Consider the following 57,671-nt stretch of genomic DNA (forward strand, 5'->3'; position numbering starts at 1 on the left):
TTGGCGTTGTTGGGGCTCTCATTCAAAATGGTTTTATAGAGTTTGCTCGCTTGGTTAATTGCGCTAACCTCACGCTGTTTGACCAAATGATCTGCAAGGGTTAAATCTTCAAAATAAGCTTGTTCATTTGCCTGGTTCTTTACCTGCGCTTTTAATTCTTCTTTGATTGAGCCGTTGTTCATAAACCAAAAAACGATAACCGCAAACACAAGAACACCTACAGCGAAAGCCGTTAACTTATGCTTTTTCGTTATTATTTCTGCTGGCGATTGCTGTAACGCCTGTGTTTTTGAGCTGTTTTGCGGCAATGAATTTTGTTCTTCACGCTCAAACTTCAGCTCAATATGAGGGGAGAGCCTATAACCTTTTCCTGAAATCTGTTCAATGACTTCAGTAATGGTTTTATCTTGATGAAGTGTTTTTCTTAGTTGCGCAACGGCCTGATAAATAGAGCTATCAGTAACCACGCGATCGGGCCAAATTTCTTTGGCGATAAAATTTAAACTCAGCGGTGTGTTTTGATGGCGAGTTAGCAAGACCAATAAAGCCATAACTTTAGGCGGCAGCGAGCACTCTAACGATTGTTCGGCTAAAGTTAGCTTGTTCAAATGTGGCTCTACATACCAATTGGCGAGTATAAAAGGGGCCTCTGTCTTTTCCATCTTTATGATAACTTTGCTTATTTTTATTTTGAGACAAAATTCAGGGTAAAATTATATGCTTTTTAAGTAATTAACCCAGTGTTTTTTTAAGGTGGCGCCAGTTTCAAAAAAGGAGTCACCATGAAAACACTTATGCTAATTAGCTTACTATTACCTTTCGTTTTAAATGCGAAAGAATTTGATGTCATCATCAAAAACGTTACCGTTATTTCGCCGCTTAACCCATACCAAGCCAGCGTTGCAGATAAACGTTGGGTCGGCATTCAAGATGACAAAATTAAAACCATATCGACAAAAGCTTTGAACGACGTTGACGCTAATGTGATTGATGGCACCGGTAAGTTTGTAATTCCCGGTTTGATGGACGCCCACGTGCATCTAAATCGCATGCCAGGGTTACCCTTCGAGCTTAGCCAGTTTAATGACAAGGAGATGGCAGAGCTTGAAAGTTTACAGTTGCAATACCTGCAAAGGCAGGGCAAGAACTATTTATATTATGGTGTGACTCAAGTGCTTGAACCGGGAGCAAGTAAAGAGAGTATGTCGCTTTTTCAAAGTAACGGTGCGGCACCAACAAGCTATTTTTGCGGTGCTGTGCCTATTTATCAAGGATATAATGCGCAAGGTATAAATTATGAACACCTACATGAAAAGCGCCCATATTATGCGCATCAACATGGCGATCCAAGTCACCTGCATGAAAAACACATATTAGAAAGTCATTCATCTAAACAATTAATAAAACGCATGGCCGATGATGGCGCTATATGCACCAAAGTGTATCTAGAGGATGGTTTTGGTGAGCGTTCAGATATTCCGTTAATCGCTTCTAACACGCTAGATGAGCTCAAATCTGCCAGTGAGCAACACGGTTTAAAAGTGATGGCCCATGCCAATGCCACCGATATGCAGCGTTTAGGGTTAAATCATCAAGTGGATGTGATGGCGCATGGTAATTGGAATTGGCTCGAAGAAAGCAGAGAAGGCACAAAAGGTGTAAATGATGAATTACCACCTAGAGTAAAAGCTGTTGCCGATGACATCATACGCTCAGGCATTGCTTATCAACCAACGCTCAATGTCATGCGCGCGCTGACAGATGTGATGCGTGAAGGTCATATTACTCAACCGGAGTACAAAACAGTGCTGAGTGAAGCACAAATTGCTTGGTACCAAACTGAAGCCGGGCAATGGTTTGCACGTGAAATGAAAAAAGGCTGGGGTAATATGAGCGATGCGCAAAAAATAGCGCGTTTTGAATTTAACCAACAGCTTGGTAAACGCGTTTTAAATTACATCTACCAAAACGGTGGTGTGGTTTCACTCGCAACCGACACTCCACCTGCTCCGACCTATGCATCACAACCGGGATTAGCAACCTATTGGGAATTAAAAGATATGTATGATGCAGGGATGAGCTTGGCAAGTATTCTTGCTGCGGCAACTTTGAATAATGCCAAGGCATTTTCGTTAGATAAACAATACGGCACGGTCGAGACGGGCAAAGTGGCTAATCTGTTGTTGCTCAATGCCAACCCTTTGCAAAGTGTTGAAGCGTATAATCATATAGATACGGTTATTCTTAATGGAGTGCCAATTGAACGAAGTTAACTGGCACTTAAAAGGTAAATGAACATATACAAAAAAATAGTAAAAGTAAGCTGCAGCTTATTTTTTATAGATGTTCTTTGTACGCAGCATCGGCATTGGATCCCAAGGTTTTCGAGTTAACTGAATGAGTGAAAAGCGCATCAGGGTAAAATGAAAGCCTGCATTAGGTAGATGTGTTTTGACGTCACTAATAAATTTAGGGTCAACTCCATTTTTTATTAGGCCTAAAGAAAAATCGACAAGGTCCGCTTTACGAAAAGCTTCAGTGAGCTTTGCAAAGGGGCCTTGATATTCACTAAGGAGGTGGTGCATATCAATGATTATTTGTATTTCCTCATTGAGTTCTTTAAGGTTATTTCGTTCAAGGTAGCGCTGACATTCTTGATATGACGGTACTAAGTAGTCAACTCTGTCATGGGTCCACAAAGCAATATCATGAAAAGCAGCTGCTATTTGTAACTTCATACTCTCCTGCTCTGAAATATCAGGGAGTAAATAATGACAAAAGTTAAGCATTCGAGTGACATGATTCCGGTAACCTTGGAAGTCTTTACCAATAATTTCTTTGTATTGTGACAATATGTCGTCCGTATATGGGTAACTAGTTCTAACTTGCATTGTAATAACCTGCTTATTGATGATGAGGCTATTGTATTAACCCACAGACTTTCTAATAATGGCTAAAATGACAGTTAACTATACTTTTTGGCCAATTTTGTGAAACGAGTTGCTATTTATGCATTTGAAGGAATGAGCCTGTTTCATCTTTCAGTACCACAAGCTATTTTTTCTGATGCGATTGGACAGGAGAATCCTTATTTTTCAGTTCAAGTCTGTTCAGAGCGCTTCGGAAAGTTAACGCTCTCTGGTGGACTGAATATTTGGGTTGAGAATGGTATCGACTTGTTAGCTCAGGCCGATATCTTAATCTTCCCAAGTTGGCTTCCAGAGCAAACACCCAGTAAAGAGTTAATTGATATAGTGCGCAATGCACACAAACAGGGTAGATGGATTGTGGGATTATGCTTAGGCTCCTATTTACTTGCCCATGCTGGTTTACTGAACGGTAAAAGGGCAACTTCACATTGGCGAAATAGCGCAGATTTTTTAACGCGCTTTCCAAAAGTCGACTTTGATACGAACCCGTTATTCTTGGTTGAAAATAATTTGGTAACATCGGCAGGCAGTGCGGCGGCGATAGATTGTTGTTTACATATCTTTAAGCGCTTTTATGGGGTGAAAGCAGCAAACCAAGTCGCTAGAGTGATGGTGTCCTCACCCAGCAGAACAGGTGGTCAAAATCAATATATTGCCCATCCTGTTGCAAATCGCGCAAGCGACGAACGCCTCGCTAAGTTAATCGACTTTGTACTTGGCGATTTAGCCCAGTCAATAAGCGTTGAAGAAGCAGCGAGCTATTGCTCCATGAGTATACGGAGCTTTACTCGACATTTTAAAGCGATTTACGGCAGTAGCTTTACGCAGTGGTCAATTCTGGCAAAACTCAATGCGAGCTTTGAGCTACTGGAGTCTTCAGATAAAAGTATTCTGTTGATCAGTGAAGAAACGGGTTTTAGCTCTGAGCAAGTTTTTCGTAAACACTTTAAAAAACGTTTCGGCACCACACCACAAGCTTGGCGAAAAGTATTTAGAAGTCAGCAAGGTTAATACTGATTACATTGTTTTAATTTATTATTAGATATTAAAGAGGCAGGTTAAAATTATCAGCCTTTAAACCTTCTTGGAGTCATATCTTATGAAACCCGTTTTATTTGTACTTTCTATGCCTTTTGAAGATGGGCCAGGCAAAATGTGGATTTGTTCTCATTGCGCCATGATTGAAGGCGCTCTGGCTGTGAACAGACATTGGTATGAGCATGTTGAAGTTCGACGAATAGGTTTTGAAAAGCCACGTCAAGAAGTGGTTGCACTCTTGGGTGAAGAAAACCAATGGTTACCCGTACTTATTTCAGAAGATAAAAGTATCATCACTAAACCTGAAGTGATAATCAATTATTTGGCACAGGCATTTGGTGGAGCAGCTGTGCATCCTTAGTGCAGCTTTAAACATAAAGTTACCTAGTGAACTTTATGTTTAACTGTTATGAAGTGTCTCGTTTTTGATCAAGGCAGCAGTTTACTTATTGTAAGTTTGTATTCATTATAGGTGCTTGTTGAAGTTTAAAGGAGTAAACCAATGATCCGCCTTGCAAATCTAGAAGATCTTCCACACGTGCTCAACTTATACCGAGAACTACGTCCGCAGGACCCAGAGCTTGAAAAAACCTTTTCTGAGCAGGTATGGGCTGAGATGATGTGTTGTCCAGAAACACATATAGCAGTAGCAGATATCGAAGGGGAGTTAGCCGCAACTTGCGCACTGGGTTTAAATAAGAGTATTGCAAATGGCGGTCGACCTTTTGCCATTATTGAACATGTGATCACCGCAGAAAAATTCCGCCGTCGTGGATTAAGTCAACAGGTACTTGAGTTTAGCATTCAAAAAGCATGGGAGCTAAATTGCTATAAAGTCATGCTGCTCTCAGGCGAGAATCTCACTGGCGCGCACCGAGTATATGAGTCGGTAGGCTTTAAAGCAGGTATCGAGAAGGGCTTTGTAATTAAAGCGCCAAAAAAGTAATAGAATAAATGAACAAAACAATATTAGTTACCGAAAGACTCACCTTAGCCCCTTTAAATGAAAGCGATAAGTCTCTTTTCATTCATTTATGTATGGACCCTGAGGTGATGGAACACTGTTATGATCCTAGTACTTTAGAAGAAGCTGAGGCTGGCTTTGAGGCTTTTGCTCAGCCGTGGGATAGCGACAGTCATGATTGGTTATGTTTTGGTATCACCGAAACTAATACAGGTGAAAAAGTCGGAAATATCTCGGTCAAAATACTTGATCACGAGCAGCATATTGGCGAAGTCGGGTTTTTATTAAATCCTTGCAAGCAAGGCAAAGGGTATGCGTTTGAAGCACTTAAACGGGTAAAGACGTTCTCTTCTGATGTGCTTAACTTAAAAAAGCTGAAAGCGATTTGCTCGACTCAAAATACGAGCTCGATAAAGTTATTAGAAAAGTCAGGTTTCATCCAGGCAGCATTACTTAAAGATAATGTTGTGATTAAAGGTAGGTCAATTGATGACTACCAATATGAATACATTAGTTAAATAACCTGGGCTCAGGTTAAATTATAAATAGAAAAGGTAAACAATGAAAAAATTAGCCATAGCAACAGCTGCTCTTGTACTTTCTGGCTGTATGTCCACGCCTGAATCAGTCAACTTCAATGGCGAGACTGTGGGTACATATAGTGTTGCAGCGAGTTGTAGCGATATGCTGTTAGATACAGATTGTTCAGGCATGACCGGTGCTACAAAAGATATTGAGTTAGCAGGTATTAAATTGAGAGCTGCTGCAGGTCAGTCAGGTAAAGTCGTATTTATTATGTCTGAATCGAGTTTCAGCACAGATCAAAGTGCGCTTCAAAATGGTGCTAAATCTTTAGAGAAACTATTCAAAGATAATGGCATTCAAATTGAGTCGAAAAAAGTGATGTTCGGTGGTGGTGACGTATACGGCGTTCATTTTCAATTAAGTGACAACGGCTATCGCTTGTTAAAATCACTTTAATTTCAAATGGGCTTATTTTTTTGTAAGCCCATAAAACATTTCATTACGACATTTGGCCGCTGACTATTTGCTGAAAGTTAAAGTGAGTGCCCATTTTCTTAGAACAATTAAAATCATAAAATCATACCTTATCACTTTAGGTTATAACAATTTCGTAACAAATTTTGTGCAGCTGTATTTAAGTTAGTACAAACTTTGCTCAAACAATACACGTCTAGACATATGAACATTCACAGTCCAGTGTAATGGAGGTTTTACAGTAGGAAATGAAGTATTTAGAGTTTTTGCACCTATAATAAAAACAAATTGACAGCGTTGGACATTTGTTCTTTTCTTGTTGCTTGTAAATGATTTGTTAATCATTTGCACTCTAAAAACAAGATAAGGAATCAAAATGAAAACCAAGTTGAACAAAACTACACAGGCACTTATTTTTTGCGGTGCATTAGTCCCAGCAGTTCATGCATCGACACTGATAGATGAAAGCAGTATCGAGACCAATCAAGCTGAGCGTTACATCATTACACTTAAAAGTGAACAAGGCACAATTGCGCAGCCTTTTGAGCTAAGCCCGCAACAAACCAAACAGCTTCAAATGAATCGACTCCAATCAGTTGCACTGACGGTATCGGCTCAAGCTGAACAAGTTTTACCGTCAATTAATGCGGTGTCTATGTCTTTAACGTCTGAGCAAAAAGCTTTGCTAGCTGCACGTTCAGATGTATTGTCTATTGAAGTAGATCCAAAGCGTTACCTAATGGCTGAAAGCACGCCTTATGGCATCAACATGGTACAGGCCAATCAATTGGCAGACACCATGTCGGGCAACCGTAAGGTATGTATCATGGATACAGGTTATACCCTAAATCACCCAGATTTACCTTCAACGGGGATCACTGGTGATGACGGCTACGGCAGTAACAATACAGGTAACTGGTACAACGATGGCAATGGTCACGGTACGCATGTAGCAGGTACTATTGCTGCAATTGGTGGCAATGGTCAAGGTGTGGTGGGAGTAAACCCATCAGGTCAGCTTGGTTTACATATCGTAAAAGTATTCAACGATTCAGGCCGCTGGGCTTATGGCTCGGACCTAGTAAAAGCGATTGAGCAATGTCAACTAGCGGGTGCCAATGTCACGAGTATGAGTCTTGGAGGATCAGGCCAGTCAAATGCAGAGCGTCAAGCATTTGCAAACAGCTATGCGCAAGGCATGCTGCATATAGCCGCAGCTGGTAATGGTGGCAATAGTTCGATGAGCTATCCAGCATCATATGACTCAGTTGTTTCAGTAGCTGCGGTTGATAGCCGTGAAAACAAAGCATCATTCTCACAATACAACAGCCAAGTCGAAATCGCCGCACCAGGCGTAAGTGTTAACTCGACGTGGAATAATAATGCATATAAAAGCATCAGCGGCACATCAATGGCAACGCCACATGTATCGGGTGTTGCAGCACTGGTATGGAGTCATTTCCCTGAGTGTAACAACCAGCAAATTCGTGATGCCTTAAATGCTACAGCTAAAGATAAAGGTGCTGCAGGGCGTGATACTTCCTATGGTCATGGTATTGTGCAAGCAAAAGCAGCATACGACTATTTAGCTTCAAGTACATGTGAAGGCCCGGGTGATGCTAAACCTGTTGCGAGTTTCAAAGTAACGCTAAACGGTAAAACCATACAACTGACTGACAGCTCATATGATGATAAGGGGATTGCTGCTTACTCGTGGGAATTTGGCGATGGGGCAACTAGTTCAAGCAAAAACCCAAGTCACACGTATGCAAGTGCTGGAGAGTATACTGTTAAATTGACAGTAAGGGATACCGTTGGTCAGGTTGCTAGTAAATCTGAAGTCATCAAGGTAACTGATGGCAATACGGGTGGATGTAATGGTACGCCAACATGGTCAGCAGGTAAGGTTTACTTATCTAAAGATCGCGTTTCATTAAATGGCAATTTGTACGAAGCGAAGTGGTGGAACATAGATCAAAACCCAGAGCAATTCTCAGGTCGTTGGGATGTATGGGCGAACAAAGGCGCTTGTAAGTAACGTTTTTAAATAAATTCCCAATACTTTTGTTATTAAAGGCAATTTAGGTAACTAAATTGCCTTTTTTCATACCCTATCATTATTTCTTGCATTCATTTTTCGTACTCATTGTTATGACAAGCTATGTTTAATAAAAAAGCAGAACACTTAAACTTATGAAATGGTTAAAACATATTGATGACAGCTTTGATGCATTGCTGACAGATTGCTACCAGCAGCGCGAAATGGAGATGGAAAACCACATCAACAAAATTCGTTTTTTTGGTTTGATGGCGCTGTTTTTACTTGAACTACTGGTCGGTACGCTCAGTCAGGGACTGGATTTAATTTTAATCAGTGTCGATCTTGGTTCGATGGTTATAACAGCAGTTTGGTGTTGGCTGGTGCGGCACTGGGCAACCACAGGCAGCTATAAACCTTGGCTCAAGTATGTGTCTATTTTATTCGATTATGTGATTATTTTAGGGATCACGTTAGAAATGGAATATTTGGCCGAGATAGGGCACTTCTTACGCGATCTGCACCAAACACAATTTGAATTGATGTTGATCAGTGCGCTCATCCTATTTAATGTCATGAGTGCATTCAGGCAAGGTCGTGTGATTATTTACTTTTCGACGCTTTGCTGTTTAGCTGCGACAACGCTTATTTTAGAGCACAGCCAGACTGACCGAACCATAGAGATCCACGAACAGATCATCGTGCTATTCTCGGGATTACTAGCGTGGTCAATTTCTCATTACATTACCAATACTTATACGCGCTTACGCCATCGTGAGCGGCTATTACGTTATCTGCCTGAAAAGCTGGTCAGCGCGGTAGAAACCGGTGCTGTTGACATAGAGCCGGGTGGTGAGCGCCGAGAAGTGACTATTTTGATGGCCGATATTCGCAATTTCACCACCTTATGTGAACGCAATGAACCAGAGGTAGTTACTCGTATTCTAAATCGCTATTTCTCAGCTATGAGCAATCCTATTTTTAAACATGATGGCATGATAGATAAATTTATCGGTGATGCCATTATGGCTGTGTTTGGTGCGCCACAAGCGGGAATGAATAGCGCTCAAGGTGCAATCAATGCTGCAAAGGGCATGCTTGTAGAATTAATAGAGTTAAATAAACAATTTGCTGAGCAGGGCCTACCACAGCTTGAAATTGGCATTGGTATTCACAGTGGTGAAGCCATTGCAGGTAATGTGGGGAGTTTGAGTTGTATGGATTACACCGTAATTGGTGATACAGTTAATGTCGCAGCGAGAATAGAGAGCAAGACCAAAGAGCTCGGACAAACATTACTTGTCAGCGAAGACACTGCAGAAAAATCAGAGATGTCGGATTTAGCTTGGGTTGCGGATGTAAAACTCAAAGGTCGAGACAAAACAGTCAATGTTTATTCTTTTCAATGAACATCATTTAAATACTTTTCTACATGACTTTAAGGGGAGCTAAGCTCCCCTTGTGTTCAAATTCGCGTGCTGATTGCCAGATTACAATTTGTGCAGTTTGGCTTCGCCTGAATTAACATACAAGGTTCTATCAACGAATGACTGGCTATTTTTAAAACCAACAATTGGTACATGGTGCCATTGTGAAGTGAGTTTGTCGTGCTTGATGTTAAGGGTGACAAAACCTCGGTTTTTAAGGTCAACATAACGAATATGTGGGTTTTCAGGCTTTAGAATATTGCCAACATCTCCCACAATTTGCTGTAAACCCGGTACAGGTATTGACGGCGAAGTGACAGAAGGTGTGACTATCTCAACGGCTAGTGCGCCATCATGGGTAAAGCGATTATACTCGCGCCAGTCATAAGGGTTTTTAGCAATATCGGCAGCCCAAGATGAGTGAACATCGCCTGTTAAAAACACCACATTTTTAATGTCTCTTTGTTCAACAAAGCTCAGTAGCCTGTCTCGAGCGGCAGGGTACCCATCCCATGCATCAGCGTTAATGGGTTTACCAAACATCTGAATTTGCATTATTTGCACTTGTTGACCAATTAAATTCCACTTTACGCCATTATTTTTAGCCTCGAGCAGGTTGTCTTCTAGCCATTGCTCTTGTTCAAAGCCCAACAAAGTCCGCATTGGGTCTAAGCGTGAATCGTCTTTAACATCGACTTGCTCATCGCGACCAACATAACGGGTATCGAGCATATTTAAATGCAGCAACTGACCAAATTCGAATTTACGATATGCTTTTTCACGGTTACCACTTTGAGGCTCTCGAATAGGCATCCACTCATAATATGCTTGAATGGCTGCATTCGCACGGGTTTGCCAGTCGCCTTCATTGTCATTATGGTTTTGCGCACCGCCACGCCAAGTGTCATTGGTAAACTCATGATCATCCCAAATACAGATCATAGGGTGGGTTTGGTGCAGGGTTTGTAAATCTTCATCTGTTTTATACGTCGCATGACGTAAACGATAATCATTGAGTGACACCATCTCATGTTTTGGCTCTACCAGCCTCTTCCATAGTAACGGGTTACGATAAACATCTTCGTTACCGTACTCATATAAATAGTCGCCTAAATGTAAAACCGCATCGAGATCATCCATTTCTGCGATTCGAGCATAGACGTTAAAATAGCCATAGCTAAAGTGTGAACAAGATGTCATCGCTAGCTTTACTTCAGACACATCATATTGAGGTAAAGTCTTGGTGCGACCCACAGGCGAAACAACAGGCTCATCGAGCTCTTCGATGATAAAGCGATAGTAATAAATGCTATCAGCATTTAAATCTGTGACATCGACTTTAACGGTAAAATCTCGCGCTATGCTAGTTTCAACCTTGCCTTCAGTTTCGATAGTCGCGAATGAAGAAGACGTTGATACTTGCCAGCGAACAGACAATACCAGGCTGTTGATATCGACAACTTGCGTGATTTCTTCAGGAATGGTGACTCGAGTCCAAATGATCACCGCATCATGGAGCGGATCACCACTGGCAACGCCATGGCTGAAAGGGTTGGTTTTAAACGTACAACCCGAGAGTGTTAAACTCATTGGCATCACGCTCAGTAGAGCTGATCCTTTCAAAAAACTTCGACGTGAAATAGACATAAGTAATTACTCTAAAAAAAGGGAGCGCTAGATTTAACACTTAAAGGTTACAAAAATGTTAATTTAAATCTACTTTTTCAGAAATGAGTAATGTCTAAGTCTATGAATATAAATAGAAGCCCACTCAAAATTGATGAGTGAGCTAAATGCTCTAAATGCTAGTTAAGGCTCAGCGAGTAGTTTTTTCACCTCATCGCTGTCTTGGTTTTGATAGTTTGCAAAACTTAAGCCCATAAATTCAGGCAAGGTTGCACTGATAAAAATAGATGACAAGGTACCCGCAGTTAAACCAATTAACAGGGCGCTGGCAAAACCATTTAAAGCATCGCCACCGAGCAACCAAATCGCAAAAACCGTGGCAAGTGTGGTAAACGAGGTGATCAGCGTACGGCGTAACGTACTTTGCAAGGCTTCATTAATTGAATGACCAATTTGTTGCTCAGGTTTGGCACGAATGAGTTCACGAATACGGTCGCCAATGATAATACTGTCGTTTAGCGAGTAACCAATAATCGCTAAAAGTGCTGCTAATACCGTTAAATCGAAGGTTAAACCAAGTACTGTGAATAAAGCGATGGTGATTAATACATCGTGGAACAGCGCGACGGTTGCCGCCACGGCGAGTCGCCACTCAAAACGCACCATTAAATAAATCAACACGGACACCACTGCAAATACAGCCGCCAGTGCACCACTGGTTTTGAGTTCTTCACCTACTTGAGCGCCTAAAAACTTACTTTCTAGGATATTGGCATTTAACTTTGACTCAATCGCAGCTTGAAAAGCGGCGATTGAATCTGAAGCCACGTCGGGTAAAAACAACACCCGCCAATGGGCGTCTTGGCTTTGCGATAAGCTAAATGCGTCTGATGTTAAGGAACTTAATGTGGTTTGTAGTTCACTCATACTGGTTAGCGACGTTAACGTGAAGTCTAAAACGGTACCCCCCGTAAAATCTAAACCAAATACAATGGGGTTAAGGGCTAAAGCGCCAAGGCTAACAACAATAGCAAGTAGACTAAATATAAAGCCCATTTTACGGGCTGACTGCCAAATATTATGCATGATGCGCTCCTTCTTTCTTTGTTGTTACTGATTCAAGTTGGGCTTTGTTTTTATCTTTTTGATGCTCTTTTTTTCTCTCATGTTTAAGAAAGAGTGGCGACAGGTAAGACGACACCAATACGCCCGAGAACAAACTGGTTAAGATCCCAAGGGCCAAAGTGATAGCAAAACCTTTGATTGGGCCATAACCTACACCAAGTAAAACCAGCGCGGTGATCATCGTCGTTAGGTTCGCATCTATAATGCTCGACATAGCATGTTGATAGCCGCTTTTTAAAGCACCAAGTGTGCTGGCTCCTTGTTTGATTTCATCACGAATACGCTCAAAAATAATCACATTGGTATCGACCGCCATACCTATGGTGAGTACTAAACCCGCGATCCCGGGTAGAGTTAACACCGCGCCAGGTAATAACGACATTAACCCAAGTAAACAAATAAGATTTACCACCAATGCAATGATGGCGACTACACCGAGTCGCCCGTAGCAGGCCAACATGAATAGTAGGGTGATGGCTAAGCCCAGTTTGAGCGCATTAAACCCGTTTTCAATGTTTTGCTCGCCTAGGCTTGGGCCAATGGTTTGCTCCTCAACAATGGTGATAGGTGCCTGAAGTGACCCGGCACGCAATACCATAGCCAGCTCTTGTGCACGCTGCATGGTGCCTAAATTAGTGATACTAAATTGGCGGTTAAGGGCTTGTTGAATGGTGGCGACTGAAATCACTTCTTGTTGTTTAACAACATCTCCTTTTTGATTTTGGTGATATTCGCCATAGAGAGTGGCCATTGGCTTACCAATGTTTTGTCGCGAGAAACGACTCATCTTGTCGCCGCCAGCAGGGGAGAGCATCAGTTGTACTAGCGGTTGCCCTGACTCATCGCGACCAGCCTGAGCCGATTCAATCTCTGAGCCAGTAAAAATAGGCAATGGGTTCAATTTGGTTGTGCCACCATCTTTATATTTGTAAGTGTGACCACCAATATCTTTCAACGCATGAAAAGACAACTCAGCAGTTGCACCAATTAATCGTTTTGCAGCAGCTGGATCTTGTACACCCGGTAACTCAATTCGAATATGCTGCTTACCTTGACGTTGTGTAACAGCTTCTGTGATCCCCAATTGTTCGATACGCGAGCGCAAAGTACTAATGGCTTGGCCTATTGCTTGTTCAGCAATCTGCTTTTGGCTGGCTTCGTCAAAACCAAGTTGCCAAATGGCTTGGCTTGCCGTGTTTTGTTCAATGCTTGTAAGGCTTGGGTAGTCTGCTTTTAAGTGCTTTACTAAAGTTGCGAGCTTATCTACTTGGTTATTATTGGCTTTTATGACCACGCTATTATCACGGGCAGCTTCAATCTTGATGCCACGTAATTTGTGTTCAATGCGATAATCTTTTGCGACTAAACGCAGTTTTTCGAGTCGCTCTTCAAGGGCTTTGTCGGTATCGACTTTTAATACAAATAGCACACCGCCGTTTAAATCTAAGCCCAGCTTTAAAGGCGATAAATTAAAACTTTGCAGCCATGCAGGTGTAGTTGCTTCACTTTGCACGCTAATGTTTGCTGCGTTTTGTAATTGTGTTTGCAACTTTTTTTGTAATACGGCTTGCGCATTCACACTCGCTTTTGGATGTTCAAGCAACACACGAACTTCACCGGTTTGATGATTTACTGTCGCTTCACGCACAGGCAGCTGTGCGTCTTCAAGGTATTGGCTAATTTGAGTCGCCGATAACGTATTGTTATGACTGCTGACCTTTAATACCGTGTTATTCGGATAAAGGTTTGGTAGCGCGCTAATTGCCAGAAATACAATGACTAACAGCAACGCCCATGGGGTCAAACGGTTGTTTGACTTAGGGTTTAATTGATTTTTCATAATTCACTCATCTAGGGCAGCAAAACACAGTTTTGCCGAAAAAATTAAAAGGTATTTTTGCGATAAGTGAAATTAAGCGTGGTAGGTTAAACGTGCTTTATAAACTAAGTTGGCAGGTTTACAGGCATCAATAAAGCCGTGGTCTGGCCGCGTATTGCATTGATACCAAGGTTGTTCGAGCTTGTCAGTTTGCAAGCGAATTTCGCTAATGTAAGTGTCTGACATCAGCTCAAAAACTAAAATAAATTCGCTTTGCTGTTTTGGATGTAAAAAACGAATGGCTTGTTGCTGAGAAGGGCGCTCAACAATTGAAAACAACCCAGAATCATCGGCAGTAATATGATGGTTTTGAGATTGCTGCTGCGATGAAAACTCATCACCAACTTCAACTTCAAACAGACTTTGATAATTAGTCTGGCTCTGAACATTATTCTGCGCATGCGCAAACTGTTCGGCAGATGACGGGGCAACGGCAAACAGTAAAAACAACACAGCAAGAATTTTTAAAATTCGGTTCAAAGCAACGAGTTCAAATTAAAAGCGTGCAAGTATGATAAGGGCGGATTGGTTTTAATCAAGGGGAAGATAGCTTATTTGGTTATTTATATTAGGTTTGGTTGAACCTATATGAGAAACGCTATATCGTTATTTCGATAAATATCTATAAATTATAGATACCTCACAGATATGAGTAAGTGTTAAGAACTCAGATTTAAAAGGAAAATTATGGAACATTGGCGAAACCTGAGCTTATTTAAGAAGTTTATTTTTGGCATGCTTGCAATCATTGGTGTTTTGCTATTACCTGAACTTACTTTTTTTATGCAAGTAGGGGGCATTGAGTTAATCTTTGGCTTTATGGTGATGTACATTCAATCAATGCGCACTTGGCTTGAAATAAAGCGCCAATCATTCAAACGTATTATTAATACCATTTATGCTTCTTTACTGAGTACAACTGCATTTAAGCCTCGTACGTTTTATCTGCAAACCGCTTTTTGTGTGATTGCTTTTGTCGTAACCGGTTCTCTCAGTTTATCCATGGTCTTTTTTATGCCGGGCATGCTGCTCAATAATTTATCTGTGTGATCATTCTAGGCTTTCTAGATATTGTTCATTGCAATAAAGAAATGAGTTAATTTACAAGAAGTATAAGAATTAAAACAATGTCATTTAAACAAGGAGTTTATTTATGTCTCATCAAACTTTATCGAAATTAGTGATGAAATGGGCTATCGCCACAATAGTTATCGTGTGTGCAATGCAAATGCTCTCGACTCATATTGAGTTTCTTTATCTTACTGAGGACGATTCAGTTGGTTTAGATACTCTAGGTAACAACAACTTTTCTGCACTCGTGATAGCTATTCTTATGGTGTTTTTTTGTATCAAAGATGTGTCATTAAAACTTTTAAAGGAAATTAACGAAAAAGATAAAGGCACTGCAAATGAGCTTTAATAAGCTAGTCTGTTAATCACGATTTGGTTTAAGTTCTTTTTGGAGAAAACCATGCTTTTGGGGATCAATCATATCACCATCGCAGTAAGTGATTTAGAGCGCTCTATTTTGTTCTATCGAGATATTTTAGGGTTCACGGCACATGTAAAGTGGGACAATGGCGCTTACTTATCTGTTGGTGAGCTATGGTTTTGCTTGTCATGTGATGATCCCTGTAGCAAAGATGACTATAGCCATATTGCTTTTGATATTGCACCTGATCAATTTGAGGATTTTAAAGCGCGTGTTTCTGCAAAGCATGTATCGCAGTGGAAAGACAACAAAAGTGAAGGCTTGTCACTTTATATTTTGGACCCAGACGGTCATAAATTAGAAATACATGTGGGTGATCTGCAAAGCAGACTGTCATCTTTGAAAGCTCACCCATATAAAGGTCTGGTCTGGCTTTGAATATAAACTTACCAGGTCTTATAAAGCGAATAACATTTTGACAGAAGCTGATTTCCTGTTTTTGATCAGATAAAACCATTTTATTTTTGACTCTTTTCAATAAAGTGGTTAACAAATTCAGATAAAACTAAAGGGATAAAATCTAGTATAACTAAGTTTAACAGGTCAGATGTGTTAAATGTAAGGTTAGCAAAGTCAGCTCTTAGACCCCGAATAAACTGGGCTTAGTATCATTTTTACACTGATTGTTTAGCTTAGTTAGTTATATGTTATTGCCTGATATTGTAGATAATCATAATTTTAAATTTGATTTTACATTTTCTTAAAGTTACTTTTGTACTGTAAAAGGGACAAATCAAATAATTCATAAAAATAGAGAAAGTAAGATGAAATCTAAATTTAAAAAAAGCTTAATTTGCGCTGCAATCTTAAGTTCGAGCGTTGCTGTCGCGAACACAGCGCTAGATTCAAATAACAAAAAAGCTGATTATCTAATTACTTATGAAGCATCTAGTCTTCCAGCTGAGTATCAACAACAAATCATCAAAAACATCACTCAAGTTGCTAAAGGTACTGTAGGTTTAATTTCGTTAACAGAAGAGCAAGCAAGTGCGCTTCAGCAAATTTCTGGTGTGCGTGTAGAGCTAGATGTAGAACGATTTGCAATTCTTCCTCAGTCTCCAAGTAATTTTGTGCTGGAACAAGTTGACAGCGATGTCACTGTGGCGAACTTCACGAATAATGAGTTCGAAAATCTAACTCAACAAGAAGTAACTCCTTACGGCATTACATTGACTAAGTCTGATTTGGTTGCTGATCCTGCGAATAATGGCATCAAAGTGTGTGTTATCGATTCAGGTATCCAAGGCAACCACGAAGAGTTTGCAGCAACTAATTTGAGCGGTAACCACAGTGATTACTCTGATTTTTGGTTTAACGATGCCGTTGATCACGGTACACACGTAGCGGGTACTATCATTGCTAACCGTGATGGTAAAGGTGTCGTAGGTGTGGTTTCTAATGGTGCCGTAGACACATATGTGCAAAAGCTATCTCGCACAGCACATGGTGCAAACTCAGGTTTCAGAACTTCACATATTCTAGAAACAATGGAAGTGTGTGCGAACCAAGGTGCGAACATCATTAATATGTCACTAGGTGGTTCTCGTTCATCTGATACTGAGCGTGATGTAGTAGACCGTTTGACTAATCGTGGTGTGTTAATTGTTGCAGCAGCAGGTAACCATGGTTCAACAGCGACTGATGGTGATGATTCATACCTATTCCCAGCGTCATACAAAAATGTTATGTCAGTAGCGTCAGTTGATCAGAATACTGAAATTTCTACTTTCTCTGCGGTTAACGATCAAGTTGAAATTTCAGCGCCGGGTACACGTGTACTTTCTACTGTTGATAGCGAGTCTGTAAATGTAAATCGCTTTATCTGGAATGCGAAAACTGGCGGTTATTTCTCTTCTGGCTTTAAGCAAATTGATGCAGGTAACACGCCTTATCCACGAATCTCACAATTAAGCGAAAGCTGTTTCTACAAGATCCCATTTGATGCATTCTTAAGCGAGTACTTTGACGGTACATTAAGTGCTACTGACAAAGCGGGTTTTGATGCTGCAACAGCGGCATGTCAAGCAAATGAAGGTCAGGTTCTAGTAACATACTTCGACGTGCCAGCAGGTATTCCAGAGTGGGTATCAAGAGACGTTCACAACATTGACTACGCAACTGATTTCCCGACATTAACAGTGTCAAATGTGGTTGGTGAATTAATTAATAGCAGTGGCCTGATGCTAACTGAATATAACAAGTACGGTTATGAGTATAAGTCAGGTACATCAATGGCAACGCCGCATGTAACTGGTGTTGCAGCGAAAGTATGGAGCCACTTCCCAAATTGTACAGGTTCTCAAATCCGCGATGTTCTTAACTTTACTGCAACGGACATCGGTGCTGAAGGTAAAGATCACGAGTTTGGTCATGGTTTAGTTGATGCAAAAGCAGCATATGACTTTATCGCTGCAAATGGCTGTGATGTACCAGAATCAACGTGTCCAAAAGCATGGTACGAAAACCAAGCTTATACGAAAGGTGATCAAGTAACCTTTAACGGTCAAATTTTCGAGGCTAATTATTGGACTAAGAATGATCTGCCATCAGAAAATGAAGGTCAATATAAGCAGTGGAAACTTGCAGGTAGCTGTGCACTGTAATTAATAGTTTGATACGAAAATAAAAATGGCTTGTCTTTGTACAAGCCATTTTTTATTTTATCGCCAAATAAAATTACAAAGAAATTATGAAAGCAGAAACTATTATAAGAAAAGCCTCAGAACAAGATATCACTTGCTTATCTGTTTTGAGTAGCAAAGTTTGGTTAGCGACTTACGCAAAAGAAGGGGTTAAATCTGAGTATGCAGACTTTGTAGTTCATAACTTCAATACTGAATCATTTCTGCAAGACATAAATAGTCCATATAAAACCATTTTAATCGCTGAACAAGAGGGCATTCTGCAAGGTTATTTGCTCGCAAATAGACAGAGCCATTATCAAGATCAATCTAAGTTTGGCTATGAAATTGAACGCCTTTATGTTGATACTCAATTTAAAGGGCAGGGTATCGGAAAAGCACTTCTGCAAAGGTGCCAAAATGAGTTAGGCCCTAAGTTCTGGCTTTATACCTGGGTTGAAAATGACGCTAATGACTTTTATAAACATCTAGGGCTTATTAATATCGGACAATTAACGTTCGATTTTCATGGCGTAAAAATTCAGAATTGGGTTTACTCTAGTGCTAAGTTAGCCTGAATACCTCAGTTGTTTTGACCTAAAATAAGTTTTCTCACCATCAGCTCCCATAATGTCTTTATCATGGCATCTAAAAGCACATATCAAATTACACGCCTATTTAATCTGGTTCATAAAACTTAAAGTATTCTGAATGTTTCAAAAGCAGAGTAAACGAAACTCACTGACTTGAGTGATTTTCTTAAATTTGAATTTACCAACCACATTAAATTCATTAGCTACAAACACCTACCACCTAGATTTCACAATCTCAATGTCTTTAGTCCGCGCGCGATCCTTTTTAAGTAAATAAATGTAAATGAAGTAACTGGTTGTTTAATATAAATTATTTTTATTATTGAAATTTTGACAGCGTTGACACGTTAGATAATTTATTCTTTTGTTATCTTTTTGTAATAAATTAGAGTGTATACTTCTGCGCGCTGGCATGGGGTCAGCTTTTGGAAGCGGTTTGCAAAGGAAGGTGAATATAAAAATAAATCTTAATTAAAACACACGGTTAATTATGAAACTCTCACTTAGATTGACATCTATGGCAATGCTTATGAGCACGTTGTCAGGTGTATCCTTGGCTGCTGCGCCACAAAACTATTACCAGAACATTGATAATGCAAATGCAACAACACTGAAACAAAGCTTGCATATAATTATTAAGGGTCACACAAAAATTCCTTATACATCATCAAATACAGATACTTGGGACGTGCTAGAAAAAGCCGATGAAAACCCAGATAACAACTCTCAAGTTGTTGATGTATATAAAAATGCAGTTTACACCAAAGTGGGTGGTGGTAATACTAACTACAACCGCGAGCACTCTTGGCCGAAATCTTATGGCTTTCCAAAAGATGGCAGTCAAAATTTGGCATATACAGACCTGCACCACTTATTTATTTCAAATAGTAGCTACAATTCGAGTAGAAATAACAAACCTTATGCAAACTGTACTAGTGCGTCTTGCTCAACAAAAGCCACTGATGTAAATAACAACCGCGGGGGCTTATCTTCTGAAGTGAATCTAACTATGGGTTCAGGTCCGTTAGACGGTATTTGGCAAACTTGGCCTGGTCGTCGTGGTGATGTAGCCCGTGCATTAATGTATTTAGCGGTGCGCTATGAAGGTGGTACAAATGCCAATGGTTTTGTAGAGCCTGATCTTATTTTGACCGATGATCGCAGTAAAATTGAAGCCTCTAAAACGGGTGGTAATGAAGCTGTTGCTTACATGGGTCTAAAAACAGTGCTTATTCAATGGCACAAAGACGATCCAGTTGATGATTTTGAGCGCCGTCGTAACGATGTGATTTTCCAATATCAAGGTAACCGTAACCCATTTATCGATCACCCTGAATTTGCTGCGTGTATTTTTGAAAGTGATTGTTCAGGCGTAGATGCTGGCACTGGAACTGGCGGTGGTGATACCGGTGGTGGTGACACAGGTAGTATTGACGCAACACCTTGGATAAACGAACTCCACTATGACAACAATGGCTCGGATGTAAACGAAGGTGTTGAAATCGCAGGCGCTGCAGGGGTAGATCTAAGTGGTTGGCAGCTAGTAGCTTATAACGGTAACGGCGGTGGGGCATACAAAACTATCTCACTTTCAGGCACTTTAGCTGATCAGCAATCTGGTTTTGGCACTAAATTTTTCGCCATGAGTGGCCTACAAAATGGTGGCCCTGACGGTATCGCATTAGTCGATAACACTGGCAAGCTGGTTCAATTCTTAAGTTATGAAGGTACGTTTACTGCAACCGATGGTGCTGCTCAAGGTCAATCTTCAACAGCAATTCCTGTATCTGAAACCTCATCTACTGCGGTAGGCCATGCGCTACAACTTACTGGCTCAGGCTCAAAGTACAGTGACTTCACTTGGCAAGTAACTGCTTCAACGTACAATCAAGTGAATGCAGGTCAAAGCTTTAATGGCGGTACACCGGTTACTGAGCCTGTGGTTGAAGAAACATTCTTTGAAATGAATAGTGTGTCGTCTATTCCTGACAACAGCGTAATGACATCAACGCTTGATGTTGATAACTCAACGACATCTGGCACTGCAACCGTAAAGGTGAATATTAGTCATACATACCGTGGTGATATTAGTCTCGTGTTGACCTTGCCAACAGGTGCTCAATATCAGCTTAAAAACTATAACGGCAGTGACAGTGCTGATAATGTCGTTGAGTCTTACACGGTGAATTTGTCGGGTAGTGTGAAAGGCACTTGGCAATTAAGAGTGCAAGATCACTATAACCAAGACGTAGGCACATTAAACACTTGGTCGATTCAGATTAACTAAGGTTTTTAAGTAATAAGCCCGCTTTGTTAAGCGGGCTTTTTTATTTCATTTGCTTAGCTGCTTTTTAGCAATACTTTTGTATCATCGATAAATAGCTTGCTGACCTTTTTAGTTTGTCCATCACTGAGCGTGACGTCTTTGTTTTTAACGCTATGGATGTGCGTTAAATTAATCACCGTTGATTTATTAATTTGTACGAAGTTTTCTTTTGGTAATTCATCGATTAAAGATTTTAGCGTGGTATTGGCGAGAATCATGTTGTCTTTAACCCATACTTTTACATAGTTACCGTAAGATTCGAGGTATGCAATGTCTGTAAGGGTGACTTTTTCTAAACTTCTACCGACTTTGAGGGTTAAAGACGTTGCTGCGCTTGAGCTGGTCGAAGCAAAAGATAGCTTATCAATGGCTTGCGCAAAACGAGTTTCATTGACGGGTTTTAACAAGTAGTCGACCACATTGAGCTCAAAGCCATCTATGGCATATTCAGGGTGGGCACTAACGATGATCACTGACGGGCACTGTTTAACAACTTTTAGCATCTCAATACCAGTTAGGGCAGGCATATTGATATCTAAAAATAATAAATCAATGTCTTGATTGGCCAATACTTGCAACGCTTCAACGGCACTATAGCACTGAGCGACAATCTCAAAATTAGGGTACTTTTTTAAATGATGAAGCAGCACTTGGTGTGCAATCGGCTCATCATCTATTAATACAACTTTATGTTTCATGTTAACTCTATTTCTAAATTGTATTGCCAATGATCGCCCTTAGGACCATAGTTTAATTGGTGAGTATTGGCATAAATAAGAGAAAGCCGTTTGCTTAAATTTTGTAAGCCAACGCCGGTATGTTTCCTGTTTTGTTCCATACCTTCGGTCATTTGGTCGCTAAAACTGTTTTCGCAGATTAAGGTTAAGCGATTACCTTCTAGCTTACAGTCAATTCGAATTTTGCAACGCTCAAGGTTGTTGGTTATTGCGTGTTTAAAAGCATTTTCAATGGGCACAATGAGCAGCAGTGGTGCGATTTGATGTGCTGAGGTGTTGAGTCTTGGTAGGTTAACACTCAAATTAATATTGCCGCTTAATCTCACTTTTTGTAGCTCAATAAAGTGTCTAATGTAGTTGAGCTCATCTTCAAGAGAGACAAAGTCTTTGTGCCCTTTATATACAGAGTGTTGCAGCAAGCTCGATAAGTGTTCGATCAAGTTTGGCGCATCGTCAGACTGGCAAAGCACTTTGCCATAAATATTGTTAAGTGAATTGAACAAAAAATGTGGGTTTATTTGCTGTTGCAGCAAAGTGAGTTCAGCCTGTTTGTTTTGCTGCTCTAATTCGAACAGTTTGCGCTCTGTTCTGTGGTGTCGACAGAGCAGAATAATTGGGGTGCTAAGTGCTATTAAGATGAAAGTAAACACATAGTTTTGTGGTTGAAAAATACCTTGTGCATTTGAAGGTATGAGTAACAGTGTTTGCCCAGAAATGGGTAATACATTAATGAAGGAAAACACAATAGGTGTGCAGATAAGTAAGTAGACGAATGTACCGCACAAATAATTAAATAAACCGAATTGCCCAAGTAGTTTTGCGATGAGAAAACGCTTGTTCAACCAATAAATTAACCAGATAAGCGCTGCAATAATACTAGATTGTATGCCAGTCCAAATAAACGTTTTAAACTCCGTCACTCCTACGTCTAGGCTGACAACTAGGGTATTAGGGGTGAGCGTTAAAGCTTTATCATGGCTGTTGGCTAAACACATCAAAATAACCCAAGCCCCTAGGGCTATAAGCATAAATAGGTCTTCAATTTTTATTGTTTGTATGTACCTACTATTTATGTTCTTCAACCTAAATAAGACCGAAGGTATAAAGATACTACACAGACTCAAGCCAATAAAAATCACTACCCCATCAAAACTAAGGTGAGCATTGAAAAAAGTTGGTTGCAGTGTTTGTAAGGTAAAAAGGGCGACGGGGTAAACAACGAAACCAAGAGACCAATAAATAAGCCGCTTCAATGTGTACTGATTATAAGTAGCTAAATGAGCAAGTAGCATAGGCAAACTCATCATACCGACTTCAATGAATGTGCTTATATACATTAAAGCGCTTGTCTGTTTTGCTGATAAAAATTGTAAGTGAGTCACTATCATGAGCGCGCAAAGCATAGGCATAAAACGTGAGATAAATAGTGTCGGACTGCTTTGGAACAATTGGCTCATAAGGCTGTTTATAAAAAAGTTTACTGCGAAAAGTAGATAAGGCCACTATATCTTAAACACACAATATAAGGCGACCTAGAGCGCTTTTGAAGTGACGAAAGTGCATTTTTAAATGACGAAAAGCCATTTTTGTGCTTTATCATTTAAACAAAGCAAGACGTCATCAAGTAATAGTCAGTAATCAATTGACTCAATAGCATAAAACCACTGAACAAAGTTGAACAGAGGTGATACATGCTAGTTTTAACTGACATAAATAAACAATATCCTGACGGCACACATGCCCTAAAGCAAATTAATCTAGAATTACACAAAGGCATGGTTGGCTTATTAGGACCAAATGGTGCCGGTAAATCAACGCTGATGCGAACGCTTGCCTGTTTACAAGCGCCAGATCAAGGCGACTATGCGTTTTTAGGCAAATCATGTTTGCAAGACCCTTCTATGCTACGCAAACAATTAGGCTATGTACCTCAGCATTTTGGTGTGTATCCCAATATGTCTTGCGAAGCATTATTAACCCATATTGCAGTTTTAAAAGGGTTATCGCCCCAGCAATACAAAAAGCAAATTCCAGAGTTATTAGCGCTGACAAATTTAACTTCAGTTGCTAAACGCCACGTTTCGACTTTTTCTGGGGGGATGAAACAGCGCTTTGGCATTGCTCAAGCTTTACTCGGTGAACCCAAATTACTGATCATGGATGAACCAACGTCAGGGCTCGACCCCGCAGAGCGTGAGCGTTTACATGATGTTCTAGTTGAAATAAGCGCTGATAAATTAATCATTCTCTCCACTCATATAGTTGAAGACATTGAAAACCTTTGCCATCACGTTGCTATGTTGATAGAAGGCCAAATCATCGACAGCGATGACGTAGAAACCTTAATCGCGCCACTAAATAACAAAATATGGTTGAGTGACACGCTTCCTGAGAGCCATGCTCAGGTTTTAAGTAAAAGCTATAAATATGGCAAGCCATCGTGGCGAATTTATAGTGAGCAACAGCCTACTGCGAATGCACGCCTTCAACTGGCAAAATTAGAAGACCGTTATTTTTTAGAGCTTCATAATAAGGAGACGCGTCATGCTAATAAATAATGAGTTGAGATACGCTTACCGACAGCCAATTGTATGGGTGGCGAGTATCGCTGCGTGTTTATTTAGCACCCTAATAGGCTTAGGTAGTTTGCATGAACAAAGCACGGTTAATGAGCTCTACCAAGTGTATGCGCTTTTGCAAATGTTGATAATGCCTGCGGCTTTTGCCGTGATTGCTGTCACTTTACTATTTAGAGACCATACGTCGAACATGATGTCGCTTATTGATGTAACCCCTGTGTCTTTTCGGGTGCGTTGGCGTAGCAGAGTGATCGTATCGTTCGCTATTTTAAGTTTTCCCATGTTGTTCAGTTTTGTAGTCGTTTGTGGTGTATTTGCAAGTCAAACAACTTGGTTGATGGGTTTGCAAAGCTTCTTTTTGATCAGTGTATTTGGCATTGTTCAAAGTAGTTTCTTACTAATATTAATGGCATTTTATTTGGCTAAACGGTCATGTACGCCGTTTACCTTGTATGCCATCAGTGCAGCCGTAGGCATTGTTTACATAGTCATTGGCGGTACTTTAGGGTTTCCGTTTTTGTCGGGCAGCGCGATAGTGAGTGAAATGTTTTATACATTTATGCTCTGGGCAGACCCTTTTGGCATAACGCCTTTGTTAGATGTCAATGATACTAATCAAGCTTTAAATGTGCCCTTTATAGCTAATAGAATCGTTTATTTGTTGCTGGGCGCTCTTGTGTTTATAGGGTTGTCTAAATTCAGTGTTAATCCAAATGTTGAACACAATAATAAAAAGGCGGTTAAAACTACTCAGGAAGAAACTAGACACCATTTTGTTTATAATCGTCTACCCGATCTGCCTGTTGTTCATTTGCTTTTTTTAAACTTTAAAGTGTTGTTGAACTCAAAGCTTACCCCTGTCATTTTAGTTGTTTGGGCCAGTATTGTTCTCAATGAGGCACTTTCAACGTTGCTTTCAGCTCAAGCTTATAATCTCAATAACAGCATAACTTCACTCAATGCCGTCGCCTGGGACGTATATTTGCTATTTACTTCGGTGTGTTTGGCGCTCTGGAGCGGACTAGTTTGTTGGCATACCCAGCGTAACCAGTTTGCAGATGTATTGTCTTCGGCACCAGTTAGTAACTGGCAAAAAATCATGGCAGATATGGTTACATTGTTATTTTGCTTGTTGGTTTTAACTGTTGTTATGGGGGTTGCGAGCCTAATGGCTGAGCTCATAGCGGGTAGTGATATTTCGCTGTCGCACTATGTACAGCAAATAATATTTAGTCTAATACCACAAGCGCTATTGGCCGTGATATTTGTATGTATTCATCATATTGCTAAATCTGTGATTAAAGCAGGGCTGTGTATATTTGCATTGCTAATTATTAAGTTCACACCCATTACCTCGGCGCTGGGAATAACACACTTACTCTGGAATATTGCGGGTTCGCCATTGCAACCTGCCTCTCAAACAAAGCTGTTTTTAGAGAGTGAACAGGTATTTTTACCATTTATGCTGTTTTGGAGTCTGGTCGCTGCAACGCTTTGTGTATTTGCTGTAAAGCTGTCACATAGAGGAACGGGGTACGTGATGAATAAAAAAATTTGGACCATGCCAGCTGTTGCGATGGTGTTATTAACGTTAGGATTCGTTGGCTTTATGCATGTTCAAATCACCAATGAAAAGCCTTTGACCTATCAAAAGCAAAGAATGCAATGGCAAGCGGACTACGAGCAAGCTTTCAGGTATTTGGCCGACTTACCTCAACCAACAATGGCAGAATTAGACACTAAAATCGCGTTTTATCCAGAGCAAGGCAAAGTATACTTTGATGTGCAATACACGTTAAAAAATACCAGTGAATATCCAATCAGTCAGTTTTTAGTTAGTCGAGATGGCAATCATACAAACTGGAGTTTGACTCTGATAAACAGAGAAGGGGAAATAAAGCCACCTAAACTCAATCAGTATGAAATTAGATTAGCTAAACCATTAGAGGTAGGGCAGTCGCTTAACCTGAAAGTGAGCTTTATGCTTAAGCAAGTGATGTTTTGGCCAAGCTCAGAGCACTTGATAATTAAACCTAAGTGGTCACAAATCGCAGCGCAATCTATTTTGCCTATGGTGGGTTATCAACCTGAGTTTGAAATCCAAGATCCTTTAGAAAGAGAAAATAAAGGGTTAATTGCAGAGCCATCTCAAACGGGAGAGCCTGTTAAAGCTATGCTAAGAACAACACTTTCGACCCAATTGGAGCATGAAAGCCAAGCACCAGGCGTATTGTCAAAACAGTGGCAAGAAGATGGTCGAATGTTTTATCAGTTCTCAACAAATCAACCTACTGAGTTAGATGTTGTTTGGCAGTCTGAGCCCAGAGAAATTTTGCATGAATGATCTATTACCTTCCATAAGTTGATAAAAAATAAAGTTAAATTTATTTTAACTCTCGGTTAGGAAAATAATAGAAGATTGATAAGACGAATAAACCGCTGCGCTTTACAGTGAAAACCATGCAATGACAAAAAGCCTAGTTAAGCAGGTGAGGAGAATACAATGAAGCGTAGAGAATTTATTAAAAGTGCAGCCTTAGGCTCGATGGGCGGTTTACTTATAAGCCAAACGTTCGGTGCACAGGCAGGCGGTAAAATGTTAACCCCTAGAGAAGTCGAAGGGCCGTTTTACCCCATAACTCCGCAAAAAGACAAGGATGCAGATTTAACCCAAGTCGAAGGTAAAGTAGGGCGTGCCAAAGGCACAATTATAGAAATCTTTGGACAAGTGTTCGATCAAGATGGTAATGCCATTGAAGATGTAACCATAGACCTATGGCAGGCTAATAGTTATGGTAAATATCATCACCCTCACGATAACAGTGAAGCGCCGATTGACCCGCATTTCCAAGGGTGGGCGATTTTGCAAAGTGGCAAACAAGGTCGCTTTAAGTTCAAAACTGTAATGCCGGGAGCATATCCGTTAAATGCACCGCAGCAACGTACACCTCATATCCATATAAAAATCAGTAAGTACGGTTATGAGTCTTTACTGACGCAGCTATATTTTCCCGATCAGCCTTTAAACGATAAAGATGGCTTGTTTAAACGTAAATCTAAGCAAGAGCAGAAAATGATGACGGCTAAAAAAACCAGTAAATCGAACGAGTATCGATACGATATTTTTCTGCAAAAGGCATTTTAGTTTGTTGTTGGCGTTTTTTTATAATTAACCCAAGACAGTTGAGCAGAAAAAGCGGATAATTAGCGGTATTTTTAGAAAAGCGCTTACAAAGCATAGTAAGCGCGCGACCGTGGAAACCGCTCTATGGAAATCAAAGTTAACTTTCTAGATAATCTTCGAATTGAAGCGAAATTCGATGATTTCTCAATTATTGCCGATCAACCAATTCGTTATAAAGGTGATGGCTCAGCACCAAGCCCATTCGATTACTTCTTAGCTTCATCAGCAATGTGTGCGGCTTACTTTATTAAAGTGTACTGTAACGCCCGTGATATTCCGACTGATGGCATTCGTGTCGCGCAAAACAACATTGTTGATCCTGAAAATCGCTATAACCAGATTTTTAAAATTCAGGTAGAGATCCCAGAGCATATCTCTGAGAGAGATAGAGAAGGTATGTTGCGCGCGGTTGACCGCTGTACTGTGAAAAAGGTGATCCAAACTGGCCCTGATTTCCAACTTGAAACCGTTGAAAGCCTAGACGCTGATGCGCAAGCGATGTTGATGACAACGCCAGAAGGCGGCACAGAGACATATATTTTAGGTAAAGACCTACCGCTTGAGCAGACCATTGCCAATATGACATCGGTAATGGAAGACTTAGGCATGAAGATCGAAATTTCTTCATGGCGTAATATCGTACCGAATGTTTGGTCTTTGCATATCCGTGATGCGGCTTCTGAAATGTGCTTTACCAATGGTAAAGGTGCAACCAAAGAGAGCGCTTTATGCTCGGCACTCGGTGAATTCATTGAGCGTTTAAGCTGTAACTTCTTCTATAACGATCAGTTCTTTGGTACTGAAATCGCCAATGCTGAGTTCGTGCATTATCCAAATGAAAAATGGTTTAAGCCAAACGAAGAAGATGAATTACCAACAGAGATTTTAGACGAATATACGCGCGAGATTTACGATCCAGAGGGTGAGTTATGTGGTTCGCACCTAATCGATACTAACTCAGGTAATGTTGAACGTGGTATTTGTTCAATTCCTTACACACGTCACTCAGACGGTGAAACGGTTTACTTCCCAACTAACTTAATCGAAAACTTATTTTTAAGTAATGGTATGAGTGCGGGTAACAACCTAGCTGAAGCGAAAGTTCAGTGTTTGTCTGAGATTTTTGAACGTGCGGTTAAACGTCAGATCATCGAGCAAGAAATTGTATTACCAGATGTACCACAAGCCGTATTAGATAAGTTCCCAGGTATTGTTGAAGGTATTCAAGGTCTTGAAGAGCAGGGCTTCCCTGTTGTAGTCAAAGACGCATCACTTGGCGGTCAATTCCCTGTGATGTGTGTGACACTGATGAACCCGAAAACGGGTGGTGTATTTGCGTCATTTGGTGCCCACCCAAGCTTTGAAGTGGCTCTTGAGCGAAGCTTAACTGAGCTTCTGCAAGGTCGTAGCTTCGAGGGCTTAAACGACGTACCTAAGCCAACATTTAACAGCATGGCCGTGCAAGAACCTGAGAACTTTGTTGAACACTTTATTGATTCAACAGGTAAAATTTCTTGGCGTTTCTTCAGTGCGAAGCGCGATTATGAGTTTGTTGAATGGGACTTCTCAGGCACAACTGAAGAAGAGTCAGACAAGTTATTTGGTGTTTTAGAATCAATGGGTAAAGAAGCTTATGTGGCTGAATTTACACACATTGGTAACGCATGTCGTATTCTTGTACCAGACTACTCAGAAGTGTATCCGGTTGAAGACTTAATTTGGGATAACACCAATAAAGCCCTGCAATATCGTGAAGACATCTTAAATCTACATCGTTTGAGTGAAGATGAATTGGCTGATTTAGTTGAGCGTTTAGAAGAGTCTGAACTAGACAACTACATCGACATCATAACCCTAATTGGTATTGAGTTTGACGAAAACACCGTGTGGGGTCAGCTGACAATTCTTGAGCTTAAGCTACTAATTTATTTAGCATTAGGTGATTTAGAAGCAACCAAAGAGCTGGTTGAAGCCTTCTTACAATACAACGACAACACCATTGTTGAACGTGGTTTATTCTACCAAGCGATGGATGCAACCTTAGAAGTAGCACTTGATGAAGAGCTTGAAATTGAAGATTACATTCACAGTTTCACACGCATGTTCGGTCAAGAAGTGATGGATGCTGTTGTCGGTTCAATCAATGGCGATGTGACTTTCTATGGTTTAACTGAAACCAGCATGAACCTTGAAGGTCTAGACAAGCATTTACGCTTAATTGAAAGCTATAAAAAGCTACATGCTGCACGAGCACGTTTAACACAAAGCTAATTTTGGCTTCATAAATGAAAAATATTGAAAGGCGCTTGTTGATATAAGCGCCTTTTTTGTATTCGATTTATTCTAGGGCGTGTTTATCTTTGAGGTATGAATTTTGTTCAAATCAAAGGCTTTCAATACGCGAAATGAGCTACGCCGCATAATGGGTTATGTAAGTGGCGAATGACAAAGTAGTGGAAGCCTTTGGTTGAACTCTTCGAGCAGCGCGAGTTGAACATTTATTCGACGTTATCGGCTGACTTACATAGAATAACTATGCTTCGCAGCCCCTGCCTTGCCTAAATATCCAACTCACTGCTGCAAAAGCACACAACAAAGGTCAATACGCCCTAGAGTATGTCGCTAGACATAACCGCTTACATTTAAAAGCAAAATTGACATCAATTAGTGCAAATAAAGTAATACACTGTGAACTCACTCAAATTAGTTATTCTAAACTTTTAGAGTGCTATCTGACTGCTTATTTCACAAGGTTAAAGCTTATCTCCCATCCAAGCTTGAGCTACTTTCGCCCCAAATTTTTTTGGGGCTTTTTTCTTTTTAATCATTGTTGCATCTTGTGAAATTTTTTATGATTGTAGTGGTCTATTTTAGGTACGAGATTAAAAAGTGCTGAACCGTAATAAAACCCTCATTTTTATGTCTTTCATCACAGCTATTGCTGCTATTTTAAGTTTAGGTGCGAATAGCTATATGTATATGACTAGTTTAAATTTTGCGCCATTTTCAGCATTACTTTGCGTGATGGGCGTGTTTGCCAGCTATAGTTTATTTAAAGCTAAAGTATTTGGCCGCCACTTGGTTTTACTATTTTGGCTTTGCCAAATATTGGTCGTAGGAATAAACGGTCAGAAGTTTGGCTTTTTATTTGCCTTGGCAATGAGCTTTCATTTTAATATCACACCACAAGTTTATGTGGTGGTTAATGTTTTAGGTGTGATTTTGGCAAGCGTGTGTATTTTTAAAATTAAAAAAGAAGGACAAGTTAACTAAATTATCTATCTGAAAAAGGTTGATATTAACTATCGGCATTCTTTACTTATCCAATTTGACCATAGAGATTGATTTTCACTTAGCCAACGCTTAGCTGCATTTTCTATTGTTAGCCCTTTAATCATGACTAAAGCAGCTATTTCCTCAAATTGCGCGTTGTTTAAATTTACATTTTTTAAAATATTCAGAGCGCATGGGTTACGAGCGGCTAAACTTCGAGACGTTACTTTTTTTAGCCAAGCTGATTTGGGGTTACCACAGTCGTAAAGAAAGGCTTTATTTATGCCCCACTCAGGCACTGTCTCGCACTCAGCATCATAATCAGGAAACTCAACAAATTCACCTTGATACTTGGTATTGACCCAATTGGGCGTCCAATTAAACATCAAAATAGGTTTCTTTAGTGCATAAGCCTCTGTTAATTTATCCCAAAGTTCATCTGCAGAATTTAGGCTGATCAATTTAAAATTTAATTTTAATGCTCTGATCCTTGCTCTATCAGGCTTCTCCCATGGCCCAGCGTAGTATATACCGCGGTTTGAGTTTTCATCTGAAAATAAAGCCGCGCACTCGTTTAATGCAGTCCAGCTTGGTAAGTTAGGGCACTGTACTTTAACATAGCTAGGAAACCACCATTCTTCTCGAGTAGTCGCGTTATAGCGCCCCGCATCGACGATGCTATTCTCTTTTTTTAATTGATAATATTTATCTGCCATACTGCCTTCCCATACTTCTACTTGTATGTCGGCCTTATTATATTTAAGTGCATACCATTGACCTTCAGTCGGTAATTCTACATAACTGACATTAAAGCCGAGTTGTTGGTAGATATTGCCAACGATATGAGAAATGACTTTTTGCGACGCCCAGTTATTGGTAATTATTCGAATGGGTTGATGTTCTTTTTGTGTTGGGCTCGTTGAGCTTTGGGCGCTTAAACTATATACAAAAAGAGCAAGCATCCAAGGTGTGAGGTTGATTCTTAGCATTGAATAGTAGTCCCTAGATACGCTTATTATTGTCAAAGCTAGCGTTTATTGTTTTATATAGCATAGCAGTAACAAGCAAAGTTTAGGCTTACTGTTGAGGGGTAAAGGTTTCTGATTTACAAAAGCGGCTTAAAGAAGCCGCTAAATTTTAGTAGCCAAATAACTCTGCGTATCCCATACCTTTAAAGCCGCCGCTGGCTTTAACTCTGCCTTCCCAATATTGGATTGAGAGCTTATTGACTGAGTCTTTAGTGATGGTTTCAATCACGATAGGTTCGATATTCGGTAAAGTAACACGCCATTTGCTCGGGTAGTGTTTGTTATCAATGCTTATGTGTTCGAGCTTTTCTAAGCGAATATCTTGTTTGTGAATTTGCTGTGTTTGGCCATGTTCGTTAATATGCGTGCCGCTGCAGTAATCATAGTTTTGTTGTGCATCTCGGATGCAGAATAACATCAGGCCTGTTTTTTGACTTTTATCAGTGCCACTTACTAGGCTAAACCAGTCCCAACCCATTTGATTTTTGTCGATCAAGCTTGCTGACCATTCTCGGTCGTACCAAGCATTACCTGTGACTTTATACTCTTTACCTGCAAAAGTGAGGGTGCCAGCGGTTTCAAGAAACGGGTAGCTAAAATAGTAAGAGGCATGACCGCTTTGTGTTTTTTGACTGTAGCCATTGTCACCATGAAGCGTAAGTGGGCTGTTAGTTAGCGAAACATCAATAGCATAGTCGCCTTGTTTGGCTTTCATTTGCAAAGGTAGAAAACTGTGCGCTGTACTTTTAAGTGACCAATCATCTAAAAAAGCAGCAAAGGGTTGTGTTGTTATTTGCGCTTGGCCTGCACGGGCATAGCGCTCAAAAGCAACATGCTTTTGCTCATGTTGCAGGGCGAAATGCGCGAAGTAGAGCTGATCGTCCCACCAAGTTGATTTAAAAGGTAGAGGTACTTGGGTTCTAAATAGCGTCCACTGCGCACCAAATGTTTTACCTGTCTCAGCCGTGAGGGTTGCAGTGATGTACCACCATTCAATACCTTGCGCGAAATGTGCTCCATGATCTTCTGGAAACTTCACACCACGTTTAGCATCGACAGGTTCTCCGCGCATGGTATGTAAAAGCTGCTTTTCTTGCGGCTGTGGCGCTTTTTCACAACCCAGTAGTGTCAATAGAGTGAATAATAAGACATAAACAGATTTCACAATTAACCTTCCTTACGATGTAAGCTGGCAGTGAGTCTTTTCACTGGTAGATAAGCACATATCACAGCAGATAACAGCAAGAATAAACAGGTGCTGAGCAGAGCCGGTATATCTAGATAGAAATGTATGGTCCAACCAAATGCAATGGGCATAACGTATTTTAGCAATGCCAAACCTAAAGCCAACCCTAGCGGAATGGCAAATAGACATGTAAAACCGACTAAAGCAACGGTTTGTATGAGTTTTAACTTATGTAATTGAGTGGGGTCGACTCCTAGGCTATTCAGCACCGCCATTTGTTTTGCGTGCTGGGCACTGAGACTTAATAAGCTAATACATAAACTGATCAGTGCGATGGCGAGAATAAAACCATTGAGTACTTTCGTGACTTTAAAGGTGTCGTTAAATAGTTTATTTGCGATTTCTTTAAAGCGTTTATTTTCTGAAATAGCGGCGCTATCAACCCCATAGCTATTAATTAGCTTTTCAGTAATTTGAGAGGTTGATACTTGTTCGTTTAAGGTCAGTGAAAGGCCATACACCAGCCAATATAATGGGCTTTGCTTAATATTGTCTTCAAGGGTAATGAGACCCAATGCGGTGTTGCCATAATCATAAGCAAAGGCGGAAATATGACATAAGAAAGTGTGTTGGTTTTGTTTGAACATCACAGTATCGCCAAGTTTAATACCGTGTTTTATAAGTGCTTGTTCATTGGCTATGCAGCCGCTATTAGCAAAATGCGCCTGATTTACTCGTTTGCCCGATGTTAAGTTGATATGTGAGAAAGCTTCAGCGCTATTACCAAAGCTGGCAAGTTTTGCAGGCATAGCATCGATGTAACCATTAGACGCCATATAAATGCCAACACGTTGAATGTCAGCATCGCCATTTAAATTCGCTCTCAGTTCTGGTTGGTATTTATCAACATGAATATACATGTCGGCACTAAGTTGTTTCTCAAGGTGCGCATTTAATGTGTTACTGAAACTTTTTACCATAATTTGCATACCTATCGCGCTACCAAGTGCAACTAAGATAGCCACAATGGCAATACGTAATTCAGTTAATTGAGATTTACTGTCGGCATATAACCATTGCCAAAGAGGTTGCTTAAATGGGTTGTTGAAACTCAGTAAGCCTTGTAAGCAGGTTGGTGTGAGCAGCACAAACAAAGCTAAGATGAAAAAACACAATAACAGTGCTTCAAATTCAGTGCTGGCATTTAAATACAAGTAACTCAGTGCGGCAAGATTACTAATGAGCGATAGACCGAAAAGCATATTGCCTTGGTTTTTCAGCGTATTTTTTTGAGTTACAACCATGAGTGCCAATGTCGCTAAGTTGACAATAAATCCCAGTACCAAAGTTTGCCACTGCCAGCCGATGGTGAGTGCTTTATCCAACTGATATAAGCCCATCAAGGTACGGTTTATATCGAGTACCAGAGCATTGGCAATTAAAAACCCAGCTAAGCTGCCAAGTAGCGCGGTGATAAAACTCATGAGAGTAAATTCTATGACAATCGCCGTCGTGATGGCCTGTTTTGAACACCCCAACAGGTTAAATTGAGTGAGCAATTTTTTGCGCCCTGCAATAGAAAGCTTAATGGCATTGAAGCTTAGAAACGCAGCAACAATATAGCCTAGTAGCGCCAGCGCTGCGAGGTTAAAAAAGAAAGCCTCAGAGAGCGCATCAAAGTCTTGCTCTTGTGAGGCAATTAATCTTGCTTCATGGCCCAATATGTCTTCAACCTGAGAAATTTGCTCTGTTGTTAGGCCTGTGAATTCGATAAAACTGAGTTTACCTTGTGCGTTAAGCAGCACGTCTGCATAAGCAATATCGGTGAGCGACCAAACACCTATGTCATCAACTAAAGCAAATTTTGGCGTATGCGGATTGTTTTGCAGCGCAAGCGTATTGTCGTCTTTGTTGAGTTGATATCTTTGTGCCCGCTTGCTGTCAATCATAATGGCGTCAAATGCAAAGCCTGTGTTTTCATTCTCTCCAGTTTGTGTAGAAAATGCCGGAATAGGCTGAGTCATCCAGAGGAGACTGTTTATGCCCTGAACGTACAGGGTTTTACCTGATTTGAGTGTTAGCTTACCCCGTAATACAGGTTGCGCCTTGGTGAAACCATTTTCGCGTAACTGCAACCACAACTTGCCATCGAGATAGTCTTGGCCAATGGGCGGTTTGACGATGTGGCTAACCGCAGAGTCTATGAGGGCTGATGATTTACTGTGGCGATTTTTTGCTTCTTGGTTAAGTCCGGCAATGGCGGTGAGTAGGGCACTGCCTAAACTTAGGCCTACGATGAAGAGCAATAATAGCCAAGGGTGACGCCTAAAATAAGCAATGTGCGTCGTTAATATCAGTTTAATTTCGGTCATGGCTTACTCGTTGAATTGCCCGTTAGCGAGTACTTTCACCGTATCAAAATACTGTGTGAGTTGCTGCGAGTGAGTGACCATAACTAAATTAATTTGTCTTTCTTTACATAAGCTTGTGAGCATTTCAACCACTTGGTGGGAACGAGCTTGATCTAAGTTGCCGGTGGGTTCATCGGCAAGTATAAGCTTAGGCTGGTTTAATAAGGCTCTGGCAATGCCCACTCGTTGTTGCTCACCACCAGACAGTTGGCTTGGTAATTTATTTAGTTTGTCTTTTAAACCAAGTTGCTCAATCAAAAGGTCAAACTCTTGGGCATCTTGATTAGGATAGTTAAGCTGGTGCTGAAACAAGATATTTTGTTTAACAGTTAAGCAATCAAGCAATTGGTAATGCTGGAATATTAGGCCTATTTTTCGACGGAAATGGGCAAGTTGCTTGTCGTTATACGCAGATATAACCTCGCCATTGATATCGATTTTGCCGCTATCGGGTGTGAGTAAACCCGCGAGTAGGTGTAAGAGGGTGGTTTTTCCTGAGCCACTGTCGCCAAGCAAAGCTACTTGCTCTTGTGCTCCGACTGCAAAACTAAAGCCATCAAATAGAGTTTGAACTTGGTCGCCATCAGCGCGAGAGAAGCATAGATCAGTTACGCTTATCACTGTAATTCCTTGTTGCTCAGTGGTTTTGCTTAGTTTACAAAACGTACATAGGTAAAATAAAGCAAAACTTGCAACAAGGTGTGTCAGATATTTAGCCAGTACATTTAATGATTTAACGCAAGTTAAACTCTGTCACGTGCCACAACTCTCCAGATGGTCCCCATAAATAAATAACTTTGCCCCACGGCTCAGTTTTAATCTGGGTAAATTTGATATCGAATCCTTGAATTGAAGAGATGTGCTCATAAGCTTCATTAATGTCATGCACTGAAAGTTGCATCATTAAATTAGTTGCTAGCTCTTGGTTGTAAAAGCGGCTTAAGAAAAAATAACAATCGCCTTTTTCGTAAAGGGTTAAATCTTCAGAAGCATCACTGCCGTTAAACCCAAGCGCAGTATAAAATGCTTTCGACTCAGCAAAATCTTTTGCAGGTATAAATACGCGAATATCGTCAACTCTCATTTTTCATTCCTTTTTAAGACTCATCGTGTTTGGAAGTTGCTGTGAAGCATTAAATGAATGATATACAGGATAACGACCCGAATCAAAATACTCGGGCCAGTCTTGTATGTTGGAAAATGGGGTTATTCAGAAAAGCACTTACACAATGTCACCAAAGCGACCCATTTGATAATCGCGAACTGCTTGATGAAGCTCTTCTTGGGTGTTCATTACAAAAGGCCCCATGTGGGCGATTCTCTCTCGAATAGGCTCACCGACTAACACTAAAACACCTAACCCGTTTTCACCTGCTTTTAAAGTCAATGGTGCTTTGGGGTCAACTTCAAACTGGTAGGTTTCGACATATTCAGTGTCTGCAATAGACCCTGAGTGAATATAAACAAGGGCTTTGCTGTGAACCGAAATGTCTAAGGTTGTTTCAGTATTCGCTGGTAACATTACATCGGCAATCGCGCCATTACCTGCTAATTCATCAATTGATGATGTCGCGCTTTGTTGCTCTAGTCGCCAACTTCCAGCCAGTGCTCTTAGCTCTATACCTGCGTCATTTTGTAACACGGGCACTTTTTGCTCCGTGGTATCTTGATAACGAGGCGGGCGCATCTTGTCTTTTGCTGGCATATTTAACCAAATCTGAAAGCCGTGCATGCCATGCTCGGCATCAGCGAGAGGCATTTCAGAGTGTATTACACCGCGACCAGTGCTCATCCACTGCACGTCACCTGCACGTATGGCTTTTTTGTTGCCCATTTGATCTTGGTGCTCAAAACCGCCTTTACGAATATAAGTGAAGGTTTCAATTCCACGGTGAGGGTGAGCAGGAAAGCCTGCCATAAAGTCATTTTTGTTGTCTGATTTTAGTTCATCGATCATCAAAAATGGATCTAGGCTTCTACCGTCAAACCCCGCAATACGGCTAATGTTGACGCCAGCACCATCTTGGGTGGCGTGTGCTTTGTTGGTGCGAATAATTTTCATGCTATTTAATCTCTAATGTTTTGATGAGATAAATTTAGCAAGTTTAATTGAGGTAAATAAGTGCAGTAAATTGATGGATATATTCAAATATTTTGAATAGTTTATTTTAGAGTAGGTTGCCTAGCTTGATTGGGTGTAATCAAGCTAGGAGATAAGCAACATTGTTAGTGAAATCAAAACATAGAAAATGACTAATCTAATTTACCTGAATGTTCAAATTGTAACTCACAAAGTCTTTGATATAGCTTTGATTCTTTGAGTAGTGTTTGATGGTTGCCTTGCGCAACAATTTGTCCTTTATCCATCACCACTATGGTATCGGCATGCATTACAGTTGCTAGGCGATGGGCAATAATTAGCGTCGTTCTATCTTGCATGAGCTCATTTAAAGCAGCTTGAACATGAAATTCACTTTCTGCATCAAGGGCGCTGGTGGCTTCATCAAGCAATAAAATTGATGGGTCTTTTAAAATAGCTCGAGCAATCGCGATCCGTTGCTTTTGTCCACCTGATAATCGAACGCCTTGCTCGCCTAAAAAGCTGGCATAGCCTTCGGGTAAACTGGTAATAAAGTCATGTGCATGGGCACGTTTTGCGGCCTCCATTACTTGTTCATTCGTTGCATCCGGGTTGCCGTATCGTATGTTGTGCCAGACATCGGAGCTAAATAGCACGGGGTTTTGCGGCACCATGCCCATTGTGTGTCTAAGTGAATCTAAAGTCAGAGAATCAATAGATTGCTCGCCTATACAAATGTTTCCAGTTTGCGGGTCGTAAAAGCGCTGTAATAACTCAAATAGGGTGGTTTTGCCAGCACCTGAAGGGCCAACAATGGCAACAATTTTGCCTTTTTCGACTGTCAGATTAACTTTATCAAGCGCCGCAACTTCAGGCCTTGAAGGGTAATTAAAGGTGACATTATCAAACTTTAAATGAGCGTCTTGATGCCAAGTAAGCATGGAGGCATTATCTTTGTTGGTAATATCACTTTTGACATTCAATAAATCTAATAATCGGGTTGCAGCACCGGCTGCACGTTGAAGCTCGCCGTATACTTCAGAGACAGTTGCCACACTCGAGGCAACAATCACCGCATAAAAAACGAAGGCTGCAAGCTCACCGCCTGACATACGTCCAGCGATCACATCCATACCACCAACCCAGAGCATCACGGTTATGGCGCTAAACGTTAAGCCTATTACAGCTGCAATTAAGATTGCACGCTGGGTGATGCGGTGTTTTGCGACTGTGAACGCTTTTTCTACTTCTCCAGCAAATGCGGCTTTTTCTTTTGTTTCATGTGTATAGCTTTGCACTACTTTTATGTTCTGAATGATTTCACCGGCATAGGTACTGATATCAGCAATAGCACTTTGGCTGCTTTCTGAAAGCTTACGTACTTTTTTTCCAAAAAAGAAAAGAGGGAGCAGAGTCAAAGGCACGCAAAGCATTACCAGCAAAGTTAGTTTAAAGTTCAGAATGAATAGCATGATTAAACCGCCAATCATCATCAATGCACTGCGCAGCGCCATTGAAAATGAAGAACCTACGATGGATTGTAACAGTGTTGTGTCCGTGGTTAAGCGTGACATCAGTTCGCCACTGCGGTTTTCTTCAAAGTAACTCGGGTGTAGGTGGATAATTTTATTAAACACGGCCTTACGTATGTCATTACAAACCCGTTCGCCAATCCAGCTCATTAAATAAAAGCGAGTAAATGTACCGCCTGCGAATAAAACAATCAGTGCAATCATGACAAAAACTGCATTGGTGAGCTGTTCTACAGAGCCTGCAATAAATCCATGGTCGATGACATATTTCACACCTTGGCCTAATAACAGGTTCAAACCAGAGGTAAATAAAAGGACTAGCAAGGCTGAAAACGCGACTAGCTTGTAAGGTTTTACAAAACCAAAAATAGGTAGCAGACTCTGAAAAGCAGACTGCTGCTTTTTGTCTTTCTCGCTCAAAAGAGCCTCCAGTTTTTAAGTTGACTGAACATTCATCGGAAGTACGTTAAGTGTGCCTTTAATTTACTGAACTATAAAGATAAACATCTTAAGAGAATTGAATCTTTTGTAACAAATAGTCATTTTCGGTTAAGGTAGTTTCGATTAGAATGCAGTCTCTTATGAAAATGTTTTCAATGGAAATTAAAGGAATACCATGAAAAAGATTCTCTCTGTTGCTGTGATCGCAGCACTTTCTTCATTTTCTTCTGTAGCTGATGAGTCTAAACAATTATTCAACAATCTAAGCTATATGCATTTGGATGGTGGAGATTTTGGCAGGACAACTAATGCTTACCAATTATCGAGCCATTATTTTTTCGAAAAGCAAGAACATTCAGGCGTATGGGATGACTTTGGGTATCTAAATACAGACAGTAATATTGGCGTCGCCTACTTCAATTACGATAACACAAGAGATTTATCAATCGCAGGTGAGTGGTTTGCAACACCAAAGTGGTTTGTGTCTGCTGGAAGCGCTGATGTGGGACACATCAGCGATGATGCATTTGTTGGCTTCGGTTATTTATTTGAAGACAAATTAAAAGTAAGCGCGCGCTATGAAAAGCATAACGGCACAAATAATCGTACTATGCTAACTGCTGAATATAATCATCAAATTAATGAAACAGATTATTTAGGTGTAACATTCGAAACTAAATCTGACTTTGATACGTGGTCTTTATCGAGTCGTTACTTCATGCATATTGAAGGTGATAGTTTTATAAGTGTTGATCTTCAGCATTCTGATTACGACGGTTTTGATGGAACGAATTTGATAGCAAATTATTATCTTAGCCGTAACTTGTCCTTTGGTGCAGGCTCTTATGATTCAGACTTAGGCATCCAAGCGAAATATTTCTTCAATGATAAGTTTCATTTAGGCGGAAGTATCATCGACTTTAATAGTGGCGAAGTTTACCAGCTTTCTTTCACTGCTCAGTATTAATCACATTTCAATGTAAAGCCGTTTTGCTCAACAAAACGGCTTTATCTAATATTAATATCTTATTTCAAATTGTTGCTGATTTGCGTTTTCGTCGAACTGCCATTGATATCTAAGTGGTTCAGGATTGTTATCGTAAAGCCAGATTTCCGCTACGAGTTCGATGTCTTGGCGACTTAAAGTTACTTGCTGCGACAGCTCGCCATTCTTCAGGGGTTTTCTTAATACACAGTTTTGGTAATCAGCTTTGTTAGAGTCAGCTTTGCTTTGGCAGACATTTAAATAAGCTCTTACATTGCCTGTAGATATTTTGGCATCTATCAATAAATCAAAATCTGTTTTCAAGTCAAACGATTGATCAATTGTTAGGCTAGTCATAATGACTTCAGAATTTGAGCTTGCATTGTCTTCATTATTTGTATCATCACTCGAACTATCAGAGTTATCTGTTTGTGATGAGCTATCTGAGTTCGAAGTGCTGTTGGTTTGCTGCGAAGCAGATGAACTCGCTGATGTGTTTGATACGCTGTTATCACTTTCGCTGCCACCACCGCCACAGGCACTCAGGGCAAGTAAGCTAGTTAATAAAATAAGATATTTGTTCATTGCTCGGCTCCAAATTGAATAGTGATGTTTGTGTTCACTGTGTTGTACCAAAGTGGTGCAGATGTTCCGTTGCTGGTGGCAAAATCTGCAAATTTGTCGTAAGCACGATTTATATCAATACGCTCGTGAGGGTGACGCCATGGCGCACCAATGGCTAAAGCGAATGGAATGCCGTTATCGGTTTGAAAATATAATGACTCGCTTTGGTTACTTGCATCATCCGCTGCAACAGAAAACAGAGCGGTGTTAAATGCTTCTGTAGGTACTTGGTTCTTTAAGTGAACCTCTAAGCCTCTGTAGTTACCGTCTGTGATGGCATCACCATGGTAATGGTCGCTACTCGCAAAAATAAACGGGTCGAGCATACTACCCGGTGCACTCTCTGGCGAAAGCGCCGTTTTGAGTGGTAAGGTCATTGAGAAAGTGACTTTAGCGTTCACATCGCAATTGACCTCCGTTCTAAAATATTCGCAACCGTTTTGCACAGTGATATGATCCCAAATATCAGGTGCGACAATGGCAATGGCTTCAGTTCTATTAGGTTCAATAATCGTTTGTGAAACAGCTTGACCATTAATAAACAAACTCGAATTTGAGCTGTCGATTTGCTCTGCAGAAAGTACTTTTACTAGTTCAGAGTCAACATCTTTTTCGTAAAGTCTGACAGCAAAACCATTATGGAAACTAGCACCCACACCAAGAATTTCACCTTCAATGCGGTAGCTTGTTACCCCTTCAGATGAGAAGTATTTAGTGGTACGATAATGAAGAACTAAATCATTAAAATCAGAGTCGCCAAGGTATGGCCAACGATCTTCATAGGCCAGCGTCACCCAATCGTTTTGGCCAGGGTAACTTTCAGACCCATATGTTTCGAATTCGTAGTCTTCAACTTCTCCACCTTGTACCGAACCATAGGCTGTTAAAGTTACTTCTTGTCCGTCTGTAACTCTGAATCTAGCCCATGAGTTGCCATTAGCTGCGTCCTCAGGTACATCAATTAAAATGCTGTTAGCGCCTTGAGCAAGATTAACTTTATCTATGGCTTTTTCGTCTTCTGAGAAGGTACCATCTTGGTTCCAATCAAACCAAGCGTATAAAGTACTTGCTTGAGAAGCTGTGACGATGACTTGTGCTGTTAAACCTGCAGCAAAGTCAGTGGCTAAAATCACACCATCATCAGAACTATCGGAGTAATCAATATTCATATCGCTGCTGGTATTGATGTTTTCTCCGTCTACAGAGTCACCTAAAAAAATAAGGTTTTGGCTATCTTGATTGGGATCAAATACATGGCGAGCGCCATTGTTATCTAAAGCACTGCGATAAGGAAGTGGCGCATCGCCAAAGTCCATTGATTCGTCTGTTACTTCTACTTTGGCAATGGCACAGCGAGCACCATCATTTTGACCGGATTTTGGACCGAGTGTAAAAATTTCTGTGGTTGGGTTGTAGCCGGATTTGTCTTCAGGAACGTTGGTTAAATCGACTTTGAAAATATTTCCTGAGTTGTTATTACTGACATAGAAGATGATGTTTTCACTGGTTGTGCCGGTTTCTTCATCATAGACATCTTGAATCCCAAAATAGGCTGCGCCAAAGGCACCAGTGTCTGAACCAATATCTAAGCGGGTGACAAGCTCTGGGCTTGAACCATCTAGAGATACTTCGAACAAGTCGCCATCAGATTCCATCGCATATAACTTATTGGTAATAGGGTGGAAAGCAAAATCGTAAACCGTCATTCCCCAGTTTTGGCTGCCAGGTACACGTGTTGCAGTTAATGGAGCATTTAAGTCATCACTAACAGGGATTTCATATAAGCCGTTCCCTCTATTGTAAATATAGTAACTAGATGTGCGAGTATCGGCCTCGCCTTCAGCAGGGGCTTCACCCGATACTTTCACATCGCCAACAAAGAAATGAACACCAGAAGGCAAACCAGATACGGTAAGTGCAGTTGAGTCATAATGAGTGGTCTCGCCTTCAACGGTTTGTTCAATGCGGACAACTTGCTTACTTTCTTTTCGAAAACCATATAAATATTGGTCTTTAAAGTTAAAGCCAATGGCATTTACACTGGCAGTGTCTTCACTTCCGTTCAATCTAAGTGTGCTGGCAATGATATTCGTGCGCCCTGAAGCTAAGTCAATACCATACATTTTGGCATTACTGTCTTGCATTAAAAAAGCTTGACTGGGGCAGGTTTCAAATGGCGCGGCATTAGCCAGAAGCGGAGTTAATGCAGCGGCGATTAAGCATCTTTTAATCATGTTCGCACCTAAAGTGTTAGAGTTTTAAAAATAGATGCATGATTAAGCCCAAGATTTAAGTGCTTGTTTTAATTGTGATATTGATAAATTAATGAGTGTTTATTTTTGTTTTGCATAGCAATTTGCAAATCTATTCTGCGAAACATAAGTTAGCAGTGAGCTAATTAAGTCAGGTTTCAAAAAACGCGACTATTTTCCCTTCTAGCTCGCCTTGCCAAGGCTTGCCTAAAACATCTTCAACCGATGATTGGCAATAAGATAAAAATTTCAGCGCTGTTTTTGGCATATAACGGTCATTTCTTGCAATGAAGTACCAATGATTAACTAAAGGAAGCCCTTCAACGGGTAATACGGTTAAATTCGCATTGTGGAGGTCTAAAACATGCTGTGAAAGCATACCAATGCCCATACCCGACGAAATCCCCACCTTGATAGCTTCATTACTCGAAAGTTGCTGCATATGGGCGGGTGCAATACTGTTACTTTGTAAAAAGCTGTCAAACATCATTCTGGTGGCTGAGCCTTGTTCACGCATTAAAAAACGATGCGCAACAAGCTCATTAGCCTCGATATTGCTGCGTGAGCTTAAAGGGTGATTTTTATCAGCAACTAAAACAAGCGGGTTTGCCAAGAAAGGCTCAGCTATCGCATGCTCAAGAGACGGCGGGTGACTAAATACATATAGGTCGTCAAGACCGCGTTCAAAGCGTTGTAACACTTGTTCTCGATTACCGATTTCAAGGGTTATTTCTATTTCAGGGTATAGTGCCTGAAATGGCCCAATTAACCTAGGTAAGATGTATTGTGCCGTATTCACCATGGCTATTTTTAAGTGGCCAGAATGTCCCGCTTTTATATCGGTAAGCTGTGCATTGAATTCATCTAAACAAGCAAAAATGCGCTGACACGATAAATACAACGCGTTACCAGCTTCGGTTAAAACAAATTTTTGTTGTTTAAAAACATACAGAGTTTGCCCGACTGATTCTTGCAGTTTCTTTAATTGTATTGAGACTGTTGGCTGGGTTAAATGAAGTTGTCTTGCTGTTTCACTAATTGAACCTGTTTGAACTAAAGTCACATAGACTCTCAAAAGCCGAAAAGTGAGATATCGCTCTATCATATTGATATTTATCTATAGGTGTATTCTTTAAGTTTAATTTTTATCAATATTAAGAGTCTTTTACAATGCCGCTCGTCGAAATTAAGGAGTGCTTATGCCAGATATTATCGTGATGTTTTTTATTCTTGGACTCGTTGCGGGTTTATTGAGATCTGATCTTACTATACCCAAAGCCACCTATGACACGTTAAGTTTGTTACTTATGCTGACTATAGGTCTTAAAGGAGGAATAGCATTACATGGTAATGTGAGCTGGTCTCTATTGCCGCAAATGTTGGCGGTTGTGTCGTTAGGGGCGCTTATCCCCCTAAGTTTATTCCCGATTTTAAGAAAGTTGATTGGCCTGTCGATTGCAAATAGTGCAAGTATTGCAGCTCATTATGGCTCGGTTAGCGCTGGTACTTTTGCTGTTGCTTTAGCTTATGCTGAAACAAATCAATTAACAGTCGGTGCTGAAGTTACCCTGTACCTAGTATTATTAGAGCTACCAGCAATTATTGTTGGTCTGCTGTTATTTAGAAGACTTTCTCAAGATACTAGCTCGCAAGTATCAATGAAGGCGCTGTGGCATGAAGCGTTAACGAACAAAAGTGTCATCTTGCTTGTTGGTGGTGTATTTATCGGTTTAATGTATGGCGAACAGCAAGGGGCACAAGTAACAGGACTACTAACCTCAAGCTTTAAAGTCGTGCTGGCACTATTTTTATTAGAAATGGGTATTACAGCGGCGCAAACGTTAAGGCCGATGCCATTCAAGTATTGGAGGTTGGCAATATTTGCCTTAACTGTACCATTTATCTTGGGCACTTTGGGTGTGTTTGTTGGGGCCGCGCTAGGTCTAACCTTAGGCTCTATCGTTGTGCTTGCGAGTATTATGGCCAGTGCCTCGTATATTGCAGCGCCAGCGGCAATTAAGGCATCCATCAAAGAAGCCGATATTGGTTTGGCAATGTTAAGCTCGTTGGGTTTGACCTTCCCGTTAAATGTCGTTGTAGGTATTGGCGTGTACCATCAAATAGCCTTGTGGCATCTTGCATAATTTATAAAGCTGGCATTGCCAGCTTTATTTCTAAAAAGTTAATTTTAATCAATATTATCCCGCAAAATCCAATATATCATCTATAGTTATCAAACGAGTCTTTTGATGGATCAAAAATGCACAGGATGTGTTAATCACTGAGAGTCATTTTAATGTTTCAACGCCTAAAACTAAACGCCCAACTAAACCTTGCTTTTGGTTTAATGATTGCCTTGCTGAGTGTTGTGAGCTTAGTGTCCTACTTTGCCTTAAGCTCAGGTCATGACAATTTTGTTGAATATCGCATGAACGCTAGAGATAGTAATTTATCTGGGCGGATCCAAGCGAATTTATTGTCTGTTCGTCTTAATGCACTTAAGTTCTTGAAGGAGCAGGATCAACAAAGTGTGAATCAATTCAACGACAGGTTTGATGCTTTGAATCAATTTATTGTTCAGGGTAAATCTCAGTTTAAGGATCCAAATAAAATCCGTGTAATTAATGACATTCAATCTAAGGCAGAGCAATACAAAGATGCTTTTAATCAAGTGGTTCAATTGTTCGAACAACGTAACCAGGTTGTACAAAATGACTTAGATGGTAATGGCGCTGAGATGCGTAAAAGTATTACCAAGATAATTGATAGAAGTGCGTCAATTAGAGACACTGACTTACTTCATAAGTCCTCAAAATTGCAAGAAGCATTGCTACTTGGTCGTTTATACGTCAGTAAATTCCTTATCAATAACTCTGTGGAAGAATACCAGCGCTCTTTAGATGAGTTCGATGAAGTAGCGCGAGAAGCGGATAAATTAAAAGCAGTATTAAGTAATAGCAGTGATATTGCCGCATTTAATGATTTTAAGCGTCGCTCGGAGATATATGTTGAAGGCATTAAAAAGGTCCAAGATATCATCATTTCTCGCAACAACATCATAGAGAATTCATTGAATAAGATAGGGCCTGAAATTGCAGAGCAAATTGAAACAATTAAGCTAGCCAGTAAAAGCCGTCAGGACGAAATTGGTCCTGAACTACAAGCTGATAGTGAATCTGCAATTGTGACGATTATTGTATTTTCTCTGATTGTTATTGCGGTCGGTATCTTTTTGAGTTATTTCATTTCAAATCTCATTCGCACCCCCATTGGTGGTGAGCCAACTGAGATGGAGAAAATTGTACAAGCAGTATCTCAAGGAGACTTGACTTATCGCTTCCAAAATACCGGTAATGAGACGGGGATATATTTAGCTATGCGCGAAATGGTGGACCGCTTAAATGCCATGATTGCGCAAGTGATGCAATCAACAACTGAAGTAACCAACACATCAAAAGAATTGAATTTGATCACCACACAATCAAAAATAGGTGCAGAGCAACAGACGGATCAGTTAACACAAACAGCTACAGCGATGAATCAAATGGCTGCCACTGTAAATGAAATTACACAAAGTGCGCAAATGGCAGCTGACTCGGCAATGAATGCAGATAACGATGCGGTTTCGGGTAAGGGTGTTGTCCAAGAAACGCAGCAGGCCATGGCTGAGTTAGTAGAAACCATGCTCAATGTTAGCCAAACTATAGAAAACTTAGAAGCTGAAACTGAGTCAGTGGGTTCTATTCTTGATGTAATTAGAGGAATTGCAGATCAAACCAATTTACTCGCTTTGAATGCAGCGATTGAGGCGGCGCGAGCTGGTGAGCAGGGCAGAGGGTTTGCAGTTGTAGCTGATGAAGTAAGGTCATTAGCAAGTCGCACTCAACAAAGTACAGAAGAAATACAGGTGATGATTTCTAAGCTACAAAGTGAAGCAAAACGTTCAGTCGATTCTATGCGTGCAAATATGCAAGGTGTAGAGCAAACTGCTGAAAAAACAGCTAAAACAGAGCAAGTTTTAGAAACGATCTCTCACTCAGTTGGCACCATTAAAGATATGAATGTACAAATTGCCAGTGCATCAGAAGAGCAAAATGTGGTGAGCCAGCAAATCAGTGATAGTGTGCAAAACGTTAATGAGAAAGCGCATGATACGATGGAAGGGGCCGATCAAGCTTCTCAAATTGCAGATAACTTATCCAAACTTGCCAGTGAGCTAGATGGGATTGTTAAACAATTTAGAGTGCGCTAGTTATATAAAAAATTAACCATTTAAGTGGTTTTTACTCAGCCATAACGCTGTATCTCAACTATGCTTTTGTATATGCATACTTTGAGGTACTGCTTATGATGTATGGTGTCGATAAAATTAATGCTTTCGCGCTAGCCATGTTGAACCAAGCTGAGTTAGACGATTTGCTCTGGTCAATTGCACAAGGTGTTGGCGAAATCATGGAGTTTGATGATTGCGTCATTTATTTGCGTAATGGCGATAAACTTGTGCAAATGGCAGCTTTCGGTATTAAAAACCCCAAAGACAGAGAAATTTTTGAGCGAATAGAAATACCTGTGGGTGAGGGAATTGTTGGTACTGTTGCTTTAACGGGTGAATCCGAAATCGTCTGTGATACCCGAACTGATCCTCGTTACATCAATGACCAATATGATGGTTTGTCTGAGCTTGCTGTACCTGTAGTCTATGAAGGAGAAACCATAGCTGTAATAGACTCTGAATCAAATAAGCCAAACGACTATTCTGAATTTGAACAAGCCTTATTACAGGTAATAGCTAACATTGCCTCACCGCGCATAGCATCAGCACAATATCAATTGAAATTGAAGCAAACACAAGTTCGCTTAGAAAGAAGTAACGAAGAGTTAAAACATAGTTTAAATGAACTTGCGAAGAATCAAGCTGCATTGATCCAATCTGAAAAAATGGCCTCTGTGGGTGTGCTATCAGCGGGGATTGCCCATGAGATTAATACCCCTTTGGGCTTTTCAATAAGTAATCTAAACACAGTTTTAAAAGATTTTTTGCCAGAGCTAACCCAAGTAATTCAACGAGTAAAGTCAGATCCAGAACTACCGGTTACGAGCCGAGCCTTACTTTATGACGAAGAGTTTAACTATGTGTTAGATGACTTATCTGCACTGACGCAAGAAACCTTAAATGGCCTCAAATCAGCCAAGCAGATAATGCTAGATTTAAAACGTTTTTCACGGGAAGACTCTGATGTTTTCATTCTCTCAGATATTAATCAAGGCATTGAATCGACATTAAATATTCTACGCAATGAGTTAAAAACAGATTGTGAAGTCACGCTTGATTTACAGCCTTTACCTGAGGTGCCGGTCAATATTGGTAAGCTCAACCAAGTGTTTATGAATCTCATAATGAATGCGAAGCAAGCGATTTCTGAACGAGGAAAAATATCGATTAGCACACAATTTATTGATGACTGGATAGAAATAAAAGTCAGTGATACAGGCTGTGGTATTCCAAGGTCACACCTAAAAGATATTTTCACACCTTTTTACACGACCAAGCCAGTAGGAGAGGGCACCGGACTGGGTTTAGCGATTTGCTATCGGATCATATGCCAAGAGCATAATGGTAAATTGAGCGTTGATTCTGACAATCAAGGTACTGTATTTACAATTCAGTTGCCAGTGAGACACCAAGTTGAGAAGACTGCTTAAATATCTCGGCTAGAGAAATAATACGTATTATAAATTTATGTTTTGCGCGGCATAAACCGCGCGATTGCCAAGATGGTTTAATAATCTTTAAGCCAAAGTATATTCAATTAATTGAACAACTTGATCTGTTGTGGTCGCCCAAGCATGTGCAGAGCCATCCACTTCTTTGAGAGGGTGAATAATAGACTCGTCGTGTAAAGTAATATAAGGCTTTGCTAGTGCAGCACAGAAACCGGCATCAAATGCGGCATTCCATTGTTTATATTTATCGCCAAAGCGGATCACCGCAAGGTCACAGCTTTTAATGGCATTTTGAATTCTGATGGCATTAACTTTAGCTGATTTGTGATCACGCCAAAACTGGTTTTCTTCTTCTCCCAAGCAATCGCCCGCTGCGTCACTACTCTCATGGTCGGTATTTGCTGAAATAAATGTCACCGGTAAGTTTTTCGCTTTACAGCCAGCAATAATTTGGTCGCGCCAATCAGTGTGAATTTCGCCAGATAAGTAAATTTTCATGATTGCTCCTCATGTGGTGTCGATTGAATAATAACTAAGCTTACCAATTTGTTGACGATGGGGGCGACAAGATTGATGGTTGGAAACGCAACAACAAACGCAAAAGCCCATGCTTTTAACCAAACAAACAGAACATTTTCAATAAAACCAACATTAAAAAGCGTAATGACAAAAGACATAATGCATGACATCAATAGTGCCATAAAAAAAGAGAAAACGAGTTTTTGATATTTAGCAGAGATCATTTTATGCACTACCTTTGACGAAAGAAAAAGAAAGCCAAATTTGATTGGCTTTCTTTAATTGAGAATGGATTATTTAAACACCAGTCACCCAAGAAGGTAAATAATTAAGTGCGATTGTTTCAAGTGTTTTATCAAATCCGGTTATGACCATAATAGCCAAAATGAGTAACAGAATTCCTAACAGCTTTTTTAGTTTCTCAACATTACTGAACACGTTCGGTCGGAATTTTTGTAAAACGCTGCTAGAGATAATACTGGTAATGATTAAAGCGCTCGCCGTACCTAAACCAAATAAAAATAGCACAGAGCTTGCCATCAGTAAGTCTTGACCTAGCGATGCTAGGGCAATGGCCGCGCCAAGTGTTGGCCCAACGCATGGCAACCACACTAGACCAAGCATCATGCCAATCATAAATTGATTGAAAGCACCGTCTTGCTCGCCCTGCTGTGTTTGTTGTTCAGGTGTCAGTTTTGTTAATACCAGTGATAGCCAATTCGCTACTTTAGGGATCAGCAAACTGAGACCCATTAGCACGAGCATGACAGCGCCAAACCAACGTAAAACTTCTGGCGACAGGCCAAGGCTAAATAAAATAAAGGTTAATACACCACCAGCAAGCGCGAACGCGACACTCAACCCCAGTGCTAATGCAAATTGACCTCTTTTACCGCTATTTGATGATGAAGCCATCACAATGGGAACAAGGGGCCATACGCATGGTGAGAGTATGCTTAGCACACCAGCCATTAATGCTAATGGCAAAGAGACAAATTCAATACCCATGATTAAAACTTAAATGCGCTATTTAGTTTTTCTTCAATAACTTTGAAACGGGTTTCAGCAACCGAATACCAAAACTGCTTGTCACCCTTGTATAAAAGCAACGTTGATTGCCTTGGGGCTCTAAATTTCTTTACCCACTGTTTATCGTTGTCATAATCAACAACAAGTACATGAAACGGTTTATCTGGGTTTTGCTCATGGTATTGTTGGAAAAGCTTTTGTTGCTTCTTACAAGTCGGGCACCAAGGGGCGTATACATCAATCATGATGACTGCATTTTGTGCTTGTAGTTCTGAAAACAGTGCTTCACTAAAAGGTTGTTTTTCAAATGCAGAGGCAGAAAATGCCATAAATAAGCTAATAAGGCTTGTGAAAATATACTTCATGTTGCTCTCTCTAAAAGACTGATTAATTGCTCTAGTAGAGAGAGGAAATGCGTTTTTTATTTCAAAAAAACATAAAAATATTTTTTAAACTAGGTTTGGTTATAAAAACCTACAAACAATTTAACAAAAATTATAAGGCAAATTTATTGTGATAATTCAGAAATATCATTAATCAAATCATCAATTTCGCTCAAGAGGTGCTGCTTTTGTTTGTCGGTTAAACTTAGAAAAACACCATATAAAAAATCGTGGTAGCTTTGACGATTTTGGTTGTTAAAATTGTTTAGCTCGTCACTACGAAATGATTCAGGGCTTAGTAACAGCGATTTAAGTTTGTCTTGATCTTTATTCTCAGAAACAATATTTAATAACACTGTTTTGAGAGAGGCTTGATAACGTGCTCGATAATCTGACCACAAATGAGATGTAGGCGATTGAGCAAGGTAAAGTGATTTGACCATTTTGTGTTGAGATGAGGTGATGTCACCCAACCAATTTTCTAGTGAATTCTCTGTGCGAGTAAACCAGCGTTTTTGGCGTTTTTCATCACTGAGTTTTGCTCGCTTCTCTTGTTTTTCTTTTTCTTGCTCTGCGAGTTCTTCGAACAGGTTATTTACTTGTTTTTTAGTTAAATTAGGTGCTAAAGCGACTAGGTCGGGTACAATTTCTGCACGTAAAGTATGCCAATGCGCAACGGCTTTATCGTTATGATAAGCAATACGCGCTGGGGTGATGTTTCCTTGTTCGATATCTGTTTTGATTTGTTTTAAATGGGCGATATAAGCAGGCAATTCGTTGCTTCTATGCCAATCAAGCCAAGTTTTTAGGTGCTCATCGAGTAGATCTTCTTGGGCATCGTTTAATGACACATAATCGTCAACATACCAATAAGCTAACCAGTCCGCATTCTTATAAGCAAACTTAGTCGAGCAGCCTGTTAATAGTATGAATAATAAGAGTAAGTAATGCTTTTTCATAAGTTTTCCTTTCTGAGCTTACGTAAATCTACGTTGTTAATTTTGTTTTAGATTACTAACAAGCTTGTGTTGCCATGACTGTATCAGTCGAGGTTTTACTAAACATACTTATTTATTATTTAATGCTCAGACTTTGTGCCGCGAAATTTGTTCACTTTTTTTGCCCATAAATTGATAAAGTTCAACAATAGCACGATTAGATTGGTTATAATGCCGGCAGTTCTTTTGGTTTTATTTCGTACTATGGCAATTTCTTCTAAACGTGGACATGGGCGTTTTTCTACAACGCTTTTAGAAAATAATATTATCAGTGCAAAGCTAATTGGCAGCTTCAATGAAAGGGGCTGTTTTAATTATACCGAATCGGTAAAAAACATCGTTAGAGCATTAAATGGTGAGCCTTTTGCAATGCTGGTTGACGATCTAGAACTTGAAGGTGGCACGCCTGAGGCGTATCAAACTTTGCAAGCCTATAATGTTTGGCTCAATACTCAACCGATTATTGCTAAAGCATTTATCGTCAATGACAGAATGACGAAACACATCATATTGCAGCGTTCACCCGCTTTGCTTGAGCAAAATATTGCTTTTTTCGATACCCATGATCAAGCACAAGCTTGGCTATCACAGCAGTTATTACAGAAGTGTGGGTAGAAGCATTAATTAAGCAGATTGTTTATCGCAATTACCCAATTCTCTTGTTCCGCCAAAACAAATTCATACTGTTTACCCGTGTTTAAAGTGACTCGCATCGCTTGCTCAGAAATCGGCATAAATCCCGCGCCTTTGGCTAAACACTGCTCAACTTGGCTTACTTCAGATAAGGCAATCTTTAAAGCCCCTAAAGATAAAGATTTGCTTGCAGGTTTGAAGCTTAAGCCCTGTTCATTTAAAGATAGTTGGCCGTCAGATCGCATCGCACCGATTTGAATAGTTGCAGGGCTTGTAAGGGGAGCAGTCATATTATTCCTTTTCTAAAAATCATTTTTAAATTTGGTAATTAGCTTAGCTGATCGTTTGAATACAAACCAGAGACAATCATCCGAACCCTCGAAATAGAGTATTGAATTAATCGTATTGGTACAGGGCAGCTAGTTTAATATATGAATTACTAAAAAAGGAAAGTAGGTCTCTACACGAGGTGAGCATACTGTTATGCACAGAAAGATATGATTTTAGGTTTACTAGTTAATAGAGAATTAAGAACGACTATTTCCAGGTACAAAAAAAGCAGACAATGTCTGCTTTTTCTCAGAGTATTTTAATTAAAAATTAAAGTACTACGATGTTCTCAGCTTGAGGACCTTTTTGACCTTGAGTTACAGTGAACTCAACTTTCTGGCCTTCAACTAGAGTTTTGAAACCGTCGCCAGAAATTGCACTGAAGTGTGCGAATACGTCTGCGCCAGACTCTTGAGCGATGAAACCAAAACCTTTAGATTCGTTGAACCACTTAACTGTACCAGTTACTTTAGACATAATCATATCCTAAAAAATATATTGTAAAAAAGTGCCCGAAGGCGGTATTGCTTGGAAAATAAAACTTGAACTTAAAGCTTCAGGACGAGTATTACGAGTAGTACAACGAAATGTAGATTTTAAATTTAGACTTTCTTTCTAGCTGATGCGCACTTTATAGGCAATGATTGAGTAAGTCCAGTTATTTCTTAAAAATTTTTCTCGAGTGAACGGTAACTAGACAGCTCAAAACATCTGAAATATGATGACTGTATTGATATACAGTTGTTGTTTGTTATGAAAACCCTACCTGAAAAGTATTACTTGTCACATTTCAATGAATTAATGAGTTTCTTGCACTCGACAAGTATGCATCTATTCACTGATAATCAACGGCTGCAATTAAAAAAATTGTCTTTGTTAAATGAATCAGCATTGTGTTTGTTATTGCGTATTGTAAATAGAAAAAGTGAGTTTGTTTTTAAAGCGCACTTAAACTATGACGAAATAACAGATGTTGAGCGGGCTCTCAGTGAGCTACTTGACGCTGAGCTAGTTAAGTTTGCAATTCATAAACCCCCTCATGAGTTAATTAAAGAGCTGAAAAAACAAGATCTTCAGCAAGTATGTATTAATTCAAATCTCGAGAACACGCCGGTTAAATCAGCAAAAAAACAAGCTTGGGTAGAAGCGCTCTTGCAGCAAGTTCAGTATATTAATGTGCAAGAGTGCTCGGTGTTTAATCGTTATGTGTATTCTGATTTCAAGCCGGTTTTTGAGCTTTGCTTATTTGTTTATTTTGGCAAATTGGGTGGTACACTTTCGCAGTTTTCCATGCGCGACCTGGGTGTTTTAGATGTACATGAAAAAGCGAATACACAAATAAACGCCCATTTTGATGAGCAAGAAGAAGCACAAACCGCTTTTTATTTCTCTAAATTACTACAATCTTTAAAAACATTGAGTGATGATGAAAAACTGACATTGGCACACACCCTTGCAAGTTCTGATTTTCTCCAACCAACAGGTTTCCAAGCCGAATCTAAATACAACACATTGACTTATAAACTCGCCGTGTTTTGTCTGCCTGAGCATGCACAGCTTGCTACACAATTAATGACGCTTAGCGGTCATGTCAGTGCGCAAGAAAAGTTAGTGAGAACTTTATATGCTCAGGGCGATATAGAAGCTTGCAAGCAAAAACTTGACGATATTATTGAACACTCAGCGGATGAAGGTTTATTAATTTTTGCCGAAGACTTTTCAAGAAGAAAGTTTGGTGCTGAGCGCACTTCAATTTTAACAAATATGCTTAGAAACGCAGGGGATGCTATCCCATTAGATGAAGCATTTGTTGGCTCGCCGGAGCAGGGGCTGATAGATAGCTTTGCTCGCCAAGGGATCACCGCGATTCATTGCGAGAATGTTATTTGGCGAGCACTATTTTGTTTAACATTTTGGCCCGAACTTTATGAACATGAACTCAGTGGGTTAGGTAATGAATTTTCTCGGCTACCTAAACCCATTAAAGAAAATATTTTTTACGACATATTTGCCGCAAATATTGAAAAGCGTTTAGCTAGTTTTTCGAGTAATCATGACTTATACATTTGGTTGCTAAAACAAACCACGGCAAATTATGGCAAGCCCAACGGTTTTATTACTTGGTATGAAAGCCTGTTTGATGAGCTCTCACTATTGGTAAAGCATGCACCCATCAAGGCGCTTTGTGCGCATCTTCGTGCCATGGCGAAAAATTACAAAGGGGTAAAAGACGGCTACCCAGATCTTATTTGTGTTAAAGGCACAGAGTTGTTTTGTGTCGAAGTCAAAGCACCGGGTGACAGTTTAAGGCGCAATCAACTGGTGACCATGAACCAGTTATTAAAAGCAGGCTTTGATGTCTCGATAAAAAAAGTCGAATGGCAAATTGATCCCTCCCAGCCATATGTGATCATTGATGTAGAAACTACGGGAGGTAAAAAAGAATATGAGCGCATTACCGAAGTGGCGATGGTTAAAGTCATTGGTGAAGAGATTGTTGAGCATTGGAGCTCATTAGTTAACCCGAACAAACACATACCTAAATACATTACCGAATTAACAGGCATTGATGATCAAATGGTTCACGATGCCCCTGAGTTTGTTGATATTGCTGAGCACATAGCATCATTTACAAGGGGGTGTATATTTGTTGCCCACAACGTGAATTTTGATATGGGGTTTATTCGCGCTGAGTTTGCGCGTTGCGGCATGTATTACAAGCGCGCTAAATTATGTACCGTGTCACTCGGCCGTAAGTTCATTCCGGGTCATAAGTCATATTCCTTAGGCAATATTTGCAGAGATCTGGATATTAGCCTTGTCGGTCACCACCGCGCATTAAATGATGCGATGGCTACCGCTGAGTTGTTTATTAAGATTAATAAAGCAAGGGTAAATACAGCCAGTTGATTTGCTGATGGAAATGTTTAACCAGTTATGACTTTATAGCCAACACCATTAACTGTTTTAATGACTGTTGGCTTTTTTGGGTCAATTTCTACTTTCTTTCTTAATCGGCAAATGATGGTGTCGACAGCGCGCGGAGATTCAGGACCTTCTTCTAAATGGGTGGCATCTATGATTGCTGCTCTAGAATGTGTTCGTGGAGCATTTTTCACTAAAAACTTCAATACGGCATATTCATGAGCAGTGAGAGATATTTCATGGCCGTCGCTATTTACTAGTTCATGAGATACAAGGTTTAAAGACGTCACCCCAAGCTTAACTAAATTGATACTAGAATCGGATAGCTGCGTTGATTTGAGCAATATTTTGATCCGCAACATCAACTCTTTGACTTTATAAGGCTTTGCTAGATAGTCATTGGCTCCAAATTCAAGCCCAGCAATTTTGTCTTCATCAGATGCTCTGCCTGAAGAAACAATGATTGGGGTGTCACAGTTTTGTGCTCTGATTTTTCTTAACAACACCAAGCCATCTTCATCGGGCAAGCCTAAATCTAGAATGATCAAATCAAAAGTCTTTGATTCAAGTAATGACCAACAATCATTCGCAGAAGATGCCGCTGTGACCTTCAAACCACACAGCTCTAAATAAGCACACGTCATTTCACTCAGTTGTACATCATCTTCAATGAGTAATATTGAATTCAAATTAGCGCCCTTGTAGTAAGAAACATTTCAGAAACATCTAAGAAAAAGTATAGACAAAAATATGCGGTATACCTGAATTAGTCTTTTCCACTAAAGTAAGAAATGAGAAACAGTGATTATGGAACGCATTAAAGGCAAAGTATTACTAGTCGATGATGATCAAAATTATCTAGAGCTCTATCACAATATTTTAGTTGATGAGTTTGATGTCTATGCATTTAGTTGTGCTAGCGATGCACTGCTAAACATTCACGATATTAATCCTCACACGATTATTCTTGATTTGAATCTGCCTGATTTAAATGGGTTTGAGTTTTGTAACCAACTTAAAGATCAAAACTATTCACTTAAACATAGCGACATTATTTTTGTGTCAGGTGAAACCAGTCTTTCTAAGAAAATGCTAGCCTTTGACATTGGTGCTGTGGATTTTCTTTCAAAACCGTTTCAAGTCAAAGAGCTAAGGAAAAAAGTGTCTACCAGCATTGATAAACATTTGCTTTATCAAATGGCGCTTGAAGAAGCCAAAGTGGCGTCATCGCAAACCCATGTTTCTGCCGAATTAACCATGAGCTATAAAAAAGCATTATTTTGCTTTCGTAGCATCTCTAGCTGTAAAGACTTTAATAGCCTTATTTCTAGACTATCTGAATCAATAGAAACATTGGGGTTTAATGCTGCGATTTACATCAGGCCTGATGTGTTGAGCGATTTTAGAGGCGGTGCAAAAGTGTTATCAGAAGATGATGATAAGTTCTCATCTTTGGCAAGTTATAAAGCAGGCATAAAAGAGTTTAATAACCATTTATTATTTAACTCTGAATATGTCTCTATTTTAATACGTAAAGTTGCATCGCAAAAAGAATATATGCTTGAAATACAAGATCATATTTTATCTATTGCTTACATTGTTGATGACAAAATCCGAGCGTTTTACGCACAGTCTCATTTAGGCAAGCTGGCCTACGAATTAAAACAAAGCCAAATGTTGTTGGCTGAACTGTGCAAGCATTCATTCGATCTCTCTGATAAAGAGAAGTCAAAGGTACCAGATGAATTAGGCCAGCTTAA

The 57,671-nt window shown here is 40.1% G+C and carries 52 protein-coding genes (2 of these 52 only partly in view); 26 read left to right on the plus strand and 26 right to left on the minus strand.

What is annotated here, in order from left to right:
• Positions 1 to 662, minus strand: partial view of a tetratricopeptide repeat protein gene (locus ACXAC4_RS05585; RefSeq protein ID WP_475159659.1) — the 5' end (the start) only. It extends 1,198 nt beyond the left edge of the window; the window shows 662 of its 1,860 coding nt (coding positions 1-662); its start codon is at positions 660 to 662; its stop codon lies beyond the left edge, outside the window.
• Positions 663 to 782: 120 nt separating this feature from the next.
• Here ACXAC4_RS05585 and ACXAC4_RS05590 point away from each other — a divergent pair, with 120 nt between their 5' ends.
• Positions 783 to 2,273, plus strand: coding sequence for an amidohydrolase family protein (locus ACXAC4_RS05590; RefSeq protein WP_475159661.1), 1,491 nt, complete (start codon positions 783 to 785; stop codon positions 2,271 to 2,273).
• 57 nt (positions 2,274 to 2,330) lie between these two features.
• Here the strand turns inward: ACXAC4_RS05590 and ACXAC4_RS05595 are convergent, their stop codons facing one another.
• Complete coding sequence (locus ACXAC4_RS05595; RefSeq protein WP_475159662.1) at positions 2,331 to 2,891, minus strand: HD domain-containing protein; 561 nt, start codon at positions 2,889 to 2,891, stop codon at positions 2,331 to 2,333.
• A gap of 99 nt (positions 2,892 to 2,990) precedes the next feature.
• On the opposite strand from ACXAC4_RS05595, the gene ACXAC4_RS05600 reads away from it, so the two are divergent.
• The 7 genes from ACXAC4_RS05600 to ACXAC4_RS05630 all read left to right on the plus strand — a co-directional run bounded on the left by ACXAC4_RS05600 (position 2,991) and on the right by ACXAC4_RS05630 (position 9,378).
• Entirely contained in the window at positions 2,991 to 3,941 is a 951-nt protein-coding gene (locus ACXAC4_RS05600; RefSeq protein WP_475159664.1) for a GlxA family transcriptional regulator, read from the plus strand.
• An 88-nt stretch (positions 3,942 to 4,029) separates the two neighbouring features.
• A complete protein-coding gene (locus ACXAC4_RS05605) occupies positions 4,030 to 4,329 on the plus strand; it encodes a DUF3088 family protein (RefSeq protein ID WP_475159666.1) in 300 nt (99 codons plus the stop codon).
• Positions 4,330 to 4,470: 141 nt separating this feature from the next.
• Positions 4,471 to 4,914 (plus strand): GNAT family N-acetyltransferase, encoded by a 444-nt coding sequence (locus tag ACXAC4_RS05610; protein WP_475159668.1) that lies wholly within the window; start codon positions 4,471 to 4,473, stop codon positions 4,912 to 4,914.
• An 8-nt stretch (positions 4,915 to 4,922) separates the two neighbouring features.
• Entirely contained in the window at positions 4,923 to 5,450 is a 528-nt protein-coding gene (locus ACXAC4_RS05615; RefSeq protein ID WP_475159669.1) for a GNAT family N-acetyltransferase, read from the plus strand.
• 43 nt (positions 5,451 to 5,493) lie between these two features.
• Positions 5,494 to 5,913 (plus strand): hypothetical protein, encoded by a 420-nt coding sequence (locus ACXAC4_RS05620; protein WP_475159671.1) that lies wholly within the window; start codon positions 5,494 to 5,496, stop codon positions 5,911 to 5,913.
• A gap of 394 nt (positions 5,914 to 6,307) precedes the next feature.
• Positions 6,308 to 7,969 (plus strand): S8 family serine peptidase, encoded by a 1,662-nt coding sequence (locus ACXAC4_RS05625; RefSeq protein WP_475159672.1) that lies wholly within the window; start codon positions 6,308 to 6,310, stop codon positions 7,967 to 7,969.
• A 155-nt stretch (positions 7,970 to 8,124) separates the two neighbouring features.
• A complete protein-coding gene (locus ACXAC4_RS05630) occupies positions 8,125 to 9,378 on the plus strand; it encodes an adenylate/guanylate cyclase domain-containing protein (RefSeq protein ID WP_475159673.1) in 1,254 nt (417 codons plus the stop codon).
• 81 nt (positions 9,379 to 9,459) lie between these two features.
• On the opposite strand, the gene ACXAC4_RS05635 is transcribed toward ACXAC4_RS05630, so the two are convergent.
• From ACXAC4_RS05635 to ACXAC4_RS05650, 4 genes are all read right to left on the minus strand, one after another.
• Entirely contained in the window at positions 9,460 to 10,986 is a 1,527-nt protein-coding gene (locus tag ACXAC4_RS05635; RefSeq protein ID WP_475159675.1) for an alkaline phosphatase D family protein, read from the minus strand.
• A 219-nt stretch (positions 10,987 to 11,205) separates the two neighbouring features.
• The gene (secF, locus tag ACXAC4_RS05640; protein ID WP_475159676.1) at positions 11,206 to 12,108 is read right to left on the minus strand and encodes a protein translocase subunit SecF; all 903 of its coding nucleotides are present in this window, start codon (positions 12,106 to 12,108) and stop codon (positions 11,206 to 11,208) included.
• The gene (secD, locus tag ACXAC4_RS05645) at positions 12,101 to 13,987 is read right to left on the minus strand and encodes a protein translocase subunit SecD (protein WP_475159677.1); all 1,887 of its coding nucleotides are present in this window, start codon (positions 13,985 to 13,987) and stop codon (positions 12,101 to 12,103) included. Before secD ends, secF begins: the two co-directional genes overlap by 8 nt.
• Before the next feature lie 72 nt (positions 13,988 to 14,059).
• The gene (locus ACXAC4_RS05650) at positions 14,060 to 14,506 is read right to left on the minus strand and encodes a hypothetical protein (protein ID WP_475159679.1); all 447 of its coding nucleotides are present in this window, start codon (positions 14,504 to 14,506) and stop codon (positions 14,060 to 14,062) included.
• A 207-nt stretch (positions 14,507 to 14,713) separates the two neighbouring features.
• Here ACXAC4_RS05650 and ACXAC4_RS05655 point away from each other — a divergent pair, with 207 nt between their 5' ends.
• The 6 genes from ACXAC4_RS05655 to ACXAC4_RS05680 all read left to right on the plus strand — a co-directional run bounded on the left by ACXAC4_RS05655 (position 14,714) and on the right by ACXAC4_RS05680 (position 21,019).
• Positions 14,714 to 15,076, plus strand: a complete 363-nt coding sequence (locus ACXAC4_RS05655) for a hypothetical protein (RefSeq protein ID WP_475159682.1) — start codon at positions 14,714 to 14,716, stop codon at positions 15,074 to 15,076.
• A gap of 103 nt (positions 15,077 to 15,179) precedes the next feature.
• Positions 15,180 to 15,446 (plus strand): hypothetical protein, encoded by a 267-nt coding sequence (locus ACXAC4_RS05660; RefSeq protein ID WP_475159684.1) that lies wholly within the window; start codon positions 15,180 to 15,182, stop codon positions 15,444 to 15,446.
• Between the two features lie 51 nt (positions 15,447 to 15,497).
• Positions 15,498 to 15,896, plus strand: coding sequence for a fosfomycin resistance glutathione transferase (gene fos / locus ACXAC4_RS05665; protein WP_475159686.1), 399 nt, complete (start codon positions 15,498 to 15,500; stop codon positions 15,894 to 15,896).
• Positions 15,897 to 16,282: 386 nt separating this feature from the next.
• Positions 16,283 to 18,121 (plus strand): S8 family peptidase, encoded by a 1,839-nt coding sequence (locus ACXAC4_RS05670; RefSeq protein ID WP_475159687.1) that lies wholly within the window; start codon positions 16,283 to 16,285, stop codon positions 18,119 to 18,121.
• Between the two features lie 86 nt (positions 18,122 to 18,207).
• Complete coding sequence (locus tag ACXAC4_RS05675) at positions 18,208 to 18,717, plus strand: GNAT family N-acetyltransferase (protein WP_475159690.1); 510 nt, start codon at positions 18,208 to 18,210, stop codon at positions 18,715 to 18,717.
• 544 nt (positions 18,718 to 19,261) lie between these two features.
• Positions 19,262 to 21,019, plus strand: a complete 1,758-nt coding sequence (locus ACXAC4_RS05680) for an endonuclease (RefSeq protein ID WP_475159691.1) — start codon at positions 19,262 to 19,264, stop codon at positions 21,017 to 21,019.
• Positions 21,020 to 21,072: 53 nt separating this feature from the next.
• On the opposite strand, the gene ACXAC4_RS05685 is transcribed toward ACXAC4_RS05680, so the two are convergent.
• Both ACXAC4_RS05685 and ACXAC4_RS05690 read right to left on the minus strand, forming a co-directional pair.
• Positions 21,073 to 21,756, minus strand: coding sequence for a LytR/AlgR family response regulator transcription factor (locus ACXAC4_RS05685; protein ID WP_475159693.1), 684 nt, complete (start codon positions 21,754 to 21,756; stop codon positions 21,073 to 21,075).
• Positions 21,753 to 23,252, minus strand: a complete 1,500-nt coding sequence (locus ACXAC4_RS05690) for a sensor histidine kinase (protein WP_475159694.1) — start codon at positions 23,250 to 23,252, stop codon at positions 21,753 to 21,755. Before ACXAC4_RS05690 ends, ACXAC4_RS05685 begins: the two co-directional genes overlap by 4 nt.
• Before the next feature lie 234 nt (positions 23,253 to 23,486).
• Here ACXAC4_RS05690 and ACXAC4_RS05695 point away from each other — a divergent pair, with 234 nt between their 5' ends.
• The 5 genes from ACXAC4_RS05695 to ACXAC4_RS05715 all read left to right on the plus strand — a co-directional run bounded on the left by ACXAC4_RS05695 (position 23,487) and on the right by ACXAC4_RS05715 (position 30,831).
• A complete protein-coding gene (locus ACXAC4_RS05695) occupies positions 23,487 to 24,353 on the plus strand; it encodes an ABC transporter ATP-binding protein (RefSeq protein ID WP_475159696.1) in 867 nt (288 codons plus the stop codon).
• Positions 24,340 to 26,718 (plus strand): ABC transporter permease, encoded by a 2,379-nt coding sequence (locus ACXAC4_RS05700; protein ID WP_475159697.1) that lies wholly within the window; start codon positions 24,340 to 24,342, stop codon positions 26,716 to 26,718. The genes ACXAC4_RS05695 and ACXAC4_RS05700 overlap by 14 nt, the downstream gene beginning before the upstream one ends.
• Before the next feature lie 159 nt (positions 26,719 to 26,877).
• Complete coding sequence (locus ACXAC4_RS05705; RefSeq protein ID WP_475159699.1) at positions 26,878 to 27,519, plus strand: dioxygenase family protein; 642 nt, start codon at positions 26,878 to 26,880, stop codon at positions 27,517 to 27,519.
• 123 nt (positions 27,520 to 27,642) lie between these two features.
• The gene (locus ACXAC4_RS05710) at positions 27,643 to 29,829 is read left to right on the plus strand and encodes an OsmC domain/YcaO domain-containing protein (protein ID WP_475159700.1); all 2,187 of its coding nucleotides are present in this window, start codon (positions 27,643 to 27,645) and stop codon (positions 29,827 to 29,829) included.
• A 648-nt stretch (positions 29,830 to 30,477) separates the two neighbouring features.
• Complete coding sequence (locus ACXAC4_RS05715; protein WP_475159701.1) at positions 30,478 to 30,831, plus strand: hypothetical protein; 354 nt, start codon at positions 30,478 to 30,480, stop codon at positions 30,829 to 30,831.
• Positions 30,832 to 30,860: 29 nt separating this feature from the next.
• Here the strand turns inward: ACXAC4_RS05715 and ACXAC4_RS05720 are convergent, their stop codons facing one another.
• The 7 genes from ACXAC4_RS05720 to ACXAC4_RS05750 all read right to left on the minus strand — a co-directional run bounded on the left by ACXAC4_RS05720 (position 30,861) and on the right by ACXAC4_RS05750 (position 39,488).
• Positions 30,861 to 31,820: an ABC transporter substrate-binding protein gene (locus tag ACXAC4_RS05720; protein ID WP_475159702.1), complete on the minus strand. Its 960-nt coding sequence runs from the start codon at positions 31,818 to 31,820 to the stop codon at positions 30,861 to 30,863.
• Between the two features lie 148 nt (positions 31,821 to 31,968).
• Positions 31,969 to 33,024: a lipocalin-like domain-containing protein gene (locus tag ACXAC4_RS05725; protein WP_475159704.1), complete on the minus strand. Its 1,056-nt coding sequence runs from the start codon at positions 33,022 to 33,024 to the stop codon at positions 31,969 to 31,971.
• A 2-nt stretch (positions 33,025 to 33,026) separates the two neighbouring features.
• Positions 33,027 to 35,417 carry an FtsX-like permease family protein gene (locus tag ACXAC4_RS05730; protein WP_475159705.1) on the minus strand — a complete coding sequence of 797 codons (2,391 nt, stop codon included), beginning with the start codon at positions 35,415 to 35,417 and terminating at the stop codon, positions 33,027 to 33,029.
• 3 nt (positions 35,418 to 35,420) lie between these two features.
• Entirely contained in the window at positions 35,421 to 36,077 is a 657-nt protein-coding gene (locus ACXAC4_RS05735) for an ABC transporter ATP-binding protein (RefSeq protein ID WP_475159707.1), read from the minus strand.
• 112 nt (positions 36,078 to 36,189) lie between these two features.
• Positions 36,190 to 36,540 (minus strand): VOC family protein, encoded by a 351-nt coding sequence (locus ACXAC4_RS05740; protein WP_475159709.1) that lies wholly within the window; start codon positions 36,538 to 36,540, stop codon positions 36,190 to 36,192.
• Between the two features lie 138 nt (positions 36,541 to 36,678).
• Entirely contained in the window at positions 36,679 to 37,518 is an 840-nt protein-coding gene (locus tag ACXAC4_RS05745; RefSeq protein ID WP_475159711.1) for a pirin family protein, read from the minus strand.
• Between the two features lie 191 nt (positions 37,519 to 37,709).
• The gene (locus ACXAC4_RS05750; RefSeq protein ID WP_475159713.1) at positions 37,710 to 39,488 is read right to left on the minus strand and encodes an ABC transporter transmembrane domain-containing protein; all 1,779 of its coding nucleotides are present in this window, start codon (positions 39,486 to 39,488) and stop codon (positions 37,710 to 37,712) included.
• A 196-nt stretch (positions 39,489 to 39,684) separates the two neighbouring features.
• Here ACXAC4_RS05750 and ACXAC4_RS05755 point away from each other — a divergent pair, with 196 nt between their 5' ends.
• Complete coding sequence (locus ACXAC4_RS05755) at positions 39,685 to 40,476, plus strand: putative porin (RefSeq protein ID WP_475159716.1); 792 nt, start codon at positions 39,685 to 39,687, stop codon at positions 40,474 to 40,476.
• 51 nt (positions 40,477 to 40,527) lie between these two features.
• On the opposite strand, the gene ACXAC4_RS05760 is transcribed toward ACXAC4_RS05755, so the two are convergent.
• The 3 genes from ACXAC4_RS05760 to ACXAC4_RS05770 form a co-directional block, all read right to left on the minus strand.
• Positions 40,528 to 41,079, minus strand: a complete 552-nt coding sequence (locus ACXAC4_RS05760) for a hypothetical protein (RefSeq protein ID WP_475159717.1) — start codon at positions 41,077 to 41,079, stop codon at positions 40,528 to 40,530.
• Positions 41,076 to 43,352: an LruC domain-containing protein gene (locus ACXAC4_RS05765; protein WP_475159718.1), complete on the minus strand. Its 2,277-nt coding sequence runs from the start codon at positions 43,350 to 43,352 to the stop codon at positions 41,076 to 41,078. Before ACXAC4_RS05765 ends, ACXAC4_RS05760 begins: the two co-directional genes overlap by 4 nt.
• Positions 43,353 to 43,521: 169 nt before the next feature.
• Positions 43,522 to 44,475, minus strand: coding sequence for a LysR family transcriptional regulator (locus ACXAC4_RS05770; RefSeq protein WP_475159720.1), 954 nt, complete (start codon positions 44,473 to 44,475; stop codon positions 43,522 to 43,524).
• A gap of 94 nt (positions 44,476 to 44,569) precedes the next feature.
• On the opposite strand from ACXAC4_RS05770, the gene ACXAC4_RS05775 reads away from it, so the two are divergent.
• The 3 genes from ACXAC4_RS05775 (at position 44,570) to ACXAC4_RS05785 (ending at position 49,073) form a co-directional block, all read left to right on the plus strand.
• Entirely contained in the window at positions 44,570 to 45,514 is a 945-nt protein-coding gene (locus ACXAC4_RS05775) for a sodium-dependent bicarbonate transport family permease (protein ID WP_475159722.1), read from the plus strand.
• Positions 45,515 to 45,666: 152 nt separating this feature from the next.
• Positions 45,667 to 47,622 (plus strand): HAMP domain-containing methyl-accepting chemotaxis protein, encoded by a 1,956-nt coding sequence (locus ACXAC4_RS05780; protein ID WP_475159723.1) that lies wholly within the window; start codon positions 45,667 to 45,669, stop codon positions 47,620 to 47,622.
• 95 nt (positions 47,623 to 47,717) lie between these two features.
• Positions 47,718 to 49,073 (plus strand): sensor histidine kinase, encoded by a 1,356-nt coding sequence (locus ACXAC4_RS05785; protein WP_475159724.1) that lies wholly within the window; start codon positions 47,718 to 47,720, stop codon positions 49,071 to 49,073.
• 87 nt (positions 49,074 to 49,160) lie between these two features.
• Here ACXAC4_RS05785 and ACXAC4_RS05790 read toward each other — a convergent pair whose 3' ends face one another.
• From ACXAC4_RS05790 to ACXAC4_RS05810, 5 genes are all read right to left on the minus strand, one after another.
• Entirely contained in the window at positions 49,161 to 49,592 is a 432-nt protein-coding gene (locus ACXAC4_RS05790) for a YtoQ family protein (protein ID WP_475159726.1), read from the minus strand.
• Complete coding sequence (locus ACXAC4_RS05795) at positions 49,589 to 49,837, minus strand: DUF2798 domain-containing protein (protein ID WP_475159727.1); 249 nt, start codon at positions 49,835 to 49,837, stop codon at positions 49,589 to 49,591. The genes ACXAC4_RS05790 and ACXAC4_RS05795 overlap by 4 nt, the downstream gene beginning before the upstream one ends.
• A 73-nt stretch (positions 49,838 to 49,910) precedes the next feature.
• Entirely contained in the window at positions 49,911 to 50,621 is a 711-nt protein-coding gene (locus tag ACXAC4_RS05800) for a cytochrome c biogenesis CcdA family protein (protein WP_475159728.1), read from the minus strand.
• Positions 50,622 to 50,623: 2 nt separating this feature from the next.
• Positions 50,624 to 51,007: a thioredoxin family protein gene (locus ACXAC4_RS05805; RefSeq protein WP_475159730.1), complete on the minus strand. Its 384-nt coding sequence runs from the start codon at positions 51,005 to 51,007 to the stop codon at positions 50,624 to 50,626.
• A 143-nt stretch (positions 51,008 to 51,150) separates the two neighbouring features.
• Entirely contained in the window at positions 51,151 to 51,984 is an 834-nt protein-coding gene (locus ACXAC4_RS05810) for a DUF6279 family lipoprotein (protein WP_475159731.1), read from the minus strand.
• Between the two features lie 210 nt (positions 51,985 to 52,194).
• On the opposite strand from ACXAC4_RS05810, the gene ACXAC4_RS05815 reads away from it, so the two are divergent.
• Positions 52,195 to 52,638 (plus strand): hypothetical protein, encoded by a 444-nt coding sequence (locus ACXAC4_RS05815; RefSeq protein ID WP_475159732.1) that lies wholly within the window; start codon positions 52,195 to 52,197, stop codon positions 52,636 to 52,638.
• Between the two features lie 5 nt (positions 52,639 to 52,643).
• On the opposite strand, the gene ACXAC4_RS05820 is transcribed toward ACXAC4_RS05815, so the two are convergent.
• Complete coding sequence (locus ACXAC4_RS05820) at positions 52,644 to 52,946, minus strand: hypothetical protein (RefSeq protein WP_475159734.1); 303 nt, start codon at positions 52,944 to 52,946, stop codon at positions 52,644 to 52,646.
• A gap of 310 nt (positions 52,947 to 53,256) precedes the next feature.
• A complete protein-coding gene (gene cspE, locus ACXAC4_RS05825; protein ID WP_058029451.1) occupies positions 53,257 to 53,463 on the minus strand; it encodes a transcription antiterminator/RNA stability regulator CspE in 207 nt (68 codons plus the stop codon).
• Between the two features lie 276 nt (positions 53,464 to 53,739).
• Here cspE and ACXAC4_RS05830 point away from each other — a divergent pair, with 276 nt between their 5' ends.
• Positions 53,740 to 55,896 (plus strand): exonuclease domain-containing protein, encoded by a 2,157-nt coding sequence (locus ACXAC4_RS05830; protein WP_475159736.1) that lies wholly within the window; start codon positions 53,740 to 53,742, stop codon positions 55,894 to 55,896.
• Positions 55,897 to 55,913: 17 nt separating this feature from the next.
• Here the strand turns inward: ACXAC4_RS05830 and ACXAC4_RS05835 are convergent, their stop codons facing one another.
• On the minus strand, positions 55,914 to 56,600 hold the full coding sequence (locus tag ACXAC4_RS05835; protein WP_475159737.1) for a response regulator transcription factor: 687 nt from the start codon (positions 56,598 to 56,600) through the stop codon (positions 55,914 to 55,916).
• A gap of 118 nt (positions 56,601 to 56,718) precedes the next feature.
• On the opposite strand from ACXAC4_RS05835, the gene ACXAC4_RS05840 reads away from it, so the two are divergent.
• On the plus strand, positions 56,719 to 57,671 hold the 5' portion of the coding sequence (locus ACXAC4_RS05840) for a response regulator (protein WP_475159739.1). The gene runs 73 nt beyond the window's last position; the window shows 953 of its 1,026 coding nt (coding positions 1-953); the start codon lies at positions 56,719 to 56,721; the stop codon falls past the right edge of the window.

The organism is Pseudoalteromonas sp. AWM4_233 (genome assembly GCF_056158285.1).

Coding starts and splice junctions, on each gene's coding strand:
- ACXAC4_RS05590 (WP_475159661.1), top strand. CDS start 783: ATGAAAACACTTATGCTAATTAGCTTACTATTACCTTTCGTTTTAAAT.
- ACXAC4_RS05595 (WP_475159662.1), bottom strand. CDS start 2,891: ATGCAAGTTAGAACTAGTTACCCATATACGGACGACATATTGTCACAA.
- ACXAC4_RS05605 (WP_475159666.1), top strand. CDS start 4,030: ATGAAACCCGTTTTATTTGTACTTTCTATGCCTTTTGAAGATGGGCCA.
- ACXAC4_RS05610 (WP_475159668.1), top strand. CDS start 4,471: ATGATCCGCCTTGCAAATCTAGAAGATCTTCCACACGTGCTCAACTTA.
- ACXAC4_RS05615 (WP_475159669.1), top strand. CDS start 4,923: ATGAACAAAACAATATTAGTTACCGAAAGACTCACCTTAGCCCCTTTA.
- ACXAC4_RS05620 (WP_475159671.1), top strand. CDS start 5,494: ATGAAAAAATTAGCCATAGCAACAGCTGCTCTTGTACTTTCTGGCTGT.
- ACXAC4_RS05625 (WP_475159672.1), top strand. CDS start 6,308: ATGAAAACCAAGTTGAACAAAACTACACAGGCACTTATTTTTTGCGGT.
- ACXAC4_RS05630 (WP_475159673.1), top strand. CDS start 8,125: ATGAAATGGTTAAAACATATTGATGACAGCTTTGATGCATTGCTGACA.
- ACXAC4_RS05635 (WP_475159675.1), bottom strand. CDS start 10,986: ATGAGTTTAACACTCTCGGGTTGTACGTTTAAAACCAACCCTTTCAGC.
- secF (WP_475159676.1), bottom strand. CDS start 12,108: ATGCATAATATTTGGCAGTCAGCCCGTAAAATGGGCTTTATATTTAGT.
- secD (WP_475159677.1), bottom strand. CDS start 13,987: ATGAAAAATCAATTAAACCCTAAGTCAAACAACCGTTTGACCCCATGG.
- ACXAC4_RS05655 (WP_475159682.1), top strand. CDS start 14,714: ATGGAACATTGGCGAAACCTGAGCTTATTTAAGAAGTTTATTTTTGGC.
- ACXAC4_RS05660 (WP_475159684.1), top strand. CDS start 15,180: ATGTCTCATCAAACTTTATCGAAATTAGTGATGAAATGGGCTATCGCC.
- fos (WP_475159686.1), top strand. CDS start 15,498: ATGCTTTTGGGGATCAATCATATCACCATCGCAGTAAGTGATTTAGAG.
- ACXAC4_RS05670 (WP_475159687.1), top strand. CDS start 16,283: ATGAAATCTAAATTTAAAAAAAGCTTAATTTGCGCTGCAATCTTAAGT.
- ACXAC4_RS05675 (WP_475159690.1), top strand. CDS start 18,208: ATGAAAGCAGAAACTATTATAAGAAAAGCCTCAGAACAAGATATCACT.
- ACXAC4_RS05680 (WP_475159691.1), top strand. CDS start 19,262: ATGAGCACGTTGTCAGGTGTATCCTTGGCTGCTGCGCCACAAAACTAT.
- ACXAC4_RS05685 (WP_475159693.1), bottom strand. CDS start 21,756: ATGAAACATAAAGTTGTATTAATAGATGATGAGCCGATTGCACACCAA.
- ACXAC4_RS05690 (WP_475159694.1), bottom strand. CDS start 23,252: ATGAGCCAATTGTTCCAAAGCAGTCCGACACTATTTATCTCACGTTTT.
- ACXAC4_RS05695 (WP_475159696.1), top strand. CDS start 23,487: ATGCTAGTTTTAACTGACATAAATAAACAATATCCTGACGGCACACAT.
- ACXAC4_RS05700 (WP_475159697.1), top strand. CDS start 24,340: ATGCTAATAAATAATGAGTTGAGATACGCTTACCGACAGCCAATTGTA.
- ACXAC4_RS05705 (WP_475159699.1), top strand. CDS start 26,878: ATGAAGCGTAGAGAATTTATTAAAAGTGCAGCCTTAGGCTCGATGGGC.
- ACXAC4_RS05710 (WP_475159700.1), top strand. CDS start 27,643: ATGGAAATCAAAGTTAACTTTCTAGATAATCTTCGAATTGAAGCGAAA.
- ACXAC4_RS05715 (WP_475159701.1), top strand. CDS start 30,478: ATGTCTTTCATCACAGCTATTGCTGCTATTTTAAGTTTAGGTGCGAAT.
- ACXAC4_RS05720 (WP_475159702.1), bottom strand. CDS start 31,820: ATGCTAAGAATCAACCTCACACCTTGGATGCTTGCTCTTTTTGTATAT.
- ACXAC4_RS05730 (WP_475159705.1), bottom strand. CDS start 35,417: ATGACCGAAATTAAACTGATATTAACGACGCACATTGCTTATTTTAGG.
- ACXAC4_RS05740 (WP_475159709.1), bottom strand. CDS start 36,540: ATGAGAGTTGACGATATTCGCGTATTTATACCTGCAAAAGATTTTGCT.
- ACXAC4_RS05745 (WP_475159711.1), bottom strand. CDS start 37,518: ATGAAAATTATTCGCACCAACAAAGCACACGCCACCCAAGATGGTGCT.
- ACXAC4_RS05755 (WP_475159716.1), top strand. CDS start 39,685: ATGAAAAAGATTCTCTCTGTTGCTGTGATCGCAGCACTTTCTTCATTT.
- ACXAC4_RS05760 (WP_475159717.1), bottom strand. CDS start 41,079: ATGAACAAATATCTTATTTTATTAACTAGCTTACTTGCCCTGAGTGCC.
- ACXAC4_RS05765 (WP_475159718.1), bottom strand. CDS start 43,352: ATGATTAAAAGATGCTTAATCGCCGCTGCATTAACTCCGCTTCTGGCT.
- ACXAC4_RS05770 (WP_475159720.1), bottom strand. CDS start 44,475: ATGATAGAGCGATATCTCACTTTTCGGCTTTTGAGAGTCTATGTGACT.
- ACXAC4_RS05775 (WP_475159722.1), top strand. CDS start 44,570: ATGCCAGATATTATCGTGATGTTTTTTATTCTTGGACTCGTTGCGGGT.
- ACXAC4_RS05780 (WP_475159723.1), top strand. CDS start 45,667: ATGTTTCAACGCCTAAAACTAAACGCCCAACTAAACCTTGCTTTTGGT.
- ACXAC4_RS05785 (WP_475159724.1), top strand. CDS start 47,718: ATGATGTATGGTGTCGATAAAATTAATGCTTTCGCGCTAGCCATGTTG.
- ACXAC4_RS05790 (WP_475159726.1), bottom strand. CDS start 49,592: ATGAAAATTTACTTATCTGGCGAAATTCACACTGATTGGCGCGACCAA.
- ACXAC4_RS05795 (WP_475159727.1), bottom strand. CDS start 49,837: ATGATCTCTGCTAAATATCAAAAACTCGTTTTCTCTTTTTTTATGGCA.
- ACXAC4_RS05800 (WP_475159728.1), bottom strand. CDS start 50,621: ATGGGTATTGAATTTGTCTCTTTGCCATTAGCATTAATGGCTGGTGTG.
- ACXAC4_RS05805 (WP_475159730.1), bottom strand. CDS start 51,007: ATGAAGTATATTTTCACAAGCCTTATTAGCTTATTTATGGCATTTTCT.
- ACXAC4_RS05810 (WP_475159731.1), bottom strand. CDS start 51,984: ATGAAAAAGCATTACTTACTCTTATTATTCATACTATTAACAGGCTGC.
- ACXAC4_RS05815 (WP_475159732.1), top strand. CDS start 52,195: ATGCCGGCAGTTCTTTTGGTTTTATTTCGTACTATGGCAATTTCTTCT.
- ACXAC4_RS05820 (WP_475159734.1), bottom strand. CDS start 52,946: ATGACTGCTCCCCTTACAAGCCCTGCAACTATTCAAATCGGTGCGATG.
- cspE (WP_058029451.1), bottom strand. CDS start 53,463: ATGTCTAAAGTAACTGGTACAGTTAAGTGGTTCAACGAATCTAAAGGT.
- ACXAC4_RS05830 (WP_475159736.1), top strand. CDS start 53,740: ATGAAAACCCTACCTGAAAAGTATTACTTGTCACATTTCAATGAATTA.